Below are 57,671 nucleotides of genomic sequence, written 5' to 3'. Positions count from 1 at the left end.
CATCGTCCACCTCTTGATCTTGCTGGATATCAATGGCGCAGTCGCCGCCAGGAGGCGGGAGTCCGCTTGGAGCAAAAATCACCGTAACGCCCTCCCGCATCTACCGAGGCGGCGTTACGGTTAGTTTTGCGAGGGGTGTCGAGCAGTCCGTGGGGGAGGGGGAAGACTGCCCGACAACCGGTAATTATCCAGTTGGGCCGAGTTGGAAAAGTATACTTAGGTGTAGCGTTACCCCGTATAATACTCAGTCGTAAGAAATAGCTTCAGTACAGATGGCGCGAAAGCGGCAGCTTATTGATGCTTTATGCCCCGTTGATAACCGAAGTCGCAGCGATATGCGTCTATGTGCATCGTTGACGTCACGATGGAGCGATCGGCATTTGTTTGATCGTCGTACGATTTGCCGCACTATTGTAAGGAGTTCGCAATGCTTGATCGCAGAACGCTTCTCGTAACAGGGGGAGCTGCAATGTTGGCGCCGATACTCGGCGGAACGAGCGCTACTGCATCCTCGGCGGCTGGCATACCGCTATGGCGTAGTCCGCCCGGAGGTGGGGGACCGAGCGGCGCTGAGTTAATCGGTGCGACGGGCGCCGTGACGAATATCGTGATGCCGACGATCGAAATGGTTGCGCCGAGCCGCCCCAACGGCGCAGCGGTGCTGGTCGCCGCCGGTGGAGGCTATAAGCGGATCGAAATGGCAAGCGAGGCAAGGCCGGCAGCAAGTTGGCTGGCAGCCCACGGCATTACCGCGTTCATTCTGCGGTATCGCCTGCCCGGGGAGGGCTGGAATGCAGGACCGTTGGCGCCGCTCCAGGATGCACAACGGGCACTACGAATGATACAGGCGAACGCTGACACGTGGAGGATCGACCCGTCCAGGCTCGGCGTGCTGGGGTTCTCTTCGGGCGGACACCTCATGGGGCTCGCGGCAACCCGCTCCGGCTTTGCCTCCTACCCGCCGGCCGACGCGATCGATGCGTTTTCGGGACGACCGCAGGATGCCGCGCTGATCTATCCGATCATCACGTTGCAACCGCCCTATGATCACACATCGTCGCGCCGCGTGCTGATCGGTTCTAGACCGAGCGCCGCCGAGAGTGCCGAATGGTCGGTCGAGACGCATGTCCGGGCGAAATGTCCGCCGATCTTCCTGGTCCAGGCGGTGGATGATCCGATCTCGAATCCGCAGAACACGATCATCATGGCAGACGCGTGTCGGGCGGCGAATATCCCCGTCGAGCTGCACCGGCTCGCGAGCGGCGGTCACGGGTTCGGTATGGGCTCGCCAAACACGTCGACGGGGGCGTGGCCTTCCTGGTATTCCGGGTGGCTCCGCACGCGAGGAATGCTCGTTTAGGGACTTACAGCATTGTCTCGGTTGTCCTCGTGGCGCTCAACGCTGCCGTAATTGTCGCCAGCAGTTCGTCCGGATCGACAGGCTTCGTCAGGAACGCGCCAATCCCATCTCTCTGCGCACGTTCGCGTAAGGCGGGGGTAGGGAAAGCGGTCATGATGATCGTCGGCGGCGGCGATCCGCGTCGTATCAATTCTTCCCGCAGGTCCAGCCCGGATATGCCGGACATGTGCACATCGGTTACCAGGCAATCGAAATGGCTATGTCCAGACGCTTCCAGAAAGGCTTCGGCGCAATCGAACACCGTGCCGGTCATACCCGCGGACCTGATCAAACTGTCGATACTGCGTAAAATGCCGGGATCGTCATCAACGATCGCGATAGTCGGTAAACCAGACACACCATGCTCCACAGTCAAGATTTTATCGTGTTAGAACATCACGGTTAGCTGACCATCGGCGTCCGTTGAATCATACTCAAGCGTTATACCTGTGAATACTGTCGTCGCGGATGCCGAGCAGCTCCGCCATTCGCACCAGATCGGCTAGGGACTGCGCGTTCATCTTGCGCATCAAACTGCCGCGGTGAATCTTTACCGTGATGTCGGACAGTGTCATACGCGCCGCGATTTGTTTGTTCATCAAGCCCGTGACGACGAAACCCATGACCTCCTGCTCCCGTGGCGTCAGCCCGCGATAAAGGTCAAGCAGCACGGCAGCGCTTGCCGCAACCAAACGACGTGAACGATCCGTTTCGATCGCCTTGGTTACGGCGACAGTCAGGTCTTCGTCCTCAAAGGGCTTTTGCAGGAAATCGATCGCGCCTGCGCGCATGCCGCGGACCGTCATCGGAATGTCGCCGTGCCCGGTGATGAGGATGACCGGAATCGTGATCCCGTCGGCGAGCAGGCGATCCTGAAAGTCCAGCCCGCTCTCGCCGCGTAGACGTATATCGAGCACCAAGCATGCGGCAACCTCAGGAACACCTGCTGCCAGAAACGCGTCGGTACTGCCATACAGCGCCACGACGAACCCGCTCGAGCGAAGAAGGCTGCCGATCGATCCGCGCAGGCCGTCGTCATCGTCGATCACGCAAACGCATCCAGGAGGAGTGTCAGACATCACGCAGCCTCCCGTCCCTCGGCTTCCGCGATCGGCAGCCGGAACCTGAAGGTGGCCCCGCGGACCAGATTATTGGTCGCCGAAAGAGAACCGCCATGATCTTCGACGATCGAACGACAGATCGAGAGACCCATGCCGAGCCCGTCCGGCTTGGTCGTAAAGAATGGCGAGAATAGATTTTGCGCTGCATCACCGCTGATACCGGCGCCGCAATCCGATACTTCTATCAGCACCTTGTCGCGCTCCACCGTGAGTTCGATGCACAAGTCGCGGTGCCCGACCGGAGTCGACCGCATCGCCTGTTCCGCATTCAGCAGGAGGTTCATCAAGACCTGTTGGATCTGAACTCGGTCACCCATTACCGCGGGTACGTACGGCGGGGCCGATATGCTGACGGTGACCCCGCTTGCTAACAGGGACCGGCCAAGCAGTGCGATTGTTTCATCCACGAGTGGTTGAAGGCTCATATGCTCGGAGTTCGGCGCGGTCTTCTGTGCAAGCGTCCTCACCCGACTGATGACGTCGGCGGCGCGCTTGCCGTCCTTGGCAATGTGGTCGAGGCAATCGAGTGCTTCTGCCGGGTCCGGTGTATCGCGGACAAGCCAGCGTCGCCCTGATTTCGCATAGTTTATGATGCCTGCCAGCGGCTGGTTGACTTCATGCGCGATCGACGCGGCAAGCTGGCCCAACGTGGTCACACGCGACACGTGCATCAGTTGGGCCTGCGATTTTTCAAACTTTGCTTGCGCAAGGTTTCGATCCGTCACGTCGATCGCCATTACCAGGATCCGCGTCCATCTTTGCTCTGCAACGGGAACCGAAATACGCAGAACGACGTCGATATGCTCCTTGCTATGCGTCCTGAACCGGACCTCCTCCTCCATCTGGTTTTGCCCGGTCATCAGGCTGCTGAAAATCCGTGCCAACGCGGCTTCCGCCTCCGGCGTGTGAAAATGCTCCATGCTGCCGCCGACGAGATCCTCTTTGCGGTCGAGACCGAACAGGCGGGCCGCAGCGTCGTTGGCGTCGGTGATCCTCGAGGTTGGCGAAATATCACGGATGAATGCAACCGTCGGTTGATCGGTACCCTTCAGCAGCGAGTGCGCGACCGACCAGTCCGCTTCCCAAATTGGAAAGCCGGCGGCGTTGAAGATTGAGCGATAGCGGGCATCGGACCGAGCACCTGCTTCGGTCATGGTTTGATGACGGGCGGATAGGACGGTTGCGATGCCGATCGCGATCAGGCTCACGCCGAGGCGCATGGCGGGGGAATCGTCGGTCGAGCCCCAATGGCTGATATAATAGCCGACAAGCGAAAGCACGAAGCAGAAGCCGCCGGCGAGGACTATCAGCCGTCGATCGTGACTGCGCGCGGCGACGAGGATGACCGTGGTGTAGAGCACGGCAGCGGCGCCTTGCAGCGGGCTCAGCACGTCGAGCGCAAATATCGCCAAGGCAAGCATCACCGCGGCAATCATGTGAAACTGGCGTGCCAGCCGCCTCGATTGGATATCTCCGCGCAAGTCAGCCTCCCGCCGCGATCAGTATCGTTTGATCGCAATCGGCAGAATGCTACGCCTCTCGACGGACCATGACCAATCATAAGATTAGCGCTCTTAACATATGGTTGGATTCAGCATCGATTGATTACTTGGCCGTGTCTTGTTGCGTTGCGATCTGCAGCGCCTGGGTCGCGTAGTGGCATCACTCATCTTCTTCCTCGATCATACACAGGTATGGATCAATGGGATTGCCGACGAGGCTATGATCATGACGCTGATCGCATCATCGAATGCACCAGCCCAACGCCATCTGATTATCGACAGCCGCGCGTCATCGCTCGGAAGCAATGGGAATAGGCCGTGTCATGACGAACAAAATCTTGATTATCGAGGATGATGACGAGACTGCGCGGTATGTGAGCAACGGACTCGATGAACAGAATTTCGTCGTTGATCGCGCTGCCAACGGCCGGGACGGACTATTTCACGCCACCGATGGTAGTTATGACTGCATTGTCCTTGATCGGCTGATGCCAGGCATGGACGGCATGGCAGTACTGGCCGCCCTGCGTGCGGCAGGGGTCGTAACGCCGGTGATCATCTTGTCCGGACGCGGCCTGCCAGAGGATCGCATCGATGGACTGACCCGAGGTTGCGATGATTATCTGGCCAAGCCATTCTCGTTCGCCGAGCTGCTCGCACGCATTAGGCTCCTGGTCCGCCGAGGTAGTGCCTCGGCGGCAAGTGTCGATACGTCGCGACGGTGCGACGATCTCGAAATCGATTTGCTCACTCGCCGCGTGAAACGCGCCGGACAAGTCGTCGACCTCCAGCCTCGCGAGTTTCGCCTGCTGGAGTTTTTGCTCCGCCACTGCGATCAGGTCGTTACGCGGACGATGCTGCTCGAAGGCGTCTGGGACTATCATTTTGACCCAGGCACGAACGTCATCGACGTCCACCTGAGCCGGCTTCGCAAGAAAGTCGATGCGGGGTCGGCCAAGCCTCTCCTGCATACCGTGCGCGGCGTCGGCTACCGGTTGAGCGCTTCGCCTTGAACTGGCGATCCACCACGATGCGGTTTGCGTCGCTGGTCTTCCTGCTTCAGGTTGCCGCGGGGGTGGGACTGCTGCTCGTGACGCGAACAGTCGTGCATCGACAAATCGAGCAGGCCGAGTCCGCACGCGCCGACGTGCTGCGTGACGATTTGCTGTTCACCTATGCACGGGGCGGGGTGCCGGCGCTTCGGGACGCGGTCCAGATGCGCGGGCGGCGCATGATCCCGACGGACGCGGTCCTGTTGCTCGCCGATGCACAGGGGCGCCCATTGGCAGGCAACCTGACGCACTGGCCTGACGCCGTCACGGTCGGCGACCGGCACGTCATGGTTGCGCTGGTGCGATCGAACCACGTTTCGGTTGAGCGAATGTGGGTTCGCGCGACGTCGCTGCCTACGGGCGAAAGGCTGCTGACGGGCGGCGTTATCGAGAACGAGACGCGCGTATTGGGTTTCCTGAAACGTGCTGCTGCGATCGGGCTGCTACTCGCAGTCCTGTTTGCCGGTGTCGCGGCCTGGCTTGCTGCCTGGATGGTCAGACGCCGGTTGAGGGGGACGGTCGCAACCTTGGTGGCGGTTCGGCAGGGGGATCTCGATCGCCGTGTTCCGGCTGGTCCTGCAAAGGATGCATTTGCCGCGCTGACGGAAGCGACCAACCAGACGCTCGACCGGGTCGCACTGCTGGTCAGGGAGTTGAAGATCGTCACGGACAGCTTGGCGCATGATCTCAAATCGCCTTTGACTCGACAGCGCGCGGCGCTCGAACGAGTTGCCATGCTCGTGGAGGAAAAGGTGCAGGGCGATGTGCGCATAGCTCTTGTCGAGGGGGAACGCGTCCTGACGATCGTCGATGCGGCACTTCGGATTGCGCGAGCCGAGGCCGGCATCGGCATGGAAACTTTCGTGGAAACCGACCTTTATGACGAACTTCAGGCCATCGCCGAAATCTATGGTCCGATCGTCGAGGAGCAAGGGCGGGTCCTGCGTGTGACGCCAGCGCCAGCGATCGTGACCCCCGTCCACCGGGAACTGCTTGCCCAGTCTGTTGGCAATCTGATCGAGAACTCGTTGAAATACGGTGCTGGGGTTATCACGCTAGCGATCGAGGCGGACGGGACCGACGTCATCCTCAGTGTTGCCGATCAGGGGCAGGGCATTCCTCCGGCAGAACGAACGCGCGCGATGCGCCGTTTCGGTCGTCTCGATCATGCGAATCCGAACAGCGGCGCCGGCCTCGGCCTGGCCTTGGTGGCTGCGGTCGCCCGACTTCATGACGGTGATGCAAGCCTGAGTGACGGAAAGCCCGGCCTGATTGCCTCGATGCGTTTGTCGATGCGGACGACTTCGGGCGGCCAACTACCGATCTGACCCCGCCGCCGGGACACTCGACGATGCGCCTTTGGCGGTGGCGTGCAAATTGACCAACCCGTGCCCCGATCGGATCGCATATGGAACATAGGCGACGGCTTGTGCTGGCTGACCGACAGGCAGCGAATCTATCAGCTTCTGCTTGACGGTATCGATCACGGCAATCGCATTGCGGTTGCCAAGACCCACGTACATCAGGCTGCCATCGCCCGACGGCCAGAGACCCTGGGGTGTTCCTGTGACCGGCAGTGTCGCGACAGTATCGAACGTGTCCGCATCGACCACCTTCACGACGCCAAGCCCGCCGACGGACACGTAGGCAAACTGCCCGTCGTCGTTGCTCACGAAGTTCACGGCGTTGCTGCGGGGACCGGTATCGACCGTGCGCAGGACCGCGAATGGCGGTTTCGTCGACAAGGCCACCGCTTGGCCCGCCTCTTTGGCCGTAAACCAGAGCTGCCGCCCATTGGGAGAGGATGCTATGCTCGAGCATGAGTTCGAATTGTTGGCTACGCGCGCGATAATCGCCCGCTTGTCGGTATCGACGACGATCAGGCGTGATCCCGTCATTGCACAAACATAGGCGTAGCGACCGTTGTTCGAAAAAGTCATCAAACCGGGGCCCTCCGGAATGGCAACCCTGGCAAGCTCATCAAGAGTTTTTGCATCGCGGACAGAAATATAGTCTCTGCCACGAACCGGAATCCACGCCTCTTTGCCGTTTGGCGTGTAGAATGCGCCTGCCGGGATGCCCGCCACGATCACGCTACGCCGCACGGTGTTCGTCCGCGTATCGAGGAATGCGACCGTGCTGGATCGCACCAGGTTTATTGCAAGCGTCCTGCCGTCTGGCGCGAAGTTCAGCGTCGGTTCGACCACGGCCGATAGACCAGCGCCCTTATCGAGCGGAATGAAACCGAGCAGTCTGCCGCGCACAGGGTCCGTCACTGCAACGAAGCTCGACGAAGCATCGACCGAGTATAGGCGATCCTTCCGACTGACATCGATATCGGATCGCCCCCAAGGCGCCTGACGCGATGTCAGATCGATGGGTTCGTCGTTCGCCGCAGGCTCTGCAAGATTGTTATCTTGCGCTTGAGTCAGGCCGGTATAGCTCGTCAATGCAACTAGTGCCGCGAATAGTTTCGTATAGCGCACAGCAGATACCTCAAAAAAACAGCAGAACTCATATTTTGAATGTTATCTCATGAGATCTCGGGGCGGCAGCCTGCATCAAGGTATGATTGAAAGCATCATCGATGGGATAAAGGATCGTTGAGGGGCGACATTGGTAAATCGTAATGTTCCCATCACGAAAGGCACCGGATCATTGCTGCATGATCACAGGGTAAAATTGCCGGAGTTGAAGCCATCTATCCTTTCCGCGAATATCTTTATCCTATTGCAACGGTCCAATGTGCGAGGCCTCGATCATGCGCGTCCTGATCGTCGAGGATTGCGTCGTGCTGGCCGAGGGCATGCGCGATGCCTTTGCGCGACGTCATATTCACGCCGATCTGGCGCATAGCGTACTGGATGCCGAAATCATGCTGCGGACGACCGGGTATGTGATGGCGATCCTGGATCTGGGGCTACCCGATGAGGACGGTTTGCACTTGCTGCGGCGACTGCGGGCGGAGCATCGGAGCGAGCCCGTCCTGATCGTCAGCGGTCGCAGTGCACTCGAAGCCCGGGTCGAGGGTCTGGCCGCGGGCGCGGATGATTATATCGTGAAGCCGTTCCACTTCGACGAGCTTCACGCGCGCGTGCAGGCGGTGCTCCGTCGGGACACGCGCTCGGATGGGCAGCGGATCGTTGCCGGCAACTTGTCGCTCGATCCAGCCACGCGCGAGTTTCGCACGGGCGACCGCATGCTCGACCTGTCGGTTCGGGAAGGAGAGCTGCTCGAGCTTTTGATGCGCCGGTTCGATCATGTCGTGCCGAAGCGGATGCTGGAGGACCAGCTGTTCGGCTCAGGCGACGTGCTGGGGTCGAATGCGGTCGAGGTGTACGTGCACCGGGTGCGTAAGCGACTGGAAACAGAAGGCGTTGCGTTAGCCGTACAGACCGCGCGCGGCGTAGGATACATGCTCGGTCGCGCATGATTGCGATGGCCGGCCTACCGGGGCGCCCCTGTATGATGCGCCCCGCTTATAGCGTTTGCCTACAGCTCGCGCAGCCGTCTTTCGTGTGAGATGGCGTAGGATGGCGAGCGGAACAGGAGGACCGGGTCGTTCGTCGCGGCGATCCCGTCGGACATCATCAACGGGTCATAGTTGATCTTATAGCTTCCTGCTTGCGGATCAGGCGTCGCGGTCTCCAGAACGAGCGTGCCGGCATTGAACTCGGATCGGCTGGCTGGCCACAGGATCGTCGGATCGTCGAGCGTGTCACCGGGCTCGCCGAGGCTGACGATCATATCCCATTTTATCGCACTGCTCTTCACGCGCTCGAACAATGCCGGGATCAGGAACTCGTCGGACGCCGAGTCGAAGGCGGCTTTGGACAGGTATTTCACGCCATCATGCGGCTGGAACCTGAATCGTACGATCGTCTCCTTGGCGTTCGCATCGATGAACCGGAACGTATGAATGCCGAAGAACGCACAGTTGGCATAGCTTGGTGGTGGGTTGTTCTGATGAAGAAACGCAAACTGAGCATCATTGTCGCGGTGGCTCATCAGGAAACTTTTGAACGCGACCTGATTGGGACCGTGCGTGGCTGGATCGACCTTGAGCGCAATAAATTTATCGATGAACGTCTTTGGCATAAGGGCGAAGAACATCGGCGTATGCAGCATCGTCATGTGATGTAGTTCGCCGCCAGGCAGCCGGAACTCGAGCCCGATACCGCGCGGGCTCAGGTCCTTGTCTGACACGGTGGGATCCCCGCCCGCGATCGAGAACCGCGCGACGACTTCCAGCTTGCGTCCTGAGAATAGCGAGGATCGCGAATATCGTTGAGCATGGGGATTGCCGATAAAATAGCCAAGTGCGCCAACGCCTTTGGTGTGATTACGCCGCAGACCATGCTGGTGGCCATACGCCCCTTCTAGCGCGTCGATAGCGTCCACGGACATCGTTTCCGTGGCGTGATCGGCCGATTGCGACGCCGCCAAGGGGGCTGGCACCTCAGCACTGGCTGCCTCTGCGGCGAATGGGCACAGCGCAGCGCCGATCGAAGCAACACCTGCGCCGCGTAGGATATTGCGCCGGCTCAGGCCGTCAACGATGTTCGTCATGACTGTCTCCGTGTTGCCCAGGGTATTTTACTCTGGGGTAGACGATGTCATGGCCGAACGACTTGAGAGTCGTAATGCAAACCAAGGTATTATCGTACTCTTCCAGGTTGTTGAGGCGTTTCCATAGAAGTCACGACCTCGCAAATGTCGCTATGCATGAGAGACGTGGAGTACGTGTCTGGTACCCGGCTTCGCATCTTCATGGACAAGCCTGCCATCAAGCCGCACCGCCATGGTTTCAACCAGGCGCTGGCCGAGGCCGCTATTACCGAAGAACGATGCGCCCTTGCCATTGCCGCGGTCTTCGACTTCGAGGCGGTATCCGCGGGACGATCCCGCCAGGCGAACATGGACGTCACCGGGTGCGTCAGGTGCATAGGCGTGTTTGCAGGCATTGGTGACGAGCTCGGATACCAGAATGCCGACGGAGGAGGCATGATCGGGTTTCACAGAGACCGGATCGGCGATGACGCGGATCCTGCGACCCGCGCCGATATTTCCGAAGCTGCCTTCAAGATCGCCGCCTAGTTCCCTCAAGTAGATATCGAGGTTGATCGTCGCGACTGCGGACTGCTGATAGAGTTGGCGGTTGACTCGCGCGATCGCGGCGATGCGACGAACTGTCATGTCGAGGGCCGCCTGAGCTGCGGGATCGGCAACGGTGCGGGCTTCGGCGGAAACCATGGCCGCCAGCAGCTGCAGACTGTTTGCAATCCGGTGGTTGATTTCGTCCGCGGTTGTTGGCGCGCGTTGCGCGGGCAGGATCGCGGTCCTTGGCGCGATGCGGTCCGCGGCGTGCAAAGTCGAAGTCATCGTATCGCTCCTGATCCCGGCGTCTCGATACGGCGATGCCCGAAGCACGATGGGGACGGGATCATACAGAGGTTTATTCCGCGCGGACTTCGGGCGGGGGCATGAACTTTCGCTAATGTTCCGGTTAGCACGGGGTAGTGCGCGGACCCGCAAGGCAGTTCCTGTCGAAAGAAGGAATTGATCATGAGGTTGGCCGCACTGTTGTCCGTGATGCTATGCGGGCCTTGTGTCCTTGGCGCTGCCGTGGCGCAGGATCTACCTGCGCGCGCGGTGGACGATACCGACCTCGGCAAGGACCGGATCACGATCGCGGTCGGCCCGGCGATAACGCCGCGATATATCGGATCGCGCGACATGACGGTCATACCGGGCGTCGCGGTGCAGGGGCAGGTCGCGGGCTATTCCTTCAGCACGCAGGGTACCTCGCTATCGGTCGATCTCATCCCTGACGATGGCAAGCCGGGATGGAAGCTTCAGGTGGGACCGATCCTGAACGTACGGCTCGATCGAACGTCGCGGATCGGCAACCGGCAGGTCGCGGCGCTGGGCGACCTGAAGACTGCGTGGGAGCCCGGCGTCTGGGCGGGCATCCAGCGGACCGGCGTAGTTACCAGTCCCTACGACACGCTGTCGGCTAACGTCACATGGCAGCACGACATATCGGGGGCATATGGCGGGTCGGTATTCAGCCCCGCGATCAGCTACGCGACTCCACTGTCGCACAAGGACTACGTCAGTCTTTCGGCCGGCGCCGATCACGTCGGTCGTCGTTTCGGCGCCTATTATTACGACGTGACGGCGCCACAAAGCCTCGCCAGCGGGCTTAGGGCGTATGACGGCGCGGGCAAGGCAGGCTGGAAGGACTGGAACCTTGCCTTGCTCGCGGCACACACGCTGCGCGGTACTTTGACGCATGGGTTCGGTGTATTTGGCACAATAGGCTATTCCCGCTTACTCGGCAGTTATGCCCGGTCCCCGATCGTCGCCGATGTTGGCAGGGCCGACCAATGGTCCGGGGCCGTCGGCTTCAGCCTGACATTCTGAATGGAATATCTTCGTAAAGCCCCGCCGCATGCGCGGCATGTGCGCTCGCCCCGACTTGAGATCCTGTTGGATGAGGAGACGTGCCGGCTGATCTGCCCGATCGCTGCGATGATGGTCGGCGTCTGCCTGACCGGCATCGAACTGCTGCACGTGTCGATCGCGATGGGTGGCAAACAAACGATCGTTGACGATCTGCTCTCGGGCGACGCGCTGTTGTTCCTGATCACCACGCTGGCTTCGTATTTTGCGTTGCGCGTCCAGTCCCGGGTCCGATTGTACCGGCTGGAACGCTTGGCCGACGGGGCCTTCATCGTCGCGATGCTGCTGCTGACAGCAGCCTGCTTCCTCATCACCTATACCCTGAACTCTTGACCGGACGAGTATGACCGCAATGAGACGCCTTCCAGGATCCCGGTTTCGGCGTAGCGTCACAATAGTGCTGATGGCTTTTAGCCTGCTATCGATCGGCAGCGCGGGCTTCGCCTGGTATCTCGGTTATCTGCACGGCCCAATCTATCTTCTCGTGCCGGCAAGCGCGCCCGCCCCACCGTCCGAAGCCGGCACGGTTGCCGTATTCTTTTCGGGCGACACTGGACTGAACGCTGGGATGGGGCGCTCGATCATGCGGCACGTTGCAGGGCAGGGAATCACCGTGATCGGCGTCAATTCGCTTACCGCATTTTCGCACAGACGTTCACCGGATCAGGTGAGCACTATCGTCCGCCATGCCGTTGTTCGAGCGCTCGCGCTGCCCGGGGCAAGGCGGGTCGTCCTTATCGGCCATTCGTTCGGCGCGAACGCATTGTTGTTCGGTCTCCAGACATTGCCGCACCAATTGCGTGTACGGGTTCCCGTCGTCGAATTGATCGTGCCGAGCCAGACGATGCTGTTGCGCGCAACCCCGGGAGGGATCTTCGAATTCGAGAACGACGGTTCGGCGCTGCCTGCGGCCCGGCGGCTCGATTGGGTGCCAGTCCTATGTATTCGTGGCCACGCCGAAGCACAGAGTCTCTGCAAAGGCTGGGACAGCGGTAACGTTCATCAGGTCAGCCTGCCCGGGGATCATTTTCTCGATGAAGATACCACTCTTGTCGCGGCAACGTTGCTAAGGGATATCGCCGTCAATTCCTGATCCCCCGGCGTTTCATTACCAATTGTTCAGCCGCGGCAAAGGCTGGGGCAAGACGCGTCGCGGTACCATTCTTCGACAATCAGTCGAGGAGTCTCTCATGAGGTCGTGGATCGTCGTCTTAACGGCTGCTCTCGTGGTCGGCGTACCGTCAACCGCGATGGCGCAAAGCAGCGCTCCGGCTGGCAGTCCCGCCGCTGGCAATCCGTCCGTAGAGGGCATGTGGATCAATCCGATGCGGACCGTCGTGGTCCGGACCGGGCCGTGCGGTGCGAAGCTGTGTGGATGGATCGCTTGGGCCAACCCGCAGGCGCAGTCGGATGCCAGGGATGGCGGTACCGACACGCTTGTCGGAACCGAGTTGCTGGAGAATTACCAGCGGACCGAGTCCGGAGCCTGGTCAGGCACGGTCTTCGTCGTCGACATGGGCAAGCATCTATATTCGAAAATCGTCCAGACGTCGGCGAACGCGTTGCAGATCAAGGGGTGCATCCTTGGCGGGCTGCTCTGCAAATCGCAGATCTGGACGCGGGTAGATCGGATGCCGGGTGCCTGACCTCCGCGCGTGGTTCGTTCGTCACCGGCTCGCTCTGGGCATCGCAGTCGGATGCGTGCTGATCACGCTGAGCTTTGTCTCGCTCGAAAAACTGACGCGCGACATCAGTTTTGCCGACGTCCGGCATGCGGTGCACACGCTTTCGATCACGCAGATCGTTGCCGCGCTGGCCCTGTCTGCCGGCAGTTATCTGGCGCTGACGTTTTACGACGTGCTGGCGCTCCGCGTGGTAGGGCATCCGCAAAGATGGCGGACGGCAGCATTCGCGTCGTTCACCAGCTACGCGCTCAGTCACAATCTCGGAATGCCGCTTTTGACGGGTGGTGCGGTGCGATACCGCGCCTACGCAGGCGCGGGTCTGGATGGCCCCAGCATCGCCAAGGTGATCGGCATCGCGAGCGGGGCGTTCTGGGCGGGCATCGTGACCGTTGCGGCGGTTGCAGCCGCCTTCGATGCGACGCCATTCGTCGTCATAGGACATGCATTAGGCGTCACTGGCCTTCGTGGGCTTGGTATTGCGGTATTGCTGCTAGGGGTGGCGACCGTCTGGATATCAGGCAGGGTCCGGCAGCCAGTCCTCGTGTTGGACTTTGAACTGCCCGTGCCGCGGCCAGGACAGTCGGTTGCGCTGATCGGGGTGGCAGTGCTCGACGTGCTGTTCTCCAGCGCGGCATTGCTCGTCCTGATCCCGCATCTATCCCCGTCGCTGCTCCCGCTGTTTCTTCTGGCATACGCATGCGCGATCGCGGCGGCTGTAGTCGCGCATGTGCCGGGCGGGATTGGCGTGTTCGAGGCGGCGATGCTGGCGCTGTTGCCGATCGACCGGGCACCGTTGTTCGCGGCGCTGATCGCTTACCGGGTCATCTATTATCTCCTGCCGCTGGCGATCGGTATCGCGATGCTGGCGTGGAGCGAGGGGAGGCGGGTGCGGTCTTCGTTGCGCCTGCTTGGCGAAGCGCGCGACGTGGCGAGCGGGTTGGCGCCGATCGTGCTGAGCGCAGCGACGTTCGTCGGTGGCGGGATGCTGCTGTTGTCGGGATCTCTGCCGGCGTTGCGTGATCGCATGGGCGTGCTGTCGTCGCTGCTGCCGCTGCCGTTCATCGAGGCAAGCCATGTCGCGGCAAGCCTGGTGGGGACGGCGTTGTTGCTGCTGTCGCCGGGGCTGTATCGCCGGCTCGACGGGGCTTTCGTCGCGACCCGCGCGCTGCTGATAGCGGGCGCGGTGTTTTCGCTCGCGAAGGGCATAGATTACGAAGAGGCGATCATATGCCTCACGCTCGCCGGTCTGTTGCAGTGGACCCGCCACGGCTTCTACCGCCGAACGACGATGACCAGCCAACCATTTGGGTTCACCTGGTTCGGATCGGTTGCGACTGTCATCGGCCTCGCGACGTGGGCGGGGTTCTTTGCTTACCGCAAAATTCCCTATTCCAACGACCTGTGGTGGCAATTCACGCTCGACGCCGATGCACCACGGTTTCTGCGCGGCCTGCTGGGAGTATCGATCGTGCTCGGGATCGGCGTTGGCTGGAAGCTGCTGGCTCCCACGGCAGTCGGCCGCCTGGATGCTGTCCCGCTCGATGATCTGGCTGCTGCAAGGACGGTGCTCGATCAGGCCGTGCGGAGGGACGCGATGCTCGCGCTGACCGGCGACAAGCGTTTCATCTTGTCCGCGGATCGCGACGCATTCCTGATGTATCAGGTGCAAGGCGCTACCTGGATCGTGATGGGCGATCCCGTGGGACCGCGGGGAGCTTGGGACGATCTGCTATGGCAGATCAGGGACCTCGTCGATCGCGAGCAGGGCCGCCTCGTGCTCTACGAGATTTCGCCGCCGACGCTCGATCTGGCACTGTCGATGGGATTAAGCGTTGTCAAATATGGTGAGGAGGCACTGGTCCATCTCCCCGGTTTCTCACTCGATCGGCCGTGCCTTCGCGGAATACGTCGATCGGAACGCACGCTGGTCAAGAAGGGCGCGCAGTTCCGGATCGTGCCTGCGGCCGAGCTGGCGGAGATCTTACCCGAACTTTCGATCATCTCCGATGATTGGCTGCGCGCCAAGGGGCAGCAGGAGAAGGGGTTCAGCCTGGGGCGTTTCGATGCCGCGTATCTGGGCAATTTCGACGTCGGCGTAGTCGAACTCTCGGGGCGGCTCATCGCCTTTGCCAATATCTGGGCGATACCCAACAAAGCAGAAATCTCGATCGACCTCATGCGCCACCGCGATGATGCGCCCTCGGGGACGATGGACTTTCTGTTCGCCAACCTGATGCTGTGGGCGAGGGACCAGCATTATACGAGCTTCTCGCTGGGGGTGGCGCCGTTATCGGGTATCGAGGACCGTCGGCTGGCACCGGCATGGGCGCGGATCGCCGCCTTCATTTTCCGCCACGGCGAACGCTTTTACGGCTTCCGCGGGTTGCGTGCGTACAAGGACAAATTCGCGCCCGCCTGGGAACCGCGTTACATTGCCGGGCCGCATGGAATCGCCTTGCTCCAGGCCATGCGGGATCTGCTGAGCCTCGTCGGCAGTCCGGTTAACCCAGCGACGCCTAGCCGGTTTCCCGGCTGAAGTGGCGGGGCGGGGGATGTGGGCGACCCTGTTGGGCGGATCGCCCGTACCCGGTTACTGCGCGGCGAACGTTGCGTCGATCTTGCCGCCGGTTGGGGCTTCGCATTGGCCCTGACCGCCGCCAGTCATACCATCTGATGGACGTATGAGAACGAACCGACAGCGCATCCGACCGTCGCCGCCCTGCAGGTTCGCGAGCACCTTGCCCGAGTAGTGCGTGACGAACTGCTGGCTCGGTCCCCAGTCGTTGAAGCCGCCCCAACCACCCCCGCCCCAACCACCCCAATTGCCGCGGCCGCCACGGCCGCCCCAGCCGATGCCGCCCCAGCCGAGCCATAATGGCGCGAGGTCGTCGACCTGCGTTTCGCTCGTTACCTGGAAGAACGGGCCGGTGTAGCTCGTGCCGTTGGCGAGTACCGCGGTCATTGTCCCATCGCGTGGGCCTTTGGCGGTCCAGTTGAAGACCGCGGATTCACCAGGAACCTGCGAATCGCCGACACCCGACCCCATGGTCGTGCATCCTGCGAGCATCGTCGCAGCCAAGGCTGCGACGATGATAGCGTGAGACCTCACGACGCAGTCGTCGATGATGCAATGTAGGGAGCGGCCGCGTGCTGGTTCGCCGCATGGGTTGGGAGAACCCTTTGCTGGCATTCGTCGACGACCGTCTTCGAGCACGGAGGGTAGGCTCTCAGTCCTGCCGCTGAAGCAGGCGAGCCCGAACCGCCGAGCGAGGCGACCAGAATGCCGCCCGAAACCGCGGCGGCGACAATCAGCGCAGCGCTACGGGCTGCAAGTGTGGACAGGGTAACCATGACGTTTCTCTCTCTTCATGCGGGTCTTGATCGAAGGGCGATGCCCCGGCTCACGACCGTCGACGCTGCATCGTTGCAGCAATCTAGAGATGAGAAGCGATGCTGACGGATGTCTTACAAAGCCTGATTTATTTTGTGCATCCGCGAAGGAATTTCAGGGGCGGGGTGCCGCCGCCAAGCGGGATCCTCGCAACCATGTCAGTAGGAAGGGGGCATGCGGCGTGGACGTGTCGTTGGGTGTGCCGATGTTGATCTGCCGACGGTTGAACTGCCAATACAGCATCACGCTCAGGATGGCGGCGTAGAAGCACCAAACCGAGGCGAAGGCATAGCCTTTGACCAGATGGACGATCGTCAGACCGACGACGTTGACGACACCGTACGTCCTGACGACCCGGTGGCTCGACAGCAACAGCGCGCCGCACGTCGCCAGTATGTAGACCACCGATACTATCATGTTGCTGGTGATCGCGTTGCGATATGCGATCGAGAAATGTTCGACGAAGGCATGGATCGGGAACAGGATCAGCCCCGCGATATTCCAGGCGCATACGAACGCGCCGGCTAGGGTCAGTCCAACGATCGCGATACGACGCCAGCCAGGCGGTTCCATCAACGCAACCGCTGCTGGCATGAGCGTTGGCAGGACGCCCAGGGCGTACAGCATGAACAGGAGCACGGCATGGTCGAGCGCAACGCGGCCCAGAATGCCATGGAATGCCAGCCAGACGAGCCCCTCGCAGAATTGATGCCCCGCAAACAACAGCGGTACGGCTGCGAAGAGTAGCGCGCGTGGCTCGCGAACGTGGCGCAGCGTCGCCACACCGATCGTCGCCAGCACGCCGGAAGCGACGAAGCTGGCAGTAGCCGAAAAGCACATGAGCAGTCTTTCTAGCTATTGGCGAGCCAAAGGCCTGCCGTGTTTCCTGCCACAAAGCTAGGAAGGTCTGTTGCTATCAGCGTTAGACCGGCATGACGCCCGGTCCGCCGACGGGAAAATGAGCGATCGTCGACGCGGGAATGTTCAAATGTTGTGCGACGAGGCCGGGTGGCACGTGCGTCAGCCAGTTCGAGAGTGATACCTCCTCGTAGCGATCCGCACGAAATATCTCGAGAAAGACGAGGTCGCCAGTCCCGGTATTCTCGATGTAATGCCCTTGGCTTTTCTTCACATAGCCAACGTCGCCGGCATTGAAGTCCATCGTCGTCGCTTTCGGACCATTGTCGAAGATCGTCATACGTCCTTGGCCTTGCATCCAATATTGCCATTCGTCGGCATTGGGATGCCAGTGGATCTCTCGCAGGCCGCCGGGCTTCACGGTTACGAGTGCCGCTGCGACGGTCTTGGCGATCGGGAAGTTCTGGCTGTCGGCGATCTGGATCGTGCCACCCGTCGTGGAGTGGCGTGGGCTCGATCGGGAAAGGTGGAAGATGACCGGTGCGGCGCCCGGTACGACGTGCGCTGCGGCACGGTCGGCGGCGAGCGTGCCGGGTTCCTGCCCCTGGAAGATCCATTTACTGTTCAGCGGGATCGTCTTGAACGCATCTGCGGGGACGTTGAAGTTCTTGGCCAGAATGTCTGGCGGGATGTGCGCCATGAACTCGCTGAGCAACAGCGTGTTGTTCTCCGACTGCGCGCCATCGTCGAATGCCAACACGAACTCGCAACCTTCGGGGCCAAGTCCTTGGAGAGAATGCGGCAGTCCTGCGGGAAAATACCAGAGATCGCCTGCTTCGACGTCGTCGACGCTGGCCCGACCTTGCGTATCGATGGTGGTGATCCGGCATCGACCACGGGTCATGATCGACCATTCCGCGGTCAGGTGCCAGTGCAGCTCACGAATGCCACCGGCGGAGAGGTGCATGTTGACGCCGGAGATCGTCGTCGAGATCGCGAAGTCGGCTTGCGTGACCTGACGCGCCCAGCCGCCGTTCTGGATACGTTTGTGGGCGTTGTTGAACGATGCCCAGAACATCGGCAAGGTGTCCACGTCGGTCGCTGGGGGGCTCGACGACGAAGGAAACTGATCCGCTAGCGTCGGGTTCTGGGGTCCGATCACCGTATCGTGGGTCGCAGGGTTCTTGGCGGCGTTCAGGGCGCCTTCGGGTGGCAAGTCGGGATTGCCGTATGCTTGGGCCTGAGCGTGTGCAGTAGCGCCGACCGCGACGCCGAGCGCAGTAGCGGCGATCAGGAATTCACGACGTTTCGGATTGTCCATGACGGTGCTCCGGGAGGGGGATTTAACGATTGCGTTTGGTCATCCGTGAGGAACCGGCGGCGTACTGCCGGGACACAGCCGATATTCGGCCCCGTCGCGATCGTTGTGGCGTGAGAGGCTTGTCGTCGAATGAAGCGTAAAGACCTGCGTTTCGGATTGCGCGCGTGCTTCGGTCCCGTCGCCCATCGCCGCGCATGTGGTTCGGACGCGATAGGTCGCTCCGTGGCGCGAGATCAGCGTGCTGTGACACTGACTGGTATGCGGTCCCGACAGCGCATGGCCATCATAGGCAAAGATCGCGGCGAGCGATGGGTCGTTGCACGGCGTACCGGCGCGAACATAGGTTCCCGGCGTGATCGGTAGCGGCCCGCGGTGTAACCCGGTGCTGGCAAATGCAGGCGCTGCGACCAATAGCACCGTCAGGGCGAAAGACGTCGGAGTTTGCATGCTCAATTCCTTGCTGTCTAAGCGCCACCGTCGGCACCGATGAACTGGTACAGCGCGACGCGGTTTTGCAGGTCGGCGAGGGTGATCGCGATCTGCGTCTGCTGTGCGGCGTACAGCGTCCTCTGCGCGATCAGGGCAGCTAGGAACGTCGACGTGCCGATCCTGTATTGTTCGTCTGCAAGCCGATAGCTGGTCGATGCCGCTGCCACGAGCCGCGCCTGGGCCGCGCGTTGCGTGTCGATGGTGCCGCGGCGGGCTAGTTCGTCGGCGACTTCACGGAAGGCGGTCTGGATGGTGTAGCGGTACATCGCCAAGGCGTAGTCGCGTTGCGCTTTGGCGTAGTCGAGGTTGCCGCGGTTTGCCCCACCCAGAATCGGAAGCGTCGCCGCGGAGGCACCGGACGCGCCGAGCGCGCCGCCGGTGAACAACGCGCCGAGCGCGGTGCTGGCAAAACCGAGGATTCCCGTGAGCGAGATCGTCGGGAAGAACGCGGCGCGGGCGGCGCCGATGTTCGCGTTGGCGCCTTCGAGAGCGTGTTCGGCCTGCACGACGTCGGGGCGTTGCAGCAACACCGTCGAGGACAGGCCCGCAGGGACCAGCGCCACCGTCCCGTCAAGGTCGCCGAGCGACGTCGGCAGCTGTGTGTCGGTAACCGGCGTCCCGACGAGCAGCGTGAGTGCGTTGCGATCTTGGGCAAGCTGCGTCGTAAATTGCTCCACGTCCGATTGTGCCTGAGCGACGACGGTCTCCGCATCGGCGACATCGGTGCCGGCGACCAGCCCCGCGGCATGCAGCGACTGGGTCAGCGCAAGGCTGCGGTTGCCGCTTTTCAACGTCTCCTGCGCTACCCCGAGCAGGTCGCGGTCCGACGCAAAGGTCAGATAGGCGCTCGCGGTTTCGGCGATGAGCAGGATGCGGGCCGATCGCATTCCCGCATCGGTCGCGAGATATTGCTGGAACGCTGCCTTGCTGAGATTCTTAAGCCGTCCGAACAGGTCGATCTCGAAACTGCTGATGCCGACATTGGCGGCGAAGGTCTGCGTGTTGCCGGTGGTATTGGTGATCGACCGATCCACCGTCGCCCCTGCGTTCGCCGACACGGTCGGAAGCTGCGACGATCGCTGCACGCGGTATTGCGCGCGCGCCTCTGCGACGTTCGCGACGGTCGCCGCCAGATTCTGGTTGTTGGCGAGCGCTTGCTCGATCAGCGTCCGCAGTCGTGCGCCGCCCATCACGGTGCGCCAGGGAAGACCGGCGGGCTGGTTCGTCGTCGGCGCGTAGGCAGCGCCTGTCGGCCAGGTCGGCGGCGCATCGATCGCGGGACGCAGATAGTGCGGGGTGAGATCGCAACCCGTGACAAGCAACGGGAGCGCGAACAGGATACGGCGCATCAGACGGTCCTCTCGATGCTGCCGGGCCTGGGAGCGGGACCGGGACCGGGTTCGGGCGGGGTCGCTGGGTCGCCGTGGAAAATGCGTGCGACCAGGACAAAGAACAGCGGCACGTAGAAGATCGCGAGGAGCGTCGCCGTCAGGATCCCGCCGACCACCGCCGTCCCGATCGCGATGCGGCTGTTCGCGCCGGCGCCGGTGGCGATCGCAAGCGGGAACGTGCCGGCGATGAACGCGATCGAGGTCATGAGGATTGGCCGGAGTCGCATCTTCGCGGCTTCCACCGCCGCATCGCGGGCATTCCGGCCCTCGGCATGAACAGTGGCCGCGAACTCGACGATCAGGATCGCGTTCTTGGCGGCCAGGCCCATCGTCGTCAGGAGGCCGATCTGGAAATAGATGTTGTTGTCGAGCCCGCGGACCGTCACCGCCAGAACCGCGCCGATCAATCCGAGCGGAACCACGAGCAGGACGGCGAACGGGATCGTCCAGCTTTCGTACAGCGCTGCGAGTGAGAGAAACACGACGAGCAGCGAGAGGCCGTACAGCATCGGCGCTTGGCCGCTCGAGATGTTTTGCTGATACGACAGCGCGCTCCAGGCAAAGCTCGTGCCCGGCGCATATTGCCGCGAAAGCGCCGCCATCCGCAGCATCGCGGTCCCCGAACTGACACCCGCCGCCGGGCTGCCGAGGATTTCATACGAGGACAGCCCGTTGAAGCGGGTGAGCGCGGTCGGCCCCTTTTCCCAGCTGGTCGTCGCGATGCTGGAGAACGGAACCATCGTCGGCGTCGTCGCCGCGGTCGCGATACCACCGTTGCTGACCGCAGAGGTCGAGCGGACGAACCAGTTGGCGAGATCTCCCGGAAGCATGCGGTAGGGTGCGTCGGCCTGCATATAGACCTTCTTCACGCGGCCTCGGTCGATGAAGTCGTTGATGTAGCTGCCACCCCAAGCCGCGCTCAGCGTGGCGGTGGCATCGCTTTCCGCCAGCCCCAGCACGGCGAGCTTCGCCTCGTCGATCGTGACCTTGAGTTGCGACGTATCGGCCAAGGAGTTCGGACGAACGCCAGCGAGCAGCGGATCCTTCCGTGCGGCGCCGATCAGCCGGTCGCGCAATGCTTCGAACGTGTCGATCGGGACACCAGCGGAGTTCTGCAGCTCGAAGGTGAACCCGTTAGCCTGCCCCAAGCCGCTGATCGGCGGCGGCGTAAGCACATAGATCTGCGCATCGCGGATCTTCGCCAGTCCGGCAGTCGCCCGTGCGTTGACCGCGTCGACTGTGTTGGCGGCACCCGTGCGCTGGTCGAACGGTGCCAGCGTCACGAACCCGAGACCGGAATTCTGCGATGAACCGGAGAAATTATAGCCATCGACGGTCAGCACACCCGTCACGTCACGCTTTTCGTTCTGGAGGTAATATTTCTCGATATCCGCGCGCACGCCGTCGGTTCGCGACTGCGCAGCGCCGGTCGGCAGCGTGTATTGAAACAGCGCGATGCCCTGGTCTTCGTTGGGCAAGAAGCCGGTAGGCAGGCGGACGAACAGCAAAGCGAGCACGACGAGGATGCCGGCATAAGCCAGCAGGTACAGCATCGGCCGCGTGATCGCGGTACCGACGCCTCCGACATAGCGGTTGGTCGCACGATCGAACCACCGGTTGAAGCGGGCACCGACGCCGTTGCCGTCGGCCTTGGACTGCCCCGCGGGTCTGAGCAGCGTCGCACACAATGCCGGGGTCAGGACCAGCGCGACCAGGACGGACAGGACCATCGCGGACACGATGGTGACTGAGAACTGGCGATAGATGACGCCGGTCGAGCCACCGAAGAACGCCATCGGCAACAGCACTGCGGACAAGACCATGGCAATGCCGATCAGCGCCGAACTGATCTCGCGCATCGATTTCGACGTTGCGTCCTTCGGTGACAGCCCGTCCGCTTCCATGATGCGTTCGACGTTCTCGACGACGACGATCGCATCGTCGACGAGCAGTCCGATCGCGAGGACCATGCCGAACAAAGTCAGCGTGTTGATCGAATAGCCGAACATCGCGAGGATACCGAACGTCCCCAGCAGCACGACGGGAACCGCGATCGCCGGGATCAGCGTCGCGCGCCAATCCTGCAGGAAGACGAACATGACGATCACGACCAGCACGATCGCCTCGAACAGGGTCTTGACGACGTCTGCGACCGACAGCTTGATGAAATCCGTCGTGTCGCGCGGGTAGACGATCCTGTAGCCCGCCGGCAGATGCGTGGTGAGCTCTGCGACCCGCAGCTTGACCGCCGCCGCCGTCTTGAGCGCGTCGGCTCCAGGCGTGAGCTGGATCGACAGTCCTGCCGCCGGATGGCCGCTATACTGCGCGTCGGTGATGTAGCTGTCGCTGCCCATCTCGACGCGTGCGACGTCGGACAGTCGCACCACGGTACCGTCGATCGCCGTCTTGACGACGATATTGCGAAACTGCTCGGGGGTCTGCAGCCGCGACTTGGCATTGACGATCGCGGTCAGCTGCTGGCCGGCGACCGCAGGCAATTGGCCGAGCTGGCCCGCGGAAATGTCGACATTCTGCGCCAGGACGGCAGCGCCGATGTCGGACGGCATAAGCTCGACCGCGGCCAGCTTCTGGGGTTGCAGCCAGATCCGCATCGCATACCCCGATCCGAACAACTGGGTTTGACCGACACCGGTGACACGGGAGAGGTCATCTTGGAGGTTGCTGACCATCCAGTCGGCGACGTCGGTTTGCGTGGATTTGTTCGTCGTGTCGTACACCCCGACGATCAGCAGAAAGTCGCTGTTCGACTTGGCAACGGTTACGCCTTCCTGTTGCACGACACTGGGCAGGCGCGAGCTCGCTTGGGTCACCTTGTTCTGGACCTGGACCTGCGCAATGTCTGGATCGGTACCCTTGGCGAAGGTGACCGTGATCGCCGCAGACCCGGCCGAGCTCGACGACGAGGAGAAGTACAGCAAACCGTCGATGCCGGTCAGTTGCTGCTCGATGACTTGGGTGACGCTCGATTGTAGGGTCTGTGCACTGGCGCCGGGATAGTTTGCGCTGATGCTGATCGAGGGTGGGGCGATATCGGGATATTGCGCGATCGGCAGCGTCGTGATGCCGAGGATGCCGGCCATCATGATGCCGATCGCGACTACCCAAGCGAAAATGGGCCGATCGATGAAGAACTGGCTCATGGGTTTTGCACCAGCGTCGGCAGTCGCACCGGGACCGGCCTAACGACCGACCCCGGCACTGCGTTATCGGTGCCATCGACGATAAGTCTGTCGCCACGTTTCAGTCCGCGCGTCACCAGCCATGCCTCGCCGACCGCCTGGGCCGCGATCACGGGCGTGGCGACGACGGTATTGCCGGCGCCGAGTACGAGCGCGGTGGCATTGCCCTTGGGATCGCGCGTAATGCCTTGTTGAGGCGCGAGGATACCGTTGGGCGTCACGCCTTGCGGCGCCGCGACGCGGACGAACATGCCGGGTAACAGCAGGCCCTCCGGGTTGGGAAAGCGTGCGCGCAGCGTGACCGTGCCGGCATTCTCGTCGACTGTGACCTCGGTGAATTCCACGGTGCCGGGATGCGGATAGCTGCTGCCATCGGGCAGTTTCAGCGTCACCGTGGTGCTCGACGGCAGCACGCTTCCCTTCGCCAGCGCACGCCGCAAGGTCAGCAAGGCGTCACTCGACTGGACGAGGTCGACATAGATCGGGTCGAGTTGCTGGATCGTGGCCAAGGCGGTCGCCTGGCTCGCCGTTACGAGCGCGCCGGGCGTAACCGCCGATCGGCTTATCCGGCCGCTGATCGGTGCGCGGATCAGCGTGTAACCAAGATTGATACGTGCGGCTTCCAGCGCGGCCGCGCTCTGGTGGATCGTTGCGCGCGCTTCCCGCGCAGCAGCGACGGTGTTGTCGAACTGTTGCTTGCTAACCGCGTCGGGATCGGTGAGCGATCCGTAGCGACTGGCTTGTGCCTGTGCCGCGGCATAGGTTGCCTGCGCGTTCTCCAGCGTTGCCGCAGCCTGGTCTCGACTGGCGCGGAACTGGCTGGGATCGATCCGGTACAGCGGCTGTCCGGCGCGGACGTAAGCGCCTTCCCGAAACAAACGCGCGAGAATTATGCCGTCGACCTGCGGGCGTACGTCGGACTCGGTGGTCGGATTTGTTCGCCCCGTCAGCTCCTGCGTAGTGGTGACGGGTCCCGACGTCAGTGTGACAATGCCGACCTGGGCCGGGTCGTGGGGGGCAGCGGTCTTGGGCGCGTTCGAGCAACTCGCGAGCAACAGGCCAAAAAGGAGCTGGGCAGGGCCCGTACCGAACCGTGTCACCACGTCCGCTGCCGATCCAACGGCGTTGTGTCACCCTCTGGGTTGACGTTCCAGCAGACGGCGACCTTGTTTGATGTTTCGGTCATGTCGAGTTCCTGTCGATCGAAGGATCGGGACGCTGCATCCCGACGAAGACTGGATCGCCTGTCCAAGGCCTCGGGCAAATCATACGTTCGTATGAGTAGGTTAAACGCGGTGCTTCATGACCAATTTCAGGAATGGTTCCGCGAAATTCAGATATAGCGGCAAGACCAAAGTATGGTATCCATCCACGTATTGTCTGTGGTCATGTCTTCCGTGGGATTTGTTTACTTATACGTAGACAGCAATCCGCAAAAACCGCGCCATTGTTGTGCGAAGCCACCAGGAGGTCTTGAAATGTTTATTCAAAGATTCGCTATGAAAGCGCTTTACGCCATGCTCGCATCGGCAGCCGTGGTTCCATTGCTTACCGCGCCCGCGACAGCGGAGTCGAAGAAGTCGATCGCCAAAATGGAGAACTCGCTCTCCGCGGCCGGGTTCATCGTGAAGCCGGCGAACTCGCCCGCTCGGCTGGCCATGCTTGCGCGGCTCCCGAAGGACAAGTTCGCGCGTCGGACGAAGGGCGACATCGTCACCTACGTCTACGCCGACCCGAAGGACTGCAATTGCCTCTACGTTGGATCGCAGTCCGCGTACGGCCGATACCAGCAGGCGGACCAGGCAAAGAACATCGTCGATCAGGAACGCATCGCCGCGGAGGATTATGACGATCCGGCGTGGAACTGGGACAGCTGGGGCAGTTGGGGACCTGGGTTCGGTTTCCGGCATCACGGATGGTGATGGCATGGTCAGCGGTGCGGGGCCGTGAAGCCCCGCACCGTTACCATCGGTTTCGCCGCGTCCATTCGGAGATCAGATCATCTCAGTGCCACTGAAGTATCAGGTGCCCTCAACGGTCGTTGCAACGGATCCGGACGCAACGCTCTTCGTCGAACTTGACGGATCGGCCACCCTTGCGACCGAGCATGGAGCCGGCGTTCCGTCATCGAATGATCGAGTACGGGCGTTGCCGGGACAAGACGGTGTCGGACCTGGCGTGGACGAGAATACCGAGGCCGGCGCTTCGGCCGTGCGCAACCAGTCACTTGCCGTTTTTGGTGCTAATTCGCTGGAGTGGCCATTCGTACTGCCGGTCGTGCCATTACGCGATGCCTATTAGCTGACGCCCACCTCACGGGCGCAAAAGGCACTGTTCAGCAGGGCGGGCTCTTCTTCGATAGCCGCCTGACGCTCGGTCCTGCTTGAAAGCAATCCTTCGCAATCACTTGCCTGCCGTGACGCGGCTGAACGCGCGCCAATGGTCGGCGGCTGTCCAAACCCATCCAAGGATGTTTCATCATGCCTTCAGAGATCGCCACGGCCAGCCGCTCGACCGATCCGAACTCGACCGTTCCGCGATCGCTGGTCTGGCTTGTCATCGGGCTATTCTTCATCTGGGGCGGCGCGACCAGCCTGAACGATATCCTGATACCGAAACTGAAGGGCCTGTTCTCGCTGACCTATACCGAGGTCATGCTGACGCAGTTCGCGTTCTTCATGGCATACTTCATCGTATCGGTGCCCGCTGGAACGCTGGTCGCGCGGATCGGCTATGTTCGGGGCCTGGTCGTCGGACTGGCGGTCATGGCGCTCGGAGCGGTCCTGTTCTGGCCCGCCGCCGGATCCGGCACCTATTGGAGCTTCCTGATCGCACTGTTCGTGCTCGCGGGTGGCATCACGATCCTGCAAGTCGCTGCCAATCCGTTGATCGCAGGGCTCGGCGATCCCGCCGGTGCCAGCAGCCGTCTGACCTTTGCGCAGGCGTTCAATTCGCTCGGGACGACGATCGCACCCTATATCGGCGCGCAGTTGATCCTCGGGTCTGCCGCCAAGGTCGATCCGGCCACAATATCCGCCAGTGCGCTCCCCGCCTTCCGTGCGGCCGAAAGCGAGATCGTCGCTCACATCTATCTCGGGATCGCCGTCGTGTTGGCGGTCATTGCCGTGATATTCTGGACGCAGCGCAAGACGCTGCGTTCGGAACGGCCGGATGAAGTCGGTTTTCGCGACAGCCTCAGGCTCCTGCGCGTGCCGCGCGTACGCTTCGGCGTCATCGCTTTGTTCGCCTATGTCGGCGCCGAGGTTTCGATCGGCAGCGTCCTAGTCAATTACCTCGAGCAGCCGAGCACGCTGGCACTGAGCGCGCAGTCTGCTGGCGAACGGCTGTCCTTCTATTGGGGCGGCGCAATGGTCGGGCGGTTCATTGGCTCCTGGCTGCTCTACCGGATCGCGCCGGGTAGGCTGCTCGCGGTCTTCGCAGGTATCGCGGCGGCGCTGGTCCTGACGTCGATCGTCAGCACCGGCGGCGTCGCGGGCTGGACGCTGATCGCGGTAGGGTTGTTCAATTCGATCATGTTCCCAACGGTGTTCTCGCTGAGTTTGGAAGGGCTTGGGCGCAAGACTGCGGAGGGATCGGGATTGCTCTGCATGGCGATCGTCGGTGGCGCGATCGTGCCGCTGATCACCGGCAGCATCGCCGACGCGTCGACGATCGCGACCGCGTTGATCGTACCCGTCATCTGCTACGGATTGATCGTCGCCTTCGGGCTGTCGGCATCGCGGAAGGTGGCTCAGTGACCCGCCTCCTCACCAGTCTCCACACCAGTCTCCTTGCCGCCGGTACGCTGGCCTCGACCATCGGCAGCCAGGCGTATGCCCAGGAAAAGGCGCCCGTTCCCGAGGCCAGCGCCGCGACCGCACCCGCCGACACGCAGCAGGCCACGGCGCCGGTCCCATTGACGGAAGAACCGCCTGCAGCCCGCCCTTCCACGTTGACGGGGGAGTGGGGCAGATTTCGCACCAGCCTGCGTAACGACGGCGTAGACCTGACGGCGAGCTATGGATCGGAGACCGCGGCGAACGTTTCGGGCGGGGACCGCCATCTCGTGCGCGAGACCGGCCAGTTCGTCTTCGGTGCAACCTTCGACGCGGAAAAGCTGATTGGCATTAAGAGCGGCACGTTTCAGGCGACGGTGACCTATCGGCGTGGCAAGGATCTGGGCGCGGCTGCGAATCTCGGCGTCTTGCAACAGGTTCAGGAGGTGTATGGCCGCGGCCAGACCTGGCGGCTGACTCAGTTCTGGTATCAGCAGAGCTTTGCCAACGGTCATGCCGATCTCAAGCTGGGGCGACTAACTCAAGGCGGGACTTTAACGCGTTCTCGTGCGATTTCATGAACCTCAGCTTTTGCGGTTCGCCGGTCGGCAATATCGCCGGCGATTACTGGTATACCTGGCCGGTCAGTCGGTCCGCCTTCAAGCGCACCGCCATTGCGCGGTCGCGTGTGCATACGGCGATGGCAATGCCCTCCGTCGCGGCCTAGACGATAGGCGGTGCGACCGCCGCCGCGTCGCCAGGAAAGATACCGCGCCAAGCTTATGACCGACCAGACTTTGGCAGACCTTGGCTGGACTGCGCATTTTGCGGACCAGCTGACCGAGGACGAGCGTCTCCACGGCCACCCTGTCCGCGTGATGGCGGTGCACCGTGGCAAGATCGCGGTGTCCGGCGCCAAATCGGACGGTTTCGTCTCGCCCTATATCGCCGGTGCGCAGCCCGAGGACGATCACCCGACGGTCGGCGATTGGCTGCTGATCGACAATCGAACGCAGGAGGCGACGCGAGTCCTTCGCCGCATGAACCTGTTCAAGCGACGCTCGCCGGCCGATCCGCGGAAAGATCAGATGATCGCCGCCAATGTCGACACCGTCTTCATCGTCGCATCGTGCAACCAGGATTTCAGCATCGCCCGCCTCGAGCGCTATCTCGTGCTGGCGCGCGAGGTGGGGGTGCCCCCGGTCGTCGTCCTCACCAAGGCCGACCTGACCGACACGCCCGAGGAGTTCGCGGCTGCTGCGCGCGCGATCGAGCCGGGACTGCTCGTCGAAACCGTCGACGGACGCGACCGGGCGGACGTCAAGCGGCTGGCGGCATGGTGCGGCCCCGGCAAGACCGTCGCGTTCCTCGGCTCGTCCGGCGTCGGCAAATCCACGCTCGTCAACGCGTTGCGGGGATCGGACAGCATCGGAACGCAGGCGGTGCGGGTCAAGGACGGTACCGGCCGCCACACGACGACGGTGCGCGAGATGCACCGGCTCGACCAGGGCGGCTGGCTGCTCGACCTGCCCGGTATGCGCGAACTGCAATTGTCGGAGGCCGCGACCGGGCTGGCCGAGGTGTTCGACGATATCGCGCTGCTCGCGCAGGAGTGTCGGTTCGCCGACTGTTCGCACGGGGTGGAGCCGGGGTGCGCGATCCAGGCGGCGATCGCGGCCGGGACGCTGGCGCCGGACCGTTTCGAACGCTGGCGCAAGCTCAACGCGGAGGAAAACGGCGCCGCGTCACGGCTGACGAAGCGCCGGACCCGCTGACGGCCGGGATGCCGTTGGGCATCCCGGCGACGTCCACTGGATAGGAACTTGGACGGATCGACATTCGGCTTGAGGTGCTAGGTCAGCGCTTTTCCTGTCATGCCGGACTGGTTCCGGCATCCACGGTGCCGCAAAATCGATAGCATTTAGCATGCGGAACGGTGGGCCCCGGAGCGAGTCCGGGGTGACTGAGTGGTTTTAGGACCGGCGCGCCTCAAGCTGAATATCGATCAGCCCTAAAGACCGTCGCTATTGGCTCGGCGGCATAGGGCAGGCAGCAAACGAAGATGTTTCAAAGTATAGATCGCTGCGGTGAACTATGCCGGACAAGCAAACGCCCGGACCGTTGCCGATCCGGGCGCCTGCGTGACGATCGCTCGTCAGCCCCCATTTTTTTGCTCTCGCATCTCGTCTTGCGACGGAGCGGAAAAGCAGTCCCCGAACCACGGCCGTTGCCTGTGTCTCAGCGAGTTTGTTGCTAGTTATGTCCGTGGATTTTGTCACGGTCTTTGCGCGGGGCGGCTCACGATTGAACTGCGCCTGTGGCGATTACGCAACAGACCAATCTAGACACTTCCGGATCGGGACCAATTCGCCCCGATACGAGGGGCCGCCGCACCCCCACTCACAGGGCTGACGCACCTGCCCCGACAGTTGCCTCGCAACGGGCCGCGTCCTAGAGCCGCTGCACCCTATCCCTAACGATCGAACCTGGCCGCCCATGATCCTGTCCCGCTACGAACGGATGATAGCCCGCCGCTATCTGCTGCCGGGCAAGGGCGAGGCGTTCATCTTCCTCGTCGCCTCGATAAGCCTGGTCGCGGTCATGCTCGGCGTCGCCGCGCTGGTGATCGTGATGAGCGTGATGAACGGCTTCCGCGCCGAGCTTTTCGACAAGATCGTCGGGCTCAACGGCCATGCGGTGGTGCAGGGCGTCGGTAATCGGCTCCCCGACTGGCGCGAGATCGTCGCGCAGGCGCAGAAGACGCCCGGCGTCACCAGCGCGCTGCCGCTGATCGAACAGCCGCTCGCCGCCACCTATAATGGTCGCGCCGAGGCGGTGCTGGTCCGCGGCATGCGCGTCGACGATATCCGCCGCAATTCGACGATCAGCAACAAGGTCGTGATGGGCTCGCTCCAGTCGATCACGCAAGGCTCCGGCCGGATCGCGATCGGCTCACGCCTCGCCGAATCGCTCGGCGCGCAGGTCGGCTCGGAGATTTCGCTGTTCAGCCCGCAAGGCCAGACGACACCGTTCGGCACCGTCCCGCGGATTGTCAGCTATACGGTCGGCGCGATCTTCGAGATCGGCGTCTATGATTACGACAAGGCGTACATCATCATGCCGATCGAGGATGCGCAGACGCTCCTCCTGATGGGCGACGCGGCCGGCATGGTCGAGCTGAAGACGGTCGACGCGGACCGCGTCGGCGAGATTCTCAAGCCGCTCGCCGACAAGATCGGCGGCAACGCGGTGATCGCCGACTGGCGGACGATGAATGCGCAGCTGTTCGAGGCACTCGCGGTCGAGCGCGTCGCGATGTTCACCGTGCTGTCGATCATCATCCTGGTCGCGGTGTTCAACATCCTCTCGTCGCTGATCATGCTGGTCCGCGCCAAGACGCGCGACATCGCGATCCTGCGGACGATGGGCGCGACGCGTGGCTCGATGATGCGGATCTTCATCGTCGTCGGCACCACCATCGGCGCGCTCGGCACGGTCGCGGGCCTCGTGCTCGGCTTTATCTTCCTGTTCTACCGGCAGGGCGTTGTGAACTTCGTCCAGCTCCTCACCGGCCAGAACCTGTGGGATCCGTCGATCCGCTATCTGACCGAACTCCCGTCGAAGACCGACCCCGTCGAGATCGTCGTGATCGCGCTGATGGCGCTCGTTTTCAGCTTCCTCGCAACGCTCTATCCGGCCTGGAAAGCGGCGAGTACCGACCCCGTGCAGGTGCTGCGTTATGAATGAAGGCCTTCGTATCGACCGTAAGATCGAGAAGTTCGACGATTATGTCCTGCAGACCAGCGGGCTGACCAAGAGCTTCACGCAGGGCGGCGCGACCATCGACGTCCTGCGCGGCGTCGACCTCGCGATCGCACCCGGCGAGATCGTCGCGCTGCTCGGGCCATCGGGCTCGGGCAAGTCGACGCTGTTGCAGGCCGTCGGTCTGCTGGAGGGCGGTTTCCAGGGATCGATCAGGATTGCCGGCACCGAGGCCGCGAAGCTCAACGCGCATGAGCGCACCGTGGTGCGCCGCGACAGCCTCGGCTTCGTCTACCAGTTCCACCACCTGCTGCCGGACTTCAACGCGACCGAGAACGTCGTCCTCCCGCAGCTCGTCCACGGCGCGACGCGGGTCGAGGCGCACAGGCGGGCAGCGGAATTGCTGACCCAGCTAGGCCTCGGCCACCGCCTGACTCACCGCCCGAGCCAGCTTTCCGGCGGCGAGCAACAGCGCGTCGCGGTCGCCCGTGCGCTCGCCAACAAGCCTGCGCTGGTGCTGGCGGACGAGCCGACCGGCAACCTCGACGAACATACCGCCGACATCGTCTTCGCCGAGTTTATCCGGCTGGTCCGCGAACAGGGCACTGCGGCGGTGGTCGCGACGCACAACGAGCGGCTGGCAGCCCGGATGGACCGCGTGCTGCGGCTGCACGAGGGGCGGCTGGCGTGAGCTGGGGCGAGACGCCGACGCTCACCGGGCGTCACGTCACGCTCCGCCCGCTGGTCGCCGACGACATGGATGCGCTGGTCGCGGCGGCGGCGGCGGACAACCTCTGGGACACGTTCTACGCCAACGTCACGATGATGAAGGCGCCCGAACGCTGGCTGGCGGCGGCGTTGCGTGAGCAGGACTTTGGCCGTGCGCGACTGTTCGCGGTGGTGGCTGGCGGGACCGTCGTCGGCACCACGCGCTTCATGCGGATGAACGAAGGAAACAAGCGCCTGGAGATCGGCGGCACCTTCTACGCGAAGGCTGTGCAGCGCACCGGCGTCAACACCGAGGCCAAGCTGATGCTGCTAACCTACGCGTTCGACACACTCGGCTGCGAATGCGTCCAGATCCGCACCGACTCGCTCAACAAGAACTCGCAGCGCGCGATCGAACGCCTCGGCGCCAAGCGCGACGGCGTGCTGCGCGGGCATCAGGTGATGGCCGACGGTCGCTTGCGCGACACCGTCGTCTACAGCATCCTCCGCCACGAATGGCCCGGCGTACGTCAGAACTTGGCGTATCTGCTGGCCCGACACGAGGACCGCCCATGACCGCGATCACCGACTTCACCGTAAAGACCGCCGACGGCACAGCGACTTCGCTCGAACCCCACCGCGGCAAGGTGCTGTTGATCGTAAACACTGCGTCCAAATGCGGCTTCACTCCCCAATATGACGGACTCGAAGCGCTGCATCGCGATTATGCGGAGCGCGGGTTCGAAGTGCTCGCGTTCCCGTGCAACCAGTTCGGCGGGCAGGAGCCGGGTGACGCAGCCGAGATCGCCAACTTTTGCACGCTGACCTACGACGTGACGTTCCCGATCTTCGCGAAGGTGGATGTGAACGGGGCAGGGGCGGACCCGCTGTTCGAGCGGCTGAAGTCGGACGCTCCGGGGGTGCTCGGGTCGAAGGCGATCAAGTGGAACTTCACCAAGTTCCTCATCGGGCGCGCTGGGGCCGTGATGGATCGCTACGCCCCAACGACCAAGCCCGAGGACATCCGCAAGGATATCGAGAAGCTGCTCTAGAAGCAGTCACCTCACACCCAGCGCCACCCCGGCGAAGGCCGGGGCCCAGTTGGAAAGGTCAGAGTAACGAAACGCCGACCTAAGTTAGCAAGGTCCCGCGACTGGACCCCGGCCTGCGCCGGGGGGGGCAGTATGTAGGGCCGTTGCGGGTACCAAAAGTAAGCATGTTCCCCCGCGAAGGCGGGGGCCCAGACTGGACTCCCGCCTTCGCGGGAGAACAATCAGGCGGTCACACCGAAAACGCCGGCGCGCCCTTCTTATGCGCCAGCGCCGAAGCAACCGAAGTCACCCCACCAAACAGGAAACTGATCCCCAAAACATACCCCGGCAACGTCAACGCCGACCAAGGCAGTGTCGCTAACACGATCACCGCCAGCAATATGTTCACCACCCCCAGCGCAATCACCAGCCCCTTGCCACGCCGAAACCGCGCCCCAAGCCCGATCTCCAGAACGCCACGCAAACCAAGCCAAACCGCAATCAGCAACGTCAGCGAGATCGCGCCCGTCGCGGGCTCGAACGCCATGATCAGCCCGATCACCAGCGACACCAGCCCAAACCCGATCGCATAGCCGCGCCCCTCATGCCCCTTGCCGGCAAACCCCGACACGATCGACACGATCCCGGCGGCAATCAGAAACGTCCCGATCACCAAAGTCGCGGCATAGGTCGCGGAAAACGGCGACGCGAACGCCATGATCCCCAGCACCACCGACAGCACGCCATACGCCAGGATCCAGCCCCAGCCAGCGCCTGCACGAGGCGTACCCGCAGCCGTGGTTTCAGTATCGGCAAAGTGCCCGCGTGGATCGGTCATGAAGAATGCTCCCAGATGTCTCCGCCGCAACGGCTCGTCGTGTCCGGGGTTCCGATCGGACTCAACGCCGCTGGTCGAATCGTGCGTCAACGCCTACCTGAATATGATGCCTCATTCCGGTTACGTCCCCCTCCGCGTTTTCTCCTGCTACACCATGCTCGACGGCGCCATCGATCCCAAGGCGATCGCCAAGCAGGCGCGCGCGCTGGGCTTTCCCGCCGCCGCGCTGACCGATCGCAACGGGCTCTACGCAGCGATGGCCTATTCGGACGCCGCCAAGAAGGACGGCGTCCAGCCGATCATCGGCGTCATGCTCGGCGTCGGTCGCCCCGACATGCCCGACGGCGTCGCCACGCAGTTCGACTGGCTCGCGCTCTACGCTCAGAACATGACCGGCTACGACAATCTCTGTGCGCTCGTCTCGATGGCACATCTCGACCGCCCGATCGAGATGCCCGCGCATGTCGACTTCGCCGCGCTCGAACGCCACACCGACGGCCTGATCGCGCTGACCGCAGGCGGCGAGGGCGGTCTTGCGCGGCTGTTCGCGGAAGGCCAGCCCGACCGTGCCCGCGCCTATCTCGACCGCCTCCAAGGCCTGTTCGGCGACCGCCTCTACATCGAGCTCTCGCGCCGCAACGACGCGATCGAGACCGCGGCCGAAGCCGACCTCATCGACATCGCCTACGACCGCAATCTCCCGCTGGTCGCGACCAACCCGTGCTGCTTCACCGAGAGCGCATTCGGCGACGCGCACGACGCCATGCTCTGTATCGCGCATTCGACCTATGTCGAAACCGAGGACCGCATCCGCAGCTGCCCCGAGGCCTGGATGAAGCCCGCGCCGGTGATGCACGAGATGTTCGCCGATCTGCCCGAGGCGATCGCCAACACCTTGATCGTCGCCCAACGCTGCGCGGTGATGGCGCCGTACCGCAAACCGATCCTCCCCAGCCTCGCCGGCGATATCGAGGGCGAGGCAAAGTTGCTCCGCGACGACGCCGAAGCCGGTCTAGAAGCGCGTCTTGCCCGCATTACCGAACTCCACGGCGAAGGCGAGGACGGCTGGCGCGACGTGTACCGCAAGCGGCTCGCGTTCGAGGTCGACGTGATCGTCCAGATGGGCTTCCCCGGCTATTTCCTGATCGTCGCCGATTTCATCAAATGGGCGAAGGACCACGACATTCCGGTCGGCCCGGGCCGTGGTTCGGGCGCAGGCTCGGTCGTCGCCTGGTCGCTGACGATCACGGACTTGGATCCGATCAAGCTCGGCCTGCTGTTCGAGCGCTTCTTGAACCCGGAACGCGTGTCGATGCCCGATTTCGACATCGATTTTTGCGAAACCCGCCGCGTCGAGGTGATCCGCTACGTCCAGGAGAAATACGGTCGCGACCAGGTCGCGCAGATCATCACCTTCGGAAAGCTGAAGGCGCGCGCGGTGCTGAAGGACACCGGCCGCGTGCTGCAGATGAGCTACGGCCAGATTGATCGCCTCGCCAAGCTCGTGCCTAACCACCCGACCGATCCGTGGACGCTGGAGCGCGCGCTCAACGGCGTCGGCGAGTTGGCGAAGGAATACGCCAACGACAACGGCGTCCGGAAGCTGCTCGATCTGGCGATGAAGCTAGAGGGCCTGCCACGCCACTCGTCGACGCACGCTGCCGGCGTGGTGATCGGCGACCGACCGCTGGCGCAGCTCGTGCCGCTGTATCGCGATCCACGGTCCGACATGCCCGTCACCCAGTTCGACATGAAATATGTCGAGGGCGCCGGCCTCGTGAAGTTCGATTTCCTCGGGCTGAAGACGCTGTCGGTGCTCCAGAAGGCGGTGCAACTACTCGCCAAGCGCGGCGTGACGGTCGATCTCGAGGCGCTCGAATGGGACGATGCGGGCGTCTACGCGCTCCTGCAAAAGGGCGACACCGTCGGCGTATTCCAGCTCGAATCGGAGGGCATGCGCCGTACGCTGTCGGCGGTGCGCCCGTCCAATTTCGGCGACATCATCGCGCTCGTGTCGCTGTATCGACCGGGCCCGATGGACAACATCCCGTCGTTCGGCCGCCGCAAGAACGGCACCGAGGCGATCGACTATCCGCATCCGCTGCTCGAACCGATCCTGTCCGAAACCTACGGGATCTTCGTCTACCAGGAACAGGTCATGCAGGCCGCGCAGGTGCTGGCCGGCTTCTCGCTCGGCGGCGCCGATCTGCTGCGCCGCGCGATGGGCAAGAAGGTGAAGGCCGAGATGGACGCGCAGCGCGCGGGGTTCGTCGAGGGCTGTCTCACCGTCAACGGCATCAAGAAGGCCGAGGCGAACGCGCTGTTCGACTTGATCGACAAGTTCGCCGGCTACGGCTTTAACAAGAGCCACGCCGCCGCCTATGCGCTGCTCGCGTACCAGACCGCGTGGCTCAAGGCGCACCACCCGCACGAATTCTTCGCGGCCTCGATGTGCTACGATCTTCACCAGACCGACAAGCTGGCGATCTTCACCGACGACATGCGCCGTCTCGGGATCACCGCGCTGCCGCCGTGCATCAACGCGAGCCAGGCCGAGTTCGATGTCGAGGTTTTGCCGGACGTAGAACTCGGACCAGAAGATTGTTCACCCGCGAAGGCGGGTGCCCAGACTGGGTCCCCGCCTTCGCGGGGAAACAATCTCGCCGTCCGCTACGCCCTCGGCGCGCTGAAATCGGTCGGCGAAGGCGCGATGGAGAAGCTCATCGTCGAGCGCGTCCAGAACGGCCCGTTCGCCGGTCTCGACGATCTCGCCAAGCGCGTCGACCCGCGCCTGCTCAACAAGCGCCAGCTCGAAACGCTCGCCGCCGCGGGCGCCTTCGACGGCCTCGATCCGAACCGCGCCGGCATCCACGCCACCGCAGAGACGATCCTCGCGATCGCCGCGCGTACGCACGAACAGAAGACCAGCGGGCAGGGCGGCCTGTTCGGTGACGCCGAGCCCGCGGGCGATGCGATCAAGCTCCCCCCCTCGGTCCGCTGGACGCTCAGCCAGCGCATGGACCAGGAAAAGGAGGCGTTCGGCTTCTATTTCTCCGCCCACCCGGTCGACCGCCATCGTCACATCGCGGTCAGCCACGGTGCCCGCGCCTACACCGCACTGTCCGAGCTCAACATCCCCGACGACGGCAGCCGCGCCGGCGCGACGATGGCGGTGCTGGTCGAGGACGCGCGCTATCGCACGTCCGCGCGCGGCAAGCGTTTCATGATGGCGCAATGCTCCGACGCGAGCGGCCAGTTCATGGCGACCTGCTTCGACGACCAAGTCTCGAAGGACCTGGAGGAGGCGGCCAAGGCCGGCGGCTGCGGGCTGATCACCGTCGAGCTCGACCGGAAACCCGGCGAGGACACGCCGCGCGTCAGCATCAAGCGCATCCAGCCATTCGAGGGCCTCGCCAACCTCGCGCGCTTCCAGGTGGTCGTGACAATCTCCGACATGACCGCGTTCGCCGGCCTCGCGTCGCTGCTTGCCGAACACCGCGGCGCGCGCGGCGAGGTTCGCGTCCGCGCGCAATTGCCCGACGGCGAGGTCTGCATCCTGCTGGGTCGCGACTTCCTGCTCGACGGAGAGCTTGTCGAGCACATCGAGTCGTTGCACGGTGTCGCCAAGGTGGAGATGAAGACCTCGGAAACGAGGCTCGCTCTGGTCGGTTAACAGCTTGGGAGAGCATGAATGCTGGGTGGAATGCAGGATTTCGAGCTTCGTGTTCCCCGCCTGATCGACCACGCGGCCCGCGAACACGGCGCGCGGGAACTCGTCAGCTACTGGGCGGACGGCCGCGAGACGCGCAGCAACTGGGCCGGAATCTCCCGCGACGCCCGCAAACTGGCCCAAGCGCTCGAAAAACTGGGCGTAGCGCCCGGCGACCGGGTCGCGACGCTGGCTATGAACCACGCGCACCACCTCGTCGCCTGGTACGGCACGATTGGCATGGGCGGCGTGATCCACACGATCAATCCACGCCTGTTCGACGAACAACTCGTATACATCGCCAACCACGCCGAAGACCGCGTGATGCTCTACGACAAGGCGTTCCAGCCACTCGTCGATCGCCTCCGCGCGCAGTGGACCAGCATCCGCCATTTCATCTGCTTCGATGACCTGGGACCCGACGGCTTCCAGGCGCTGCTCGACGCCGAGGACGGTGACTATGAATGGGTCGAAGGCCCCGAGCGCGAGCCGTGCATGCTCTGCTACACCAGCGGCACCACCGGCAATCCGAAGGGCGTCCTCTACACTCACCGCTCGACGCTGATCCACGCGATGGCCGAGGTCGCGCCGTGGGTGTTCGATCTGTCGCCCAACGCGGTCGTGCTGCCGGTCGTGCCGATGTTCCATGCCGCCGCCTGGGGCCTGCCGTTCGCCTGCGCGCTTTCGGGGGCAAAAGTCGTCTATTCCGCCGTCAACGATCCCGCCGTGCTGTGCCGCCTAATGAACGACGAGAAGGTGACGCACTCCGCTGGCGTGCCGACCGTATGGCTCGCGATGTTCGGCCATATGGACGCGTCGGGCGATGCGCCGCGCCACCTCAAGCAGGTAACGATCGGCGGCTCGGCAGCGCCGCGCGCGATGATCGAGCGGATCATGGGCATGGGCGCCACGGTCAAGCACCTCTGGGGCATGACCGAGACCTCGCCAATCGGCACCGCCGGCTTCAACCCGCCGCACTGGGACGACATGACGCACGACGAGAAACTCGACCTCGTCGGCAAGCAGGGCAGCGTGCCGTTCGGCATCGAGCTCCGCATCATCGACGACGAGGGCGTCGTCCTCCCCCGCGACGGCTCGATCGCCGGCCGGTTGCAGGTTAGGGGCCCCTGGGTCGTCCAGCGCTATTTCGGCGCCGACGAGGACGCGGTCGATGCGGACGGCTGGTTCGACACCGGCGACGTCGCGATGCTCCACGCGGACGGCACGATGCAGATCACCGACCGCTCCAAGGACGTCATCAAGTCCGGCGGCGAATGGATCAGTTCGGTCGACCTGGAGAACGCGGCCGTCGGCTGTCCGGGCGTCGCGGAGGCGGCCGCAATCGGCGTCCACCATCCGAAATGGGACGAGCGCCCATTATTGCTGGTAGTCCGCAAGCCGGGCAGCGAGGTTACCGAACAGGCGATCCTCGATCACCTGGCCAAGCACGTCGCCAAATGGTGGCTCCCCGACGCGATCGTCTTCGTCGAAGACCTGCCGCACACCGCGACGGGCAAACTGCTCAAGACCGCGCTCCGCGAACGCTTCAAGGATTTCGCGCTAGCCGCCGCCTGATCAATCCGCTCAGGCCCGTTCAAGGCCGACGCCTCGTGCGATCTATGCCGCGCGGGGCGTCCGCTTGGCCTTCCTGATCCGCGGTTCGACGATCATGTCAGCCGCCGCCTTGATCTCTTGGCGAAGCTCGTCGCGCTTCTCGTGGATCGAGGCGATCACCGGCCCCATCGCCACGCCGAGATCGACCAGCACTGCCTCTGCCAACTGCAATGAACTCTCCAGCGTCTCCGGCACTGCGTCGGTCACACCCGCACGGTATAGTTCGGCCGCATGCGCCGTATCGCGCGCGCGCGCGACGATCGGCAGGTCCGGCGCCAAAGCTCGCACTCGCCGCGCCAGGCGCACCGTCAGCACCGGGTCGTCCATCGTCAGGATCAACGCCTTGGCGGTATGCAGCTTCAATCGTTCGACCAGTTCGGGGCGGGCGACGTCGCCAAATAATACCGGGTGGCCGAGCATGCGGGCCTCTTCCACTGAATCGATATCCGCCTCGACCGCGACGTATTTCTGCCCGTGGACGGCCAGCATGTCCGCGACCATGCGGCCAACCCGGCCGAAGCCGATGACGACCGTGCCGGGGCCGTCGTCATCGATCTCGATATCCCCAGCATCGGCCGTCGAGCGGCTTTCGAGCTGGCGCGAGACGGTGCGGCCGAGCTTGGCCAGCAACGGCGTGATCGTCAGGCCGATCGCCGTAACGGTCTGCCAGAAGGACGCCGTCGAAGGGAGGATCAGCTGCGCCTGCGCCGCCGTGGCGAGTACGATCAGCGTGGTCTCCGACGGGCTTCCCATCAGCAGGCCCGTTTCGGCCGCGACCCCGCGCCGCGAATTGGCGACGCGCAGGAACAGGAACGTGACGATCGCCTTGGTCGCAACCACGCCGCTCACCGCGAGCAGCAGCGAAGGCCAGTTCTGCCCGATCAGGCGCAGGTCGAGGCTCATGCCGACGGTAATCAGGAACACGCCGAGCGCGAGGCCCTTGAACGGCGCGGTGATGACCTCGACCTCGCTGTGATACTCGGTCTCCGCGATCAACAGCCCGGCCAGCAGCGCACCAACGATAGGCGACAGCCCCGCGGCTGTGGTCGCTACGCTAGCAACGATCACCACTAGCAGCGACGCGGCGAGGAAGAGTTCGGGACTCTTGGTTCGCGCGGCTTGGCCGAACAGCCGGGGCAGGACGATCCGACCGCCGATATACATCGCGACCACGGTCAGCCCACCGCGTAGCGCGACGCCGGCGATATTCGACCAGCCGTCCGCGCTCGCGGTCGGGGCGAGTGCACCGAGCACGAAGATGATCGGGACGAGCGCCAGATCCTCGAACAACAGCATAGCGAAGGCACCACGCCCGACCGCACCCGTCGTGCCCACAAGTGGCAGGACTAATGCTGTCGAGGAGAGCGCGAGCGCGAACCCGAGCCCCATCGCGCCCGCCCATTCCTGGCCGATGAAGTGCAGCGCCGTGCCGATGATCAGCGCCGAGCCGATGAGTTCGGCGGCGCCGGTGCCGAACACCAGTCGCTTCATCGACCATAACCGCTTGAACGAGAGTTCGAGGCCGATCGAGAACAACAGCAGGATGATCCCAAATTCGGCGAACGGTTCGATCGATTCCGGGTTGGAGATGGTCAGATAATACAACCACGGCGCGGAGCCGGTGAGCGAGCCCAGGCCTGCGGGACCGACCAGCAGGCCGACAAGGATGAAACCGATGACCGGGCTGACCCGGAACCGTGCGAATGCGGGGATTACGAGGCCCGCCGCGCCGAGGATGACGAGCGCGTCGCTGAAACCCTGATTGTCGAGCCGTAATGCCATGCGTGCGACCTTAGGGGACGCATGACGGAATTGTCACCCGTGGTGACGTGTGCAGCGGGATACGGCTTTGCGTCCGGTTGACCGCCCTCCGTCATCCTGAGTTTCGTCGGGATGACGGGAGAGAGAGAACCCCGCCCCCGTTTCCGGGAGCGGGGTGCTGGATCAGGCCCAGTTGGCCATTTCAGTCTCGAGGTTCGAGCGGACCTGCTCGAAGAACTGCTCGGTCGTCATCCAGGGCTGGTCGGGGCCGATCAGAATCGCGAGATCCTTGGTCATGTGGCCGTTCTCGACCGTCTGGACGCAGACGCGCTCGAGCGTCTCGGCGAACTTGGTGACGTCGGGCGTATCGTCGAACTTGCCACGATACTTCAGGCCACCGGTCCATGCGAAGATCGACGCGATCGGGTTGGTCGAGGTTGCCTTGCCCTGCTCGTGCATGCGGAAGTGGCGCGTGACGGTGCCGTGCGCCGCCTCGGCCTCGACGGTCTTGCCGTCCGGAGTCAGCAGGATCGAGGTCATCAGGCCGAGCGACCCGAAGCCCTGTGCGACCTGGTCCGACTGGACGTCGCCGTCATAGTTCTTGCAGGCCCAGACGAACTCGCCGTTCCACTTGAGCGCCGATGCGACCATGTCGTCGATCAGGCGGTGCTCGTAGACGATGCCGGCTTCCTTGAACTTGTCCTTGAACTCGGCCTCGAACACCTCGGCGAACAGATCCTTAAAGCGGCCGTCATAGGCCTTGAGGATGGTGTTCTTGGTCGACAGGTATACCGGCCACTTCAGGTTGAGGCCGTAATGCATCGAGGCGCGCGCGAAATCGCGGATCGAATCGTCGAGGTTGTACATCGCCATCGCGACGCCTGCCGACGGGAACTGGAACACCTCGCGGTCGATGACCGTGCCATCGTCGCCTTCGAAGACGAGGCGCAGCTTGCCGGGGCCAGGGATCAGATAATCGGTCGCGCGATACTGATCGCCGAACGCATGACGGCCGACGACGATCGGGTGCGTCCAGCCCGGGATCAGGCGGGGCACGTTCTTGATCACGATCGGCTCGCGGAAGATGGTCCCGCCGAGGATGTTGCGGATCGTGCCGTTCGGCGACTTCCACATCTTCTTGAGGCCAAACTCGGTGACACGCTGCTCGTCGGGCGTGATCGTCGCGCACTTGACCGCGACGCCGTGCTTCTGCGTGGCGAGCGCGCTGTCGATCGTGACCTGGTCGTCGGTCGCGTCGCGATGCTCGACGCCGAGATCGTAGTAATCGAGTTCGATGTCCAGATAGGGCTTAATCAGGCGTTCGCGGATCCATTCCCAGATGATCCGGGTCATCTCGTCGCCATCGATCTCCACGATCGGATTCTTTACCTTGATCTTCGCCATATCCGGGTCCTTCGGGGGAGGGGTTTGGGGAGCGTCTAGGGGAGCATGCCGCCACGATCAACCATTGGACAACCACTGGTCCTACAAGGAAAAGCCGGTTCATCGTTGTATCGCGCGTCCTGCACGGATAGACCCGCAGGTTATGGCATCGCTCGACAAGCCGCCCGTCACGACCTCCACGGTCAAATGGCGATTTCCCGCAGTCCATCCGGAGGGCCACAAATACGTCGCGATCGCGACCGGCATCACGCTGCTGCTGACGATCGTCAGTCACGTGCTGTTCTGGCCGATGGTCGGCGTCGTGATTTGGGTCGCGACGTTCTTCCGCGATCCGATCCGCACCACCCCCCAGGGCGAAGGTCTGATCGTCGCCCCCGCCGACGGGCTGATCACGATGATCCAGCGCGTGCCGATCCCGCGCGAGCTCGCCGGCGAGAACGGCCTCGGCGATGCGCCGCTGGTCCGCGTGTCGATCTTCATGTCGGTGTTCGACGTGCACATCAATCGTACGCCGATCGCGGGCACGATCCGCCAGGTCGTCTACATTTCGGGCAAGTTTCTCAACGCCGACCTCGACAAGGCGAGCGATGAGAACGAGCGCCAGCATTTCGTGGTCGAGGACCGCAACGGCATGCGGATCGGCTTCACGCAGATCGCCGGCCTGGTCGCGCGCCGCATCCTCGGCTTCGTGAAGGCCGGCGACATGGTCGCGGTCGGCCAGCGCATCGGCCTGATCCGGTTCGGTAGCCGAGTCGACGTGTACCTGCCCGATCACGTTGTGGCGCAGGTGTGTCTGGGCCAGCGTAGCATCGCGGGCGAGACCGTGCTTGGTCGCGTCGGTGGCGTTCCGGTCGGTGGTATCGCGCAGTGATGGACCGCGACGGTTCGACCGATTCGATCGAGGAGCGGGGCCGGGGGCGGTTCGGTCGCACACGTCGTGCACCGCGCGGACTTCCCCTGCGCGCCGTCGCTCCCAACGCGGTTACCGCGCTAGCCCTGTGTTCAGGCCTGAGTGGCGTGCGGTTCGCGATCGGTGGACAATGGGAAAGTGCCGTCGCGATGATCATGGTCGCGGGCGTGCTCGACGGCCTGGATGGTCGGATCGCCCGGATGCTGCACGGCGAAAGTCGGTTCGGCGCGGAACTCGATTCGCTCTCCGACGCGATCTCGTTCGGCGTTGCGCCGGCGCTGATCGTCTATCTCTGGTCGCTGACGGCTTTGCCGCGCGTCGGCTGGATCTGCTCGTTGATCCTCGCCGTGTTCTGCGCGCTGCGTCTCGCGCGCTTCAACGCCAAGATCGACGAGAGCCACCAGCCGCATAAGTCCGCGGGTTTCCTAACCGGCGTTCCGGCTCCAGCCGGCGCGGGACTCGCGCTAATGCCGATGTTCTTCTGGTTCTGGACCGATGAACCCAAGTTCGCGTCGCCGTATTTCGTGGCGCCGTGGGTCGCGTTCGTCGCGCTGCTGATGGTGTCGAGTATCGCGACCTATTCGTGGAGTTCGGTCAAGCTCCGCAGCAACATCAGGTTCGAGGCCATTGCGCTCGTCGTACTGCTCGGCGCTGCCATCGTGAGCGCGCCGTGGCATACGCTTAGCATCATCTGCGTGCTGTACCTGCTCTCGATGCCGTTCAGCATCGCGAGCTACGCCAAGATCAGGCGGCAGCGTTCCAGCGGCGGGCGGGCACCGGAGCCGACGTCGAAGCCCAGCGCCTGACCGCGATCCGACGCTCCGCAACGGCCAGCGTGCGGAGCGGCTGGAACGCGGGTTCGACGTTGCCCATCGCGAGACGGACGATACGGTCCCACTGCGGCGCGATCGACGAGACGATCATCATGCCCGCTACCGCGAATGCACCAGCAAAAACCATGAAGCTCAGAACCAACATCACGTCCGCCTTCCTATGAGTTGCGAACAAATTCCTAATATCCGCAAACACTTGGTCAGAAACATCGTTCCACTCGTCGCATTTCGAATCCCGTCCTGCCGGGGTGATTCCGCGCCGAGTCGAACATCTGTTCCCCTCTGAGCCCTTTATGTTCTCATTGCGTTCCATGAGTCAAGCGGTCCTTGTTCGATTGCTTTTCGAATAGAGCCACGCTAAGGGCCGCGCCTCTAACCCCGCATGGGAGGCATCATAGCCCGGTGCGTCACGGTCATTCGGCCACGACGTCATCCGCTTCCCAGAGGCACAACCGGAAGGATATATCCCTATGGCGGCTCCAGTCGTCTCCATGCAGCAGCTCATCGAAACGGGCGCGCATTTCGGCCACCAGACTCATCGGTGGAACCCCAAGATGAAGCCTTACATCTTCGGTGATCGTAACGGCGTCCACATCCTCGACCTTTCGCAGACCGTGCCGCTGTTCGCGCGCGCGCTCGAGTTCGTCTCGTCGGCGGTTGCCGGTGGCGGCAAGGTCCTGTTCGTCGGCACCAAGCGCCAGGCGCAGGAGCCCGTCGCGGACGCCGCGCGTCGTTCGGGCCAGCACTTCGTCAACCATCGCTGGTTGGGCGGCATGCTCACCAACTGGAAGACCATCTCGGGTTCGATCAAGCGTCTCAAGACGCTCGAGGAAATGCTGTCGGGCGACACCGTCGGCCTGACCAAGAAGGAAGTCCTTCAGCTCACCCGCGAGAAGGACAAGCTCGAGCTTTCGCTCGGCGGCATCCGCGACATGGGCGGCATTCCCGACGTGATGTTCGTGATCGACGCGAACAAGGAAGAGCTGGCGATCAAGGAGGCCAACACGCTGGGTATTCCCGTCGTCGCGATCCTCGATTCGAACGTGTCGCCGGACGGCATCGCCTTCCCGGTTCCCGCGAACGACGACGCAGCTCGCGCCATCCGCCTGTACTGCGAGGCGATCGCGATCGCAGCGACGCGCGGCGGCCAGGAGCAGCAGCGCCGCACCGGTGCCGACATCGGCGCAATGGTCGAGCCGCCGAAGGAAGAGGCATTGAGCGCAGAGCCGACCGTCGAAGCTACGGCTGACACGGCACAGGCAACCGCGAATGCCGATACCGCTGCAGAATTCGCAGCCGAGGGTGAGCGCCAGATCGACGCATAAGCGTCGTCGCCGAACCGTCATGCGGGCGGGGTAGGGCGAAAGCTCTGCCTCGCCCGCAACCATATTCAGACCTAAAAAGGATTAGAGACATGGCCGATATCACGGCAGCAATGGTCAAGGATCTGCGCGAGAAGAGCGGCGCGGGCATGATGGATTGCAAGAAGGCGCTGAGCGAGAACGGCGGCGACATGGAGCAGGCGATGGATTGGCTGCGCACCAAGGGGCTCGCAGCCGCCGCCAAGAAGTCCAGCCGTACCGCGGCCGAGGGCCTGGTCGGCGTCGCCGTGTCGGGCACCAAGGGCGCAGCGGTCGAAGTCAATTCGGAGACCGATTTTGTTGCGAAGAACGACCAGTTTCAGTCGTTCGTCCGTGACGTCACGCAGATCGCGCTCGCAACGGGTGGCGACATCGAGGCGCTGAAGTCGCAGGCGATGCCATCGGGCAAGACCGTCGAGGAAGTCCTGACGAACAACGTCGCGACGATCGGCGAGAACCAGTCGCTGCGCCGCTCGCGCACGCTGGAAGTCAGCAAGGGTGCGGTCGTTCCGTACATCCACAATGCAGCGGCCCCTGGCCTTGGCAAGATCGGCGTGCTCGTCGCGCTCGAGTCGGAGGCTTCGGACGAGGTTCTCCAGGCGCTCGGCAAGCAGCTCGCGATGCACATCGCAGCGGCCTTCCCGAAGGCGCTGAACGAAGCCGACCTCGACGAGGGCGAGATCGAGCGCGAGCGCGCGATCGCGACCGAGAAGGCCGCCGAGTCGGGCAAGCCTGCCGACATCATCGCCAAGATGGTCGAGGGCGGCATCGCCAAGTACCGCAAGGAGCACGCCCTGGTCAGCCAGCTGTTCGTGATGGACGGCAAGACCAAGATCTCCGACGTCGTTGCCAAGGCCGGCAAGGATGCCGGCGCCGAGATCAAGCTGGTGGACTATGTCCGCTTCCAGCTCGGCGAAGGCATCGAGAAGGAGCAGTCCGACTTCGCAGCCGAGGTTGCTGCTGCTTCGGGCGTGCCCCAGGCATAAGCCGACTTCCTCCCTCGCCCCTAGGGGAGAGGGAAGGGGCCCGCCGCGCTTGCGGTGGGAAGGGTGAGGGGAGTGGTAAGGTCTCGAACCTCACTCCCCCTCATCCGGCCCTGCCGGGCCACCTTCTCCCCGCGGGGAGAAGGATTACGGGGTAGCCTTCGGGCTGCCTCGTCATCCCCGCGTAGGCGCGGATCCATATACTCCGCCGCCGGTGATCCATCGAGACGCCAGCCCATATGGGTTCCCGCCTCCGCGGGAATGACGATAGTTCTCCGTTGCGCGCTTTTGCGAACGACGATTTTCCGTCTCATCTCCATCCAGTTTCGATGCACGCGCCGCACAGCGCTTCACATCCCAGGCCTCGCCGCCTAAGGTCCGCGCCGCCCCGCCAATCACAATTCGAGATTTATGACGCCTCCGCGCTACAACCGTATCCTGCTGAAACTGTCGGGCGAAGTCCTGATGGGGCCGTCGGGTCTTTCGATCGATCCGACCGTCACCGCGCGCGTCGCGCAGGAGATCGCGGACATCAAGGCCAAGGGCTACGAGATCTGCATCGTCGTCGGCGGTGGCAACATCTTCCGCGGCATGGCCGGCGCCGCCCGCGGCATGGACCGGGCGACCGGCGATTACATGGGCATGCTCGCGACCGTGATGAACGCGCTCGCGGTGCAGAACGCGCTGGAGCAGATCGGCGTGGACACGCGCGTCCAGTCGGCGATCCCGATGGCGTCGGTGTGCGAGCCGTTCATCCGCCGCCGGGCCGAGCGTCACTTGGAGAAGGGCCGCGTCGTGATCTTCGCGGCGGGCGTCGGCAGCCCCTATTTCACCACCGATTCGGGCGCCGCGCTGCGTGCTGCCGAGATGAAGTGCGATGCGCTGTTCAAGGGCACTTCGGTCGACGGCGTCTATAACGCCGACCCGAAGACGCACCCGGACGCAGTGCGCTACGAAACGGTCACGTACAGCCGCGTGCTGTCCGACGACCTCAAGGTCATGGACGCGAGCGCGATCGCGCTGTGCCGCGACAACAATATCCCGATCGTCGTCTTCAACATCCGCGAACCCGGCAATCTTGCCGCGGTGTTGGCGGGTGATGGCGTGTCGACGATCGTCCAGAACGAGCAGGAGCTTTAAGATGGCCGCATACGACAAGACCGACCTCGAACGCCGCATGGCGGGTGCCGTCGAAGCGCTGAAGAGCGATCTCGCCGGCCTGCGCACCGGCCGCGCGTCGACCGCGTTGCTCGATCCGGTGATGGTGACGGTGTACGGGTCGTCGATGCCGCTGAACCAGGTCGCGACCGTGTCGGCGCCTGAGCCGCGCATGCTGTCGGTGCAGGTCTGGGACAAGTCGAACGTCGGCCCGACCGACAAGGCGATCCGCTCGGCGGGTCTGGGGCTCAACCCGATCGTCGACGGCCAGACGCTGCGCTTGCCGATCCCGGATCTGACCGAGGAGCGCCGCAAGGAACTCGCCAAGCTTGCCGGCCAGTATGCCGAGAAGGCCCGCATTGCGGTCCGCAACGTGCGCCGCGACGGCATGGATTCGCTCAAGGTCGACGAGAAGAAGGGCGTGTTCGGCGAGGACGAGCGCAAGCGTCACGAGACCGAAGTGCAGAAGCTGACCGACAGCATCATCGCCGAGCTCGATGCGACCGCGACCGCCAAGGAAAAGGAAATCCTGGGCAAGTGAGATTGCAGGCCTCCTCGGCCGCGCCGCTCGCTGCTGTTCCTGTGGGCGCCGTTCCTGCAGGCGGGGCGGTGCCGCGTCATGTCGCGATCATCATGGACGGCAATGGCCGCTGGGCGAAGAAGCGGTTCCTGCCGCGCTTCGCCGGGCACAAGGCTGGCGTCGAGGCGGTGCGGAAAGTGACGCGGGCGGCGCGCGCGATGGGAATCGAGGCGCTGACGCTGTACGCGTTCTCGTCCGAGAACTGGCGGCGTCCGGCCGAGGAGGTCAGCGACCTGATGGGGTTGCTGCGGCATTTCATCCGCAGCGACCTCGACGAACTCGCACGCGAGAACGTTCGGCTGCGCGTGATCGGCGACTATCACAGCTTTTCGCCCGATCTGGTGGCGATGGTCGACGATGCGATCGCGCGGACGGCGGGCAATACCGGGCCGATTCTGGCGATCGCGCTGAATTATGGCGCGCATGCCGAACTGGTGGGCGCGGCACGGCGTCTGGCGGAGCGCGCGCGCGATGGTACGCTGGATCCGGCGAGCATCGATGAGGCGACGATCGAAGCCGAGCTCGACACGCATGACCTGCCACCACTGGACCTGATGATCCGGACGTCGGGCGAGCAGCGTCTGTCGAACTTCCTGTTGTGGCAGGCGGCGTATGCGGAACTGCTGTTCGTCGACACGCTCTGGCCTGACTTCGACGCCGCCGCGCTCGCCGATGCGGTCGCGGCGTTCGGCCAACGCCAGCGCCGCTACGGTGGTCTGTGAGTCTTACCGACCCTGAAAAGGCGCCCGATCAGGCGTTACGTACGCCGTCCAATCTCCAGCTCCGGATGATCGCCAGCGTCGGCATGATCGCGGTGGCCAGCCTTGCGCTGACGCTCGGCGGGATCGCGTTCTGGGTGCTAGGCGTGGTCGCCGCGCTGTTCATGATGGCGGAATGGTCGATGCTCCAGGGCGCCGACGCGAAGACCAAGCGGATGACGCAGTTCGCGCTCTCGGTGCCGCTCGCACTGATGGCGCCGGCGTCGCTGATCCTCGTGATCCACGATTTCTTCACGCTGGGCTTGCTCGTGGGGGCGGCGTTCTTCGTCGTCATCACGACGCGCAAACCCAAGCTGGCGCTGGGCATCATCTATTGCGGTCTCCCCGTCTTCGCGCTGATGATCATCCGGCGGCAGGAGGAGGGAATCCTCTTCACGCTGTGGGCGCTGTCGCTGGTGTGGGCGTGCGATATCGGCGCGTTCTTTACCGGGCGCACGCTGGGCGGTCCCAAGCTTGCGCCGGTGATTAGTCCGAACAAGACATGGTCGGGGCTGATCGGCGGTGTCGTGCTTGCGAGCGCGGTCGCGGCGGTGCTGCACACGCAATACGGCTTGCCGATGCGGATGACGCTGGCGACACCCGTGCTCGCCGTGCTCGCGCAGATGGGCGATCTCTACGAGAGCTGGTTGAAGAGAGTGGCAGGCGTGAAGGACAGCGGCAACATCCTGCCAGGGCATGGCGGCGTGATGGATCGCCTCGACGGCCTGGTCCCGGTCGCGCCGGTCGCGGCATTCCTCGTCCTGCTGCCGCACTTCTACGCATGAAGAGCGTCACGATTTTGGGGGCTACCGGTTCGGTCGGCACCTCGACGCTCGACCTTATCGAGCGGGAGCCGGATCGGTTTCGCGTCGTCGCACTGACGGCGAATTGCGATGTGGCGAAGCTTGCTGCGGCTGCGATCCGTACCCAGGCCGAGTTCGCGGTCGTCGCGGACGAAAAATGCCTGCCGGAGTTGCGTGAGGCGCTGGCCGGCACGGGAATCCGCACGGGCGGGGGTGCCGAGGCGATCGCCGAGGCGGCGTCTTCGGGCGCGGACTGGACGATGGGAGCGATCGTCGGTTGTGCGGGACTGAAGCCGGTGATGGCGGCGATCGAGCAAGGCGGCACCGTTGTCATCGCCAACAAGGAGCCGCTGGTCTCCGCCGGTGATGTGATCCTTGCCGCTGCCGAGCGGACCGGCGCAACGCTGTTGCCGGCTGATTCAGAGCACAACGCGATCTTCCAGTGTTTCGATGCGACTCGGCCCGAGCGTGTGCGGCGGATCATCCTGACGTGCAGTGGCGGGCCGTTCCGCGACTGGACGACCGAGCAGATGCGCGGCGTGACGCTCGAACAGGCGGTGAAGCATCCCAACTGGTCGATGGGCGCGAAGATCTCAGTCGATTCGGCGACCTGCATGAACAAGGGCCTCGAGCTGATCGAGGCCGCGCGGCTGTTCCCGATTGCGCACGACCGGATCGAGATCGTCATCCATCCGCAATCGGTGATCCACAGCCTGGTCGATCATGTCGACGGGTCGGTTCTCGCGCAGCTCGGGCCGCCTGACATGCGGACGCCGATCGCGCATACGCTCGCCTGGCCGGACCGGATGGCAACGCCGATGGCGCAGCTCGACCTGGTCGCGATCGGCCGACTCGACTTCGAGGCACCCGATCCGGTGCGCTTCCCCGCGTTGCGGCTCGCTCGCGAGGCGCTCGACGCGGGTGGCGCTCGGCCGGCAATTCTCAACGCAGCCAACGAGGTAGCGGTCGAGGCATTCCTGCAACGGCGCATCGGCTTCCTCGAAATTGCCGCAATCGTCGAACATACGTTGTCGTGTTATGACCCGGCCGCGCCGGACAGCGTCGATGCCGTGCTGGCGATCGATGCCGAGGCGCGGATCTTGGCCGGCGAGCGTGTGAAGGATTACGCGGTTTGATCGAAACACCCGGTGTCCTGCTGACCATATTGTCGTTCGCCGCGGTGATCGGCCCCCTCGTGTTCGTGCACGAGATGGGACATTACCTCGCCGGACGCTTTTTCGGGATAAAGGCGGATGCCTTCGCGATCGGCTTCGGCCACGAGATTGCAGGCTTTACCGACAAGCGTGGCACGCGGTGGAAGTTCGGTTGGCTGCCTCTTGGTGGTTACGTCAAGTTTGCCGGTGATATGAACCCGGCCAGCCAGCCCTCTGCCGAGTGGCTGTCGCTACCCGCCGAAGAACGCCAGCGTACGTTCCAGTCCAAGCCGGTATGGCAGCGCGCGATCGTTGTCGCAGCCGGCCCGGTTGTGAACTTCGTCGTCGCGATCCTGATCCTCGCCGGCTTCGCGTTCGCCTATGGCGACATCCGCATGCCGCCGATCGTGGGTGGTACCGTTCCCGGCAGCGCAGCTGCAGCGGCCGGCCTTCAGGCTGGCGACCGGATCATCGGCATCGGCAGCCGCTCGGTCGAGACATTCGACGACATGGCGCGCTATGCCCGCATCCGCGCCGGCGAGCGGACCCGGATCGACGCGGTGCGCGGCGACCGGACGCTGTCGCGTGACATCGTCATCGGTACCGAACTCCAGCGCGATCGCTTCGGCAATGAATATCGAATCGGTCGCCTAGGCATCGCCGGCAGCAAGCCGATCATCGTCCCCGTCAGCTTGGTCGAGGCGCCGGTCATCGCGGTGAAGCGCACCGGCGAGATCGTGTCGATGATGGTCGAGACCCTCGGTCAGGTCATCACCGGGCGTCGCTCGGTGAAGGAACTCGGCGGACCGCTCAGCATCGCCAAGGTCTCGGGCGAGCAGATGTCGCTGGGCCTCGATGCCTATGTCTTCCTGATCGCGCTGGTGTCGATCAATCTGGGGTTCATCAATCTGCTGCCAGTGCCGATGCTCGATGGAGGCCATTTGTTCTTCTATGCGATCGAAGCGGTGCGCAGGCGCCCGGTCGAGCCGCAGGTTCAGGAATGGGCGTTTCGTGGCGGTCTTGCGGCAATCCTCGCGCTGATGTTGCTCGTGACCTTCAACGATCTCGGCAATTTTGGGCTCTGGAAGAACTTGGCCGGCTTGATCGGCTGACGACGATAGGGCAGGGCGGGCGCGCCTTGTATGTGCACGTTTTTAAGGTGGGTTTGGTGACAGCGATCAACGGTTACGATTTCGCGCGTAAGGGCGCCCTGCTGCTTGCAGGAACGATCCTGTCGGGCGTTCCCGCCTTCGCGCAGACGGCACCCGCCGCCTCGCCTTCAACTGCGCCTGTCGGAACGGCGACGCGGAACAGTGCGACGCGAGTCGCTCCGCCGGTAGTAACGCCCGTCGGCGCGCCGGTATCCGTGCGGACGATAAAGACTTTGCGCGTCGAGGGATCGCAGCGCATCGAGGGCGAGACGGTGCTCAGCTATACCAAGCTGCGCGTCGGCATCCCCTATACCGCCGAGACGCTCGATCAGGCGCTGAAGGATCTCCAGGCCAGCGATCTGTTCGCGGATTACTCGATCGCAGGTGTCGAGGACGGCAATATCGTCCTCCGCGTGCGCGAGAACCCGATCATCAACCGCGTGATCATCGAGGGCAACAAGGCTCTCAAGAGCGACAAGATCACCAAGGAGATCAAGCTCGCGCCGCGCCAGATCTTCACGCGCACCGCGGTCCGTCAGGATATCGCGCGGATCATCGAGCTGTATCGTCGCCAGGGCCGCTTCGCCGCGGTGATCGATCCGAAGATGGTCAACCTCGACCAGAACCGCGTCGACGTGGTGTTCGAGATCAGCGAAGGGCCGAAGTCGAAGGTCCGCCAGATCAACATCCTCGGCAATGAGGTGTTCTCCGACGACCAGATTCGCGGCCAGATGGCGACCAAGCAGTCGCGCCTGTTCCGCCTGCTGTCGTCGGCGACCAGCTATGATCAGGATCGCCTGTCCTACGATCAGCAGAAGCTTCGCCAGTTCTACCTGACGCAGGGCTATGCCGATTTCCGCGTGACGTCGGCGGTTGCCGAGCTGACGCCGGACAAGAAGGACTTCATCATCACGTACGTGGTGGAGGAGGGCAAGCGCTACAAGTTCGGCGACGTCACCGTCGATAGCCAGATCCGCGACTTCGACAACACCAAGCTAGCGGCCACGCTGCCACTGAAGAAGGGCGACTGGTACAACGCCAAGCTGGTCGAGGACTCGGTCGACAACCTTAGCCAGACCGCGGGCCTGTTCGGTTACGCGTTCACCGAGGTGAACCCGGAGTTCCAGAAGGACGCCGAAACGCTGACGATGGGGATTAATTTCAACATCGCCGAAGCCAAGCGTACCTATGTCGAGCGGATCGACATCAACGGCAACACCCAGACGCAGGACAAGGTCGTGCGTCGCGAGATCCGTCTGGCCGAGGGCGACGCGTTCAACAGCTTCCAGGTGAAGCGTTCGCAGGATCGCATCAACTCGCTGGGGTATTTCGCCGACAAGATGGAGATCAAGCAGCTGCCGGGCTCCGCGCCCGACCGCGTGATCCTCGAAACCAACCTCGAAGAGAAGTCCACCGGCGAGCTGCAGCTGTCGGCGGGCTATTCAAGCCTCGAGCGGTTCATTATCCAGGCGAACATCACGCAGCGCAACTTCCGCGGCAAGGGCCAGGAATTGCGCGCTGGCGTCAACTATTCGAGCTATTCGAAGTCGATCGAGCTGGGCTTCACCGAGCCGTATCTGTTCGACAAGAACATCGCAGTCGGTGGCGACATCTTCCGCCGCGACTACAACTCGTTCAACTATGTCGGTAACGATCGTCAGACCAACTATTCGCAGGTCTCGACCGGCTTCCAGCTTCGTGCCGGCGTGCCATTGACTGAATTTTGGTCGCTTTCGGCACGCTATGGTCTGTCGTACGACGAGGTTAGCCTCGATAGCCAATATCTGAACGCAAACGGTTCGTGTAACCTCGAAGTGGCGGGTCGATATCTGTGCGAAGCGATCGGTAATCGTTGGACGTCCTCGGTCGGCTACTCGATCAGCCGAGATACGTTGAACAGCCGCCTTCGTCCTACCGCTGGATCACGTTTTTCGTTCAGCCAGGATTTTGCTGGGCTGGGTGGGGACGTGAAATATCTGCGCACGCGACTCGAGGGCTCGAAATATGCGAACCTCGGGAGCGGTTTTATCGGATCGATCGTCGCAGAAGGCGGGTACATCCATCCTCTCGAGAGCAGCCCAGGCCCCGGTCGGGACCCGATCCGTATCACCGATCGCTTCTATCTCGGTGAGCCACAGTTCCGCGGCTTCGACATTCGAGGCGTAGGCCCCCGTGTGTTGCGCGCCGGCTACGTGATCGCCGCCGATGGCTCGCAGTCGGTCCAGACCGATCGCGATCAGATTCAGGACGATGCGCTCGGCGGTCGTGCCTATTACCTTGCGCGTGCGGAAATCGAGATTCCGTTGGGATCCGGTGCACGCGAACTGGGTCTCAGGCCGTCGATCTACGCACAGGTCGGTAGCCTGTTCGGTATCAAGAAGCCGCTTCCGACATTCAATTATGATCAGGCTAAAAGCGCGGCCGGTGCGTTGCTGTTCAACGCGGATGGTTCACCGACGTTGCTGCAAAACCAGTATAAGGACGGCGGGAATAATCCGCTCTACTTGACGCCGGAGGTTGCGGCGACTGCGACGACGCCGGGCATAGCATCTGTTCAGACGATCTGCCCCGTAGGCGTGATAGCCGCTGGGGCGACGACGTGTTCTGGTACGACCGCCAATGCACGGTATCTCAACCCGAACATCTATCAGGAAACGTTCCTTGGAAACTCGGCCAAGCCGCGTCTCTCGGTAGGTATCGGTGTCAACTGGAACTCGCCATTCGGTCCGCTCCGGATCGATCTCGCCAAAGCCTTGCTCACCCAGAAGGGTGACGACCCCAAGCTTATTACTTTCAACGTAGGGACACAGTTCTGATGACGACGTTCAAGACGCTTCTCCTCGCCGCAGCGCTCGTTGCGCCTGCCGCCATGACCGCGACCGCTGCCGATGCACAGGTTTCGGGCATCGCCGTCGCCGACGCGCAGGGTGCGATCGCCAACTCGAAGGCCTGGAACGCCGCGCGCGCCCAGATCGAGACGACCTACAAGGCACAGCTCGACCAGGCCGAGACGCGCCGCCAGGCCGTGGCTCGCGAGCTCCAGCCGCTGGTCACCGCGTTCCAGACCGCACAGCGTGCGCCGGGCGCGACTGACGCGTCGCTTCGTCCGCAGGCACAGGCGATCCAGACGCGTGAGACCGCGGCGAACCAGGAGCTTGCTCGCCTGACGCAGCCCGCTCAGCGCGCGCAGCAATACGCGATCGAGCAGATCCAGGCGAAGCTCAGCGACGCCGTGACGGCCGCAGTTCGTGCCAAGAACGTCAGCCTGTTGCTGCGTCCCGAGGCCGCTCTGTTCGCGCAGCCGACTGCCGACATCACGCCTGCGATCACGACCGAACTCGATCGTCTCGTACCGTCGGTCAGCACCGCCGTTCCGGCGAACTGGCAGCCGAACCAGCAGGGTGGCCAGCAGCAGCAGGGCGCTGCGCCGGCTCCAGCCGGGCGTGCACCTGCCGCCACGCGCACGCCGCAGGGTCGTTAAGTCATACCGATGAGCGAGACTGTGAACGACACGGCCAAGACGAGCTTGGGTCCGCTCGATATCGGGCGCGTCATGGCCGCGTTGCCGCATCGCTATCCGTTGCTGCTGGTCGATCGTGTCGAGGATCTGATCCTCGACACATCGATCACCGCGATCAAGGCGGTATCGATGAACGAGCAGTTCTTTCAGGGGCATTTCCCTGGGCGGCCGATCATGCCGGGCGTGCTGATCGTCGAGGCGATGGCGCAGGCGGCGGGGATTCTCGCCGTCGAATCGCTGGGTCTCGCGGGCTCGGGCAAGCTCGTCTATTTCATGGCGATCGACGGGGCCAAGTTCCGCAAGCCGGTCGAGCCGGGCGTGCTGCTCAAGCTCGAAGTGACGTTCGTCCAGAAGCGCAGTTCGGTGTGCAAGTTCGCCGGCCGCGCGCTGGTCGACGGGCAGCTGGTGGCTGAGGCGAACTTCACGGCGATGATTGCCGACCCGCCGAAAGCCTGATGCGAGGCTCTAGCCCCGCATTGTTGTAAATTCGGGCGCGTCCGTGTACGGGCGCGCCTTCCTTTTCCAGGCTGGTCGGAACCAGCCACCTACCGGAGAATACCCATGAAGGCCGACACGCACCCCGATTACCACATGATCACCGTCCAGATGACCGATGGTAGCAAGTATCAGACTCGCACCACCTGGGGTAAGGAAGGCGACGTGATGACGCTCGAGATCGATCCGCTCGCGCATCCGGCATGGACCGGCGGCCGTGGCACGATGCTCGATACGGGCGGCCAGGTCGCGCGCTTCAACAAGCGTTTCGGTGGCGGTCTCACGCTCCGTAAGTAAGCTAAAGCCCCGGAATGGATTGATACTAATTCATTCCGGGGCCTTTTATTAAGACGGCGTTAGGGATCGACGGCTAAATTTGGGCTCGCAAGGACGAGGACCCCATGTTCGCCGCCGACTTCGAACCCGCAGAGCGCAAGTCCCGGCGCAGCGCACTTCGCGCTCCCGTTTCGCTCGATGTCCGGATCGGCAAGACCGGCCGCACACTTTGCAGAGTGATCGACATCTCGGTCCACGGTGCACGACTTCAAACCTATTCGGCGCTCAAGCGCGGTACCAGCATCTGGCTCAACCTTCCGCAAATCGGGCAGGTCGTTGCCGAGGTAATGTGGGCCGATGACTACACGGCGGGTTGCAAGTTCCACACTCCCCTGCCGGCGTCCGTATTCGAGGCGCTGGTCGCTACGGCGTCCGCGCGCTGACGCGTTGCCGAGTGGACGTGCCGGCGTCCGCCGCATTTCTCCTCACGTCTCCTCACGAAATTTCCATGCGGATTGCAGCTGGACGCTCGATCGGTTTGCCCCGTCGGGGAAGGGGGCTGCCTCTACGCCCAGTTGGTCTGCATTGGCGAGGTCAGCTTTTGTCCGGAACGCGCTCGTGGCGAGCCATCGCCCATGCGGGAGGTGTGAGAGGGCACTGCTGGGTGCTTTGCCCTCATTTTTCCAAAAACTGACCTCAAACTGTAAAATAGTGTTTGACGGGTTTGTGAGGTGGCCGTAGAGGGATGTCACCGCAGCGGAGTGCCTTACCGGCTTCTGCTACGGTCGCAAAAAACCAGATGCTCCAAGCTTCTTCTACGGGAGGGGTTATGCGAGTGTCGGTATTTTTGTCGGCTCTTTGACATTGTAGGTTAAGATGAAGGGACATGTGGGCGGCGGCTTGCGGTTTCCGGGCTCCTCAAGGGTTCGGGTAATCGTTTAAAGCTAAGTCGTTCTCATATGTCCTTCACATATTCCATATGTAATGGACACTTTGTCTGGCTTTGGTCGGGTAGGGTGTCTGAATGATATTGTGCAGAGCGGCTCCTTGAGATGAGCTGGTTGATCGTGGAATTCCACTGCGATTGGCTGGTGACATAAACTTGAGAGTTTGATCATGGCTCAGAATGAACGCTGGCGGCATGCCTAACACATGCAAGTCGAACGAAGGCTTCGGCCTTAGTGGCGCACGGGTGCGTAACGCGTGGGAATC

At 63.2% G+C, this 57,671-nt stretch carries 52 protein-coding genes, 1 rRNA gene and 1 pseudogene (1 of these 54 running past the window's edge); 36 read left to right on the top strand and 18 right to left on the bottom strand.

The window, feature by feature from the left end; all coding sequences use genetic code 11:
• Positions 1 to 33, bottom strand: partial view of a hypothetical protein gene (locus J4O76_RS00270; protein WP_426279673.1) — the start only. Its footprint begins 363 nt before the window's first position; the window shows 33 of its 396 coding nt (coding positions 1-33); its start codon is at positions 31 to 33; its stop codon lies beyond the left edge, outside the window.
• 577 nt (positions 34 to 610) lie between these two features.
• Between J4O76_RS00270 and J4O76_RS00265 the strand changes: the two genes are divergently transcribed.
• Positions 611 to 1,360, top strand: a complete 750-nt coding sequence (locus J4O76_RS00265) for an alpha/beta hydrolase (protein ID WP_426279672.1) — start codon at positions 611 to 613, stop codon at positions 1,358 to 1,360.
• Positions 1,361 to 1,364: 4 nt separating this feature from the next.
• Here J4O76_RS00265 and J4O76_RS00260 read toward each other — a convergent pair whose 3' ends face one another.
• From J4O76_RS00260 to J4O76_RS00250, 3 genes are all read right to left on the bottom strand, one after another.
• Complete coding sequence (locus J4O76_RS00260; RefSeq protein WP_426279671.1) at positions 1,365 to 1,757, bottom strand: response regulator transcription factor; 393 nt, start codon at positions 1,755 to 1,757, stop codon at positions 1,365 to 1,367.
• Positions 1,758 to 1,833: 76 nt separating this feature from the next.
• The gene (locus J4O76_RS00255; protein WP_426279670.1) at positions 1,834 to 2,448 is read right to left on the bottom strand and encodes a response regulator transcription factor; all 615 of its coding nucleotides are present in this window, start codon (positions 2,446 to 2,448) and stop codon (positions 1,834 to 1,836) included.
• 29 nt (positions 2,449 to 2,477) lie between these two features.
• Positions 2,478 to 4,001 carry an ATP-binding protein gene (locus J4O76_RS00250; protein ID WP_426279669.1) on the bottom strand — a complete coding sequence of 508 codons (1,524 nt, stop codon included), beginning with the start codon at positions 3,999 to 4,001 and terminating at the stop codon, positions 2,478 to 2,480.
• Positions 4,002 to 4,345: 344 nt separating this feature from the next.
• Here J4O76_RS00250 and J4O76_RS00245 point away from each other — a divergent pair, with 344 nt between their 5' ends.
• Both J4O76_RS00245 and J4O76_RS00240 read left to right on the top strand, forming a co-directional pair.
• Positions 4,346 to 5,035 (top strand): response regulator transcription factor, encoded by a 690-nt coding sequence (locus J4O76_RS00245; RefSeq protein ID WP_426279668.1) that lies wholly within the window; start codon positions 4,346 to 4,348, stop codon positions 5,033 to 5,035.
• Positions 5,032 to 6,402 carry a sensor histidine kinase gene (locus J4O76_RS00240; protein WP_426279667.1) on the top strand — a complete coding sequence of 457 codons (1,371 nt, stop codon included), beginning with the start codon at positions 5,032 to 5,034 and terminating at the stop codon, positions 6,400 to 6,402. Before J4O76_RS00245 ends, J4O76_RS00240 begins: the two co-directional genes overlap by 4 nt.
• On the opposite strand, the gene J4O76_RS00235 is transcribed toward J4O76_RS00240, so the two are convergent.
• Positions 6,391 to 7,524, bottom strand: coding sequence for a YncE family protein (locus J4O76_RS00235; protein WP_426279666.1), 1,134 nt, complete (start codon positions 7,522 to 7,524; stop codon positions 6,391 to 6,393). The genes J4O76_RS00240 and J4O76_RS00235 overlap by 12 nt on opposite strands.
• Positions 7,525 to 7,835: 311 nt before the next feature.
• Here J4O76_RS00235 and J4O76_RS00230 point away from each other — a divergent pair, with 311 nt between their 5' ends.
• Entirely contained in the window at positions 7,836 to 8,507 is a 672-nt protein-coding gene (locus J4O76_RS00230) for a response regulator (RefSeq protein WP_426279665.1), read from the top strand.
• A gap of 59 nt (positions 8,508 to 8,566) precedes the next feature.
• On the opposite strand, the gene J4O76_RS00225 is transcribed toward J4O76_RS00230, so the two are convergent.
• Together J4O76_RS00225 and J4O76_RS00220 are read right to left on the bottom strand one after the other, a co-directional pair.
• Positions 8,567 to 9,643: a catalase family peroxidase gene (locus J4O76_RS00225; RefSeq protein WP_426279664.1), complete on the bottom strand. Its 1,077-nt coding sequence runs from the start codon at positions 9,641 to 9,643 to the stop codon at positions 8,567 to 8,569.
• Between the two features lie 150 nt (positions 9,644 to 9,793).
• Positions 9,794 to 10,444, bottom strand: coding sequence for a sensor histidine kinase (locus tag J4O76_RS00220; RefSeq protein WP_426279663.1), 651 nt, complete (start codon positions 10,442 to 10,444; stop codon positions 9,794 to 9,796).
• A gap of 195 nt (positions 10,445 to 10,639) precedes the next feature.
• Between J4O76_RS00220 and J4O76_RS00215 the strand changes: the two genes are divergently transcribed.
• The 5 genes from J4O76_RS00215 to mprF all read left to right on the top strand — a co-directional run bounded on the left by J4O76_RS00215 (position 10,640) and on the right by mprF (position 15,760).
• Entirely contained in the window at positions 10,640 to 11,500 is an 861-nt protein-coding gene (locus J4O76_RS00215) for a MipA/OmpV family protein (RefSeq protein ID WP_426279662.1), read from the top strand.
• Complete coding sequence (locus tag J4O76_RS00210; protein WP_426279661.1) at positions 11,501 to 11,872, top strand: hypothetical protein; 372 nt, start codon at positions 11,501 to 11,503, stop codon at positions 11,870 to 11,872.
• Between the two features lie 70 nt (positions 11,873 to 11,942).
• A complete protein-coding gene (locus tag J4O76_RS00205) occupies positions 11,943 to 12,632 on the top strand; it encodes an AcvB/VirJ family lysyl-phosphatidylglycerol hydrolase (RefSeq protein WP_426279660.1) in 690 nt (229 codons plus the stop codon).
• Positions 12,633 to 12,729: 97 nt separating this feature from the next.
• Positions 12,730 to 13,185: a DUF2147 domain-containing protein gene (locus J4O76_RS00200; RefSeq protein WP_426279659.1), complete on the top strand. Its 456-nt coding sequence runs from the start codon at positions 12,730 to 12,732 to the stop codon at positions 13,183 to 13,185.
• Positions 13,178 to 15,760, top strand: coding sequence for a bifunctional lysylphosphatidylglycerol flippase/synthetase MprF (gene mprF, locus J4O76_RS00195; RefSeq protein ID WP_426279658.1), 2,583 nt, complete (start codon positions 13,178 to 13,180; stop codon positions 15,758 to 15,760). The genes J4O76_RS00200 and mprF overlap by 8 nt, the downstream gene beginning before the upstream one ends.
• A 54-nt stretch (positions 15,761 to 15,814) precedes the next feature.
• Here the strand turns inward: mprF and J4O76_RS00190 are convergent, their stop codons facing one another.
• The 7 genes from J4O76_RS00190 to J4O76_RS00160 all read right to left on the bottom strand — a co-directional run bounded on the left by J4O76_RS00190 (position 15,815) and on the right by J4O76_RS00160 (position 24,977).
• Positions 15,815 to 16,333 (bottom strand): hypothetical protein, encoded by a 519-nt coding sequence (locus tag J4O76_RS00190; RefSeq protein WP_426279657.1) that lies wholly within the window; start codon positions 16,331 to 16,333, stop codon positions 15,815 to 15,817.
• A 396-nt stretch (positions 16,334 to 16,729) separates the two neighbouring features.
• Complete coding sequence (locus J4O76_RS00185; RefSeq protein ID WP_426279656.1) at positions 16,730 to 17,455, bottom strand: DUF6629 family protein; 726 nt, start codon at positions 17,453 to 17,455, stop codon at positions 16,730 to 16,732.
• Between the two features lie 82 nt (positions 17,456 to 17,537).
• A complete protein-coding gene (locus tag J4O76_RS00180; RefSeq protein WP_426279655.1) occupies positions 17,538 to 18,794 on the bottom strand; it encodes a cupin domain-containing protein in 1,257 nt (418 codons plus the stop codon).
• A gap of 39 nt (positions 18,795 to 18,833) precedes the next feature.
• Positions 18,834 to 19,241, bottom strand: coding sequence for a hypothetical protein (locus J4O76_RS00175; RefSeq protein ID WP_426279654.1), 408 nt, complete (start codon positions 19,239 to 19,241; stop codon positions 18,834 to 18,836).
• Positions 19,242 to 19,258: 17 nt separating this feature from the next.
• Positions 19,259 to 20,632 (bottom strand): efflux transporter outer membrane subunit, encoded by a 1,374-nt coding sequence (locus J4O76_RS00170; RefSeq protein WP_426279653.1) that lies wholly within the window; start codon positions 20,630 to 20,632, stop codon positions 19,259 to 19,261.
• Positions 20,632 to 23,835 (bottom strand): efflux RND transporter permease subunit, encoded by a 3,204-nt coding sequence (locus J4O76_RS00165; RefSeq protein WP_426279652.1) that lies wholly within the window; start codon positions 23,833 to 23,835, stop codon positions 20,632 to 20,634. The genes J4O76_RS00170 and J4O76_RS00165 overlap by 1 nt, the downstream gene beginning before the upstream one ends.
• The gene (locus J4O76_RS00160) at positions 23,832 to 24,977 is read right to left on the bottom strand and encodes an efflux RND transporter periplasmic adaptor subunit (protein ID WP_426279651.1); all 1,146 of its coding nucleotides are present in this window, start codon (positions 24,975 to 24,977) and stop codon (positions 23,832 to 23,834) included. The genes J4O76_RS00165 and J4O76_RS00160 overlap by 4 nt, the downstream gene beginning before the upstream one ends.
• Positions 24,978 to 25,373: 396 nt before the next feature.
• Here J4O76_RS00160 and J4O76_RS00155 point away from each other — a divergent pair, with 396 nt between their 5' ends.
• The 9 genes and pseudogenes from J4O76_RS00155 (at position 25,374) to J4O76_RS00115 (ending at position 33,172) form a co-directional block, all read left to right on the top strand.
• Positions 25,374 to 25,796, top strand: a complete 423-nt coding sequence (locus J4O76_RS00155) for a hypothetical protein (protein ID WP_426279650.1) — start codon at positions 25,374 to 25,376, stop codon at positions 25,794 to 25,796.
• Positions 25,797 to 26,052: 256 nt separating this feature from the next.
• Positions 26,053 to 26,175 carry a hypothetical protein gene (locus J4O76_RS00150; RefSeq protein WP_426279649.1) on the top strand — a complete coding sequence of 41 codons (123 nt, stop codon included), beginning with the start codon at positions 26,053 to 26,055 and terminating at the stop codon, positions 26,173 to 26,175.
• Between the two features lie 179 nt (positions 26,176 to 26,354).
• Positions 26,355 to 27,632: a sugar MFS transporter gene (locus J4O76_RS00145; protein ID WP_426279648.1), complete on the top strand. Its 1,278-nt coding sequence runs from the start codon at positions 26,355 to 26,357 to the stop codon at positions 27,630 to 27,632.
• A pseudogene (locus J4O76_RS00140) lies at positions 27,629 to 28,377 on the top strand (carbohydrate porin). Before J4O76_RS00145 ends, J4O76_RS00140 begins: the two are co-directional and overlap by 4 nt.
• A 55-nt stretch (positions 28,378 to 28,432) precedes the next feature.
• Positions 28,433 to 29,425, top strand: a complete 993-nt coding sequence (rsgA, locus tag J4O76_RS00135) for a ribosome small subunit-dependent GTPase A (RefSeq protein WP_426279647.1) — start codon at positions 28,433 to 28,435, stop codon at positions 29,423 to 29,425.
• A gap of 721 nt (positions 29,426 to 30,146) precedes the next feature.
• On the top strand, positions 30,147 to 31,397 hold the full coding sequence (locus J4O76_RS00130; protein WP_056489550.1) for a lipoprotein-releasing ABC transporter permease subunit: 1,251 nt from the start codon (positions 30,147 to 30,149) through the stop codon (positions 31,395 to 31,397).
• Positions 31,390 to 32,103 carry an ABC transporter ATP-binding protein gene (locus tag J4O76_RS00125; protein ID WP_426279646.1) on the top strand — a complete coding sequence of 238 codons (714 nt, stop codon included), beginning with the start codon at positions 31,390 to 31,392 and terminating at the stop codon, positions 32,101 to 32,103. Before J4O76_RS00130 ends, J4O76_RS00125 begins: the two co-directional genes overlap by 8 nt.
• Positions 32,100 to 32,696 (top strand): GNAT family N-acetyltransferase, encoded by a 597-nt coding sequence (locus J4O76_RS00120; RefSeq protein ID WP_426279645.1) that lies wholly within the window; start codon positions 32,100 to 32,102, stop codon positions 32,694 to 32,696. The genes J4O76_RS00125 and J4O76_RS00120 overlap by 4 nt, the downstream gene beginning before the upstream one ends.
• On the top strand, positions 32,693 to 33,172 hold the full coding sequence (locus J4O76_RS00115) for a glutathione peroxidase (RefSeq protein WP_426279644.1): 480 nt from the start codon (positions 32,693 to 32,695) through the stop codon (positions 33,170 to 33,172). Before J4O76_RS00120 ends, J4O76_RS00115 begins: the two co-directional genes overlap by 4 nt.
• 229 nt (positions 33,173 to 33,401) lie before the next feature.
• On the opposite strand, the gene J4O76_RS00110 is transcribed toward J4O76_RS00115, so the two are convergent.
• The gene (locus J4O76_RS00110; protein ID WP_426279643.1) at positions 33,402 to 33,989 is read right to left on the bottom strand and encodes an HdeD family acid-resistance protein; all 588 of its coding nucleotides are present in this window, start codon (positions 33,987 to 33,989) and stop codon (positions 33,402 to 33,404) included.
• 106 nt (positions 33,990 to 34,095) lie between these two features.
• Between J4O76_RS00110 and dnaE the strand changes: the two genes are divergently transcribed.
• Positions 34,096 to 37,662 (top strand): DNA polymerase III subunit alpha, encoded by a 3,567-nt coding sequence (gene dnaE / locus J4O76_RS00105; protein ID WP_426280383.1) that lies wholly within the window; start codon positions 34,096 to 34,098, stop codon positions 37,660 to 37,662.
• 18 nt (positions 37,663 to 37,680) lie between these two features.
• Complete coding sequence (locus J4O76_RS00100) at positions 37,681 to 39,273, top strand: long-chain fatty acid--CoA ligase (protein ID WP_426279642.1); 1,593 nt, start codon at positions 37,681 to 37,683, stop codon at positions 39,271 to 39,273.
• A 42-nt stretch (positions 39,274 to 39,315) separates the two neighbouring features.
• Here the strand turns inward: J4O76_RS00100 and J4O76_RS00095 are convergent, their stop codons facing one another.
• A complete protein-coding gene (locus J4O76_RS00095; protein ID WP_056489538.1) occupies positions 39,316 to 41,094 on the bottom strand; it encodes a cation:proton antiporter in 1,779 nt (592 codons plus the stop codon).
• Positions 41,095 to 41,256: 162 nt separating this feature from the next.
• Positions 41,257 to 42,477, bottom strand: a complete 1,221-nt coding sequence (locus J4O76_RS00090; protein ID WP_426279641.1) for an NADP-dependent isocitrate dehydrogenase — start codon at positions 42,475 to 42,477, stop codon at positions 41,257 to 41,259.
• 142 nt (positions 42,478 to 42,619) lie between these two features.
• Between J4O76_RS00090 and J4O76_RS00085 the strand changes: the two genes are divergently transcribed.
• On the top strand, positions 42,620 to 43,348 hold the full coding sequence (locus J4O76_RS00085) for a phosphatidylserine decarboxylase (protein WP_426279640.1): 729 nt from the start codon (positions 42,620 to 42,622) through the stop codon (positions 43,346 to 43,348).
• Positions 43,348 to 44,193 (top strand): CDP-alcohol phosphatidyltransferase family protein, encoded by an 846-nt coding sequence (locus J4O76_RS00080; RefSeq protein WP_426279639.1) that lies wholly within the window; start codon positions 43,348 to 43,350, stop codon positions 44,191 to 44,193. The genes J4O76_RS00085 and J4O76_RS00080 overlap by 1 nt, the downstream gene beginning before the upstream one ends.
• On the opposite strand, the gene J4O76_RS00075 is transcribed toward J4O76_RS00080, so the two are convergent.
• Positions 44,132 to 44,365: a hypothetical protein gene (locus J4O76_RS00075; RefSeq protein ID WP_056489532.1), complete on the bottom strand. Its 234-nt coding sequence runs from the start codon at positions 44,363 to 44,365 to the stop codon at positions 44,132 to 44,134. The genes J4O76_RS00080 and J4O76_RS00075 overlap by 62 nt on opposite strands.
• Before the next feature lie 325 nt (positions 44,366 to 44,690).
• Here J4O76_RS00075 and rpsB point away from each other — a divergent pair, with 325 nt between their 5' ends.
• The 14 genes from rpsB to J4O76_RS00005 form a co-directional block, all read left to right on the top strand.
• Complete coding sequence (rpsB, locus tag J4O76_RS00070) at positions 44,691 to 45,545, top strand: 30S ribosomal protein S2 (protein WP_056055944.1); 855 nt, start codon at positions 44,691 to 44,693, stop codon at positions 45,543 to 45,545.
• A gap of 89 nt (positions 45,546 to 45,634) precedes the next feature.
• Complete coding sequence (gene tsf, locus J4O76_RS00065) at positions 45,635 to 46,567, top strand: translation elongation factor Ts (RefSeq protein ID WP_426279638.1); 933 nt, start codon at positions 45,635 to 45,637, stop codon at positions 46,565 to 46,567.
• A gap of 408 nt (positions 46,568 to 46,975) precedes the next feature.
• Positions 46,976 to 47,704, top strand: coding sequence for a UMP kinase (gene pyrH, locus J4O76_RS00060; protein ID WP_056066004.1), 729 nt, complete (start codon positions 46,976 to 46,978; stop codon positions 47,702 to 47,704).
• 1 nt (position 47,705) lies between these two features.
• Positions 47,706 to 48,263: a ribosome recycling factor gene (frr, locus tag J4O76_RS00055; protein WP_056055952.1), complete on the top strand. Its 558-nt coding sequence runs from the start codon at positions 47,706 to 47,708 to the stop codon at positions 48,261 to 48,263.
• A gap of 68 nt (positions 48,264 to 48,331) precedes the next feature.
• Complete coding sequence (locus J4O76_RS00050; protein WP_426279637.1) at positions 48,332 to 49,024, top strand: isoprenyl transferase; 693 nt, start codon at positions 48,332 to 48,334, stop codon at positions 49,022 to 49,024.
• Positions 49,025 to 49,089: 65 nt separating this feature from the next.
• Positions 49,090 to 49,845 (top strand): phosphatidate cytidylyltransferase, encoded by a 756-nt coding sequence (locus J4O76_RS00045; protein WP_426280382.1) that lies wholly within the window; start codon positions 49,090 to 49,092, stop codon positions 49,843 to 49,845.
• On the top strand, positions 49,842 to 50,999 hold the full coding sequence (locus tag J4O76_RS00040; protein WP_426279636.1) for a 1-deoxy-D-xylulose-5-phosphate reductoisomerase: 1,158 nt from the start codon (positions 49,842 to 49,844) through the stop codon (positions 50,997 to 50,999). Before J4O76_RS00045 ends, J4O76_RS00040 begins: the two co-directional genes overlap by 4 nt.
• On the top strand, positions 50,996 to 52,129 hold the full coding sequence (locus J4O76_RS00035; RefSeq protein WP_426279635.1) for a M50 family metallopeptidase: 1,134 nt from the start codon (positions 50,996 to 50,998) through the stop codon (positions 52,127 to 52,129). The genes J4O76_RS00040 and J4O76_RS00035 overlap by 4 nt, the downstream gene beginning before the upstream one ends.
• A 53-nt stretch (positions 52,130 to 52,182) precedes the next feature.
• Complete coding sequence (bamA, locus tag J4O76_RS00030) at positions 52,183 to 54,984, top strand: outer membrane protein assembly factor BamA (protein ID WP_426280381.1); 2,802 nt, start codon at positions 52,183 to 52,185, stop codon at positions 54,982 to 54,984.
• Positions 54,984 to 55,649, top strand: a complete 666-nt coding sequence (locus tag J4O76_RS00025; RefSeq protein WP_056066013.1) for an OmpH family outer membrane protein — start codon at positions 54,984 to 54,986, stop codon at positions 55,647 to 55,649. Before bamA ends, J4O76_RS00025 begins: the two co-directional genes overlap by 1 nt.
• 9 nt (positions 55,650 to 55,658) lie before the next feature.
• A complete protein-coding gene (gene fabZ / locus J4O76_RS00020) occupies positions 55,659 to 56,144 on the top strand; it encodes a 3-hydroxyacyl-ACP dehydratase FabZ (protein WP_426279634.1) in 486 nt (161 codons plus the stop codon).
• A gap of 105 nt (positions 56,145 to 56,249) precedes the next feature.
• Positions 56,250 to 56,480, top strand: a complete 231-nt coding sequence (rpmE, locus tag J4O76_RS00015) for a 50S ribosomal protein L31 (protein ID WP_055880673.1) — start codon at positions 56,250 to 56,252, stop codon at positions 56,478 to 56,480.
• A gap of 104 nt (positions 56,481 to 56,584) precedes the next feature.
• Entirely contained in the window at positions 56,585 to 56,902 is a 318-nt protein-coding gene (locus tag J4O76_RS00010) for a PilZ domain-containing protein (RefSeq protein WP_426279633.1), read from the top strand.
• Between the two features lie 655 nt (positions 56,903 to 57,557).
• A 16S ribosomal RNA gene (locus J4O76_RS00005) occupies positions 57,558 to 57,671 on the top strand; the annotation flags it as partial.

The organism is Sphingomonas sp. NFX23 (genome assembly GCF_049887795.1).
Lineage (GTDB): Bacteria > Pseudomonadota > Alphaproteobacteria > Sphingomonadales > Sphingomonadaceae > Sphingomonas.
Note: the sequence above shows the minus strand (reverse complement) of the source record. Positions and strands in the feature narration are given on the sequence as shown.

What these genes read in the sequence shown, in the direction of transcription:
- J4O76_RS00265 (WP_426279672.1), top strand. Translation starts at nt 611, where the DNA reads ATGCCGACGATCGAAATGGTTGCGCCGAGCCGCCCCAACGGCGCAGCG.
- J4O76_RS00245 (WP_426279668.1), top strand. Translation starts at nt 4,346, where the DNA reads ATGACGAACAAAATCTTGATTATCGAGGATGATGACGAGACTGCGCGG.
- J4O76_RS00230 (WP_426279665.1), top strand. Translation starts at nt 7,836, where the DNA reads ATGCGCGTCCTGATCGTCGAGGATTGCGTCGTGCTGGCCGAGGGCATG.
- J4O76_RS00225 (WP_426279664.1), bottom strand. Translation starts at nt 9,643, where the DNA reads ATGACGAACATCGTTGACGGCCTGAGCCGGCGCAATATCCTACGCGGC.
- J4O76_RS00215 (WP_426279662.1), top strand. Translation starts at nt 10,640, where the DNA reads ATGAGGTTGGCCGCACTGTTGTCCGTGATGCTATGCGGGCCTTGTGTC.
- J4O76_RS00210 (WP_426279661.1), top strand. Translation starts at nt 11,501, where the DNA reads ATGGAATATCTTCGTAAAGCCCCGCCGCATGCGCGGCATGTGCGCTCG.
- J4O76_RS00205 (WP_426279660.1), top strand. Translation starts at nt 11,943, where the DNA reads ATGGCTTTTAGCCTGCTATCGATCGGCAGCGCGGGCTTCGCCTGGTAT.
- J4O76_RS00200 (WP_426279659.1), top strand. Translation starts at nt 12,730, where the DNA reads ATGAGGTCGTGGATCGTCGTCTTAACGGCTGCTCTCGTGGTCGGCGTA.
- J4O76_RS00185 (WP_426279656.1), bottom strand. Translation starts at nt 17,455, where the DNA reads ATGTGCTTTTCGGCTACTGCCAGCTTCGTCGCTTCCGGCGTGCTGGCG.
- J4O76_RS00180 (WP_426279655.1), bottom strand. Translation starts at nt 18,794, where the DNA reads ATGGACAATCCGAAACGTCGTGAATTCCTGATCGCCGCTACTGCGCTC.
- J4O76_RS00175 (WP_426279654.1), bottom strand. Translation starts at nt 19,241, where the DNA reads ATGCAAACTCCGACGTCTTTCGCCCTGACGGTGCTATTGGTCGCAGCG.
- J4O76_RS00170 (WP_426279653.1), bottom strand. Translation starts at nt 20,632, where the DNA reads ATGCGCCGTATCCTGTTCGCGCTCCCGTTGCTTGTCACGGGTTGCGAT.
- J4O76_RS00165 (WP_426279652.1), bottom strand. Translation starts at nt 23,835, where the DNA reads ATGAGCCAGTTCTTCATCGATCGGCCCATTTTCGCTTGGGTAGTCGCG.
- J4O76_RS00155 (WP_426279650.1), top strand. Translation starts at nt 25,374, where the DNA reads ATGAAAGCGCTTTACGCCATGCTCGCATCGGCAGCCGTGGTTCCATTG.
- J4O76_RS00145 (WP_426279648.1), top strand. Translation starts at nt 26,355, where the DNA reads ATGCCTTCAGAGATCGCCACGGCCAGCCGCTCGACCGATCCGAACTCG.
- rsgA (WP_426279647.1), top strand. Translation starts at nt 28,433, where the DNA reads ATGACCGACCAGACTTTGGCAGACCTTGGCTGGACTGCGCATTTTGCG.
- J4O76_RS00130 (WP_056489550.1), top strand. Translation starts at nt 30,147, where the DNA reads ATGATCCTGTCCCGCTACGAACGGATGATAGCCCGCCGCTATCTGCTG.
- J4O76_RS00125 (WP_426279646.1), top strand. Translation starts at nt 31,390, where the DNA reads ATGAATGAAGGCCTTCGTATCGACCGTAAGATCGAGAAGTTCGACGAT.
- J4O76_RS00115 (WP_426279644.1), top strand. Translation starts at nt 32,693, where the DNA reads ATGACCGCGATCACCGACTTCACCGTAAAGACCGCCGACGGCACAGCG.
- J4O76_RS00110 (WP_426279643.1), bottom strand. Translation starts at nt 33,989, where the DNA reads ATGACCGATCCACGCGGGCACTTTGCCGATACTGAAACCACGGCTGCG.
- dnaE (WP_426280383.1), top strand. Translation starts at nt 34,096, where the DNA reads ATGCCTCATTCCGGTTACGTCCCCCTCCGCGTTTTCTCCTGCTACACC.
- J4O76_RS00100 (WP_426279642.1), top strand. Translation starts at nt 37,681, where the DNA reads ATGCTGGGTGGAATGCAGGATTTCGAGCTTCGTGTTCCCCGCCTGATC.
- J4O76_RS00095 (WP_056489538.1), bottom strand. Translation starts at nt 41,094, where the DNA reads ATGGCATTACGGCTCGACAATCAGGGTTTCAGCGACGCGCTCGTCATC.
- J4O76_RS00090 (WP_426279641.1), bottom strand. Translation starts at nt 42,477, where the DNA reads ATGGCGAAGATCAAGGTAAAGAATCCGATCGTGGAGATCGATGGCGAC.
- J4O76_RS00085 (WP_426279640.1), top strand. Translation starts at nt 42,620, where the DNA reads ATGGCATCGCTCGACAAGCCGCCCGTCACGACCTCCACGGTCAAATGG.
- J4O76_RS00080 (WP_426279639.1), top strand. Translation starts at nt 43,348, where the DNA reads ATGGACCGCGACGGTTCGACCGATTCGATCGAGGAGCGGGGCCGGGGG.
- J4O76_RS00075 (WP_056489532.1), bottom strand. Translation starts at nt 44,365, where the DNA reads ATGTTGGTTCTGAGCTTCATGGTTTTTGCTGGTGCATTCGCGGTAGCG.
- rpsB (WP_056055944.1), top strand. Translation starts at nt 44,691, where the DNA reads ATGGCGGCTCCAGTCGTCTCCATGCAGCAGCTCATCGAAACGGGCGCG.
- tsf (WP_426279638.1), top strand. Translation starts at nt 45,635, where the DNA reads ATGGCCGATATCACGGCAGCAATGGTCAAGGATCTGCGCGAGAAGAGC.
- pyrH (WP_056066004.1), top strand. Translation starts at nt 46,976, where the DNA reads ATGACGCCTCCGCGCTACAACCGTATCCTGCTGAAACTGTCGGGCGAA.
- frr (WP_056055952.1), top strand. Translation starts at nt 47,706, where the DNA reads ATGGCCGCATACGACAAGACCGACCTCGAACGCCGCATGGCGGGTGCC.
- J4O76_RS00045 (WP_426280382.1), top strand. Translation starts at nt 49,090, where the DNA reads ATGATCGCCAGCGTCGGCATGATCGCGGTGGCCAGCCTTGCGCTGACG.
- J4O76_RS00040 (WP_426279636.1), top strand. Translation starts at nt 49,842, where the DNA reads ATGAAGAGCGTCACGATTTTGGGGGCTACCGGTTCGGTCGGCACCTCG.
- J4O76_RS00025 (WP_056066013.1), top strand. Translation starts at nt 54,984, where the DNA reads ATGACGACGTTCAAGACGCTTCTCCTCGCCGCAGCGCTCGTTGCGCCT.
- fabZ (WP_426279634.1), top strand. Translation starts at nt 55,659, where the DNA reads ATGAGCGAGACTGTGAACGACACGGCCAAGACGAGCTTGGGTCCGCTC.
- rpmE (WP_055880673.1), top strand. Translation starts at nt 56,250, where the DNA reads ATGAAGGCCGACACGCACCCCGATTACCACATGATCACCGTCCAGATG.
- J4O76_RS00010 (WP_426279633.1), top strand. Translation starts at nt 56,585, where the DNA reads ATGTTCGCCGCCGACTTCGAACCCGCAGAGCGCAAGTCCCGGCGCAGC.